Raw genomic sequence first — 57,230 nt, forward strand, 5'->3', positions numbered from 1 at the left:
CGCATCCCACCGCGACGCCCACCAGATAGATGTGCTGAAGCGTGAGCTGGATGAGTTCGGGCCAGTTGGCCGAGAGATAGTCGATTACGTTCATCGTGGCCCCTTATGGCAGCTTGTGCGTGCGCAGGAACTCGGCGGCGACCGCCGGCACCGATTTGCCGTCGATGTCGATCTGCTTGTTCATTTCCAGCACGACCTCGTTGTTGAGCGCCGCCGACAGCGCGTTGAGCTGCGCCGCGAGTTGCGGGTTCTGGTCGAGAACCGGCTTTCGCACGACGGGCGTCGCGTTGTACGCCGGGAAATAGTGGCGGTCGTCTTCGAGCGGCACGATGTCGAAGCCCTTCACGCGGCCGTCCGTCGTGTAGATCAGTCCGATCGACACCTGGTTGTTGTGCAGCGCCGTGTAGACGAGGCCCGGGTCCATCTGGCGCACTTCCGGACGGCTGAAGTCCATGCCGTAGGCGGCTTCGAGCGGCTTCAGGCCGTCGGGGCGATTCGCGAACTCGGCGTCCATCGCGAAGACGTGCTTCTTGCCCGGCTCGTTTCTGATCTTCTCCGCGAGCTGCGAAATCGTGCGGATGCCGGTCTCTTTCGCCGCCTGCTGCGGCAGGCCGAGCGCGTAGGTATTGTTGAGCGGCGACGCGTCGAGCCACACGAGATCGCGTTTGGCATCGAGTGCCTTCACGCGCTCGTACATCGTCTTCGGATCGAGCTTTTCCGTGATCTTGTTGTAGACGATCGCGGCCGTGCCCGTGTATTCCCACGTCAGGTCGACCTGGCCGTTTTCCTGCGCGCTGCGCAAGAGCACGCTGCCGAGGCCCGTGCGCGCATCGATCGTGTAGCCCTTCGAACGAAGATACTGCGTCGTGATCTCGACGAGCACGTATTGTTCGGTGAAGTTCTTGCCGCCGATCACGAGGCTCGCGGCGTGCGCCTGCAGCGTCGTGCCGATCATCGCGGCGAGCACGAGCCAGCGCTTGAGCATCGAAGCTCTCATCGTTGTGTTCTCCTTGGCGTGTTGTCGGGTATCTGCTTCGCGCATCACGCCGCAAGCCCGCGCCGCGCGAGCGCGCGCCGGCTGCCCGCCGCGACGATGCCGTCGAGCACGAGCGCGAGCACCGCCGTGGCGGCCGCGCCGAGCAGCATCTGCTGCTGGTTGTTCAGATAGATGCCGGGGAAGATCAGCGTCCCGAGGCTGTCGGCGCCGATCAGGTACGCGAGCGGCGCGCTGCCGACGTTGATCGCGAGCGCCGTGCGGATGCCGCCGACGATGATCGGCAGGGCATTCGGCAGTTCCACGCGGGTGAGCGACTGCCACGGCGTCATGCCGATGCCGCGCGCCGCCTCGCGCAGCGCGGGCGACACGTTTTTCATGCCCTCATACGTGTTGCGCGTGATCGGCAGGAGCGACGCGAGAAAGAGCGCCGTGATCGCGGGACGGTCGCCGATGCCGAAGATGCCGAGCGCAATCGCCAGCACGGCGAGCGACGGAATCGTGTTGCCGATGTTGAAGATCTGCATGAAGCGCTCGGCGTGACGCGAGAGCGATTCGCGGGAGAGCAGCACGCCGGCCGGCACGCCGACGACGAGCGCGAGGGCCATCGAATAGCCGACGAGCGCGAGATGGCGCGCCGTGTAGTAGACGAGATCGGCGCGATACTGCGCGAACGCGTCGGCGCCGATCGCGCGCGCAAGCAGCACGACGACGATACCGATCGCGACGACGGCCGCGGCAATCCTGACGGGACGTGGATTGATCAAACTGAAAGTCTCCTTGTTCGATGCGCCGTCGCCATCGGCCACGGTCAGCGCAAGCGGCTGTCCGCGAAAAATGGCAAGACGGCGCAGCGGCGCCATTCGACGCCTTGCTGGAAAAAGTTCGACCGGACCGCGCTTGCGCGAGCCTGGGCCCGGCAGCGCAGTTTGGCCGGCTGATCGGCCGGCGCGAGTCGGCAGGGACATTCGATGACAAACGACGGGACGAAAGCCCGCAAGCCGCGAAAGAACCCTGTTTTTTGCCCGTCGCCGATGGCTGGTTGCCGGAGCGCGAACTAGCGTTGGCGAACGGGACGGATACCGTCGCTGGGACGGCAGTGAATCAGCATGCGACCGGCGAGCCGGCGCGGGCTGAATGGACGGACCAAGCACAACTTTGCTAGTGAAGCAAATTCGAGGCCTGGTCGTGCAGGCACGGGTTCTCGTCGCTGCAAACTGAAAGCGAAACGCACATCTGTTTGCTTTGCGCCGCGAACCCCGCGCAACTATCTGTGAACTGCATCGATTGTGTTGGCGACGCGGCAGTATATAAAATTGAGACAGCCGCGTCTACCTTTGAAAAATCGCGCTCGCCGACAAAGCGTCGTCCAGTCCGTCCCGAACTTTTTTCAAGAACCCCGCTCTGATATTTTCAATTACCTTTCATCGTGAGGCCGGCGTCGGGTATGATCGGCGGCCTCGACAGCGCGCCGCGCTTGGCCGAACATAACGAATCCTCCACGACACTCGAACCACATGGACTATTTCCTGGCACTGGCAAGCGATCCCGCCGCCTGGGCTGCACTCGCGACACTCGTGGTCATGGAAGTCGTGCTCGGCATCGACAACCTGATCTTCATCTCCATTCTCACCAACAAACTGCCGCCCGAGCATCGCGCGCGCACGCAGAAGATCGGCATCGGGCTCGCGCTGATCATGCGGCTCGGTTTGCTCGGCACGATCGCGCTGATCGTGCGCCTGACGACGCCGATCTTCGAGGCATTCGGTCACGGCTTCTCGTGGCGCGACCTGATCCTGATCGCGGGCGGCGTGTTTCTCGTGTGGAAGGCGACCAAGGAGATCCATCATCACGTCGCGCACGACGACGATCTCAGCGACGGCGGCGCTGTCAAGACGTCCGGACTTTCGCCGATGTCGGCGATCGGACAGATTCTGGTGCTCGACCTCGTGTTCTCGATCGACAGTATCGTGACGGCCGTCGGCATGACGGAGCACATTCCGATCATGTTCATCGCGGTGATCGCGGCGGTGACGGTGATGCTGTTTGCGGCCGGCCCGCTGTCGCGCTTCATCGAGCGCAATCCGACCATCGTCATGCTGGCGCTCGGGTTCCTGCTCGTGATCGGGATGACGCTGATCGCGGAAGGGTTCGGGTCGCATGTGCCGAAGGGGTATATCTACGCGGCGATGGCTTTCTCGGCGCTGGTGGAGGGGTTGAATATGCTGTCGCGGCGGGCGAAGTCGCGAAGAAGCGCGCAGCAGCCGCGTTGAATCCACGGCACCGCGCGGCGGACGCCGTGCGGTGCCGAGTCAGAACGGAAGCTCCGACTGCCGCGCGTCCTTCCTCGGCTTCACCTCTCGCTTCGCCTCTTCCCGCAGCCACCGCGCAATCGCATCGACGACGTGCTGCCGCTCGGCGTCATCCAGCGCCCTTCCCGCTTCGATCCCATGCCATTTCGCGAGACAGCCACGGCAGCACGTCGCGGTCGCGTGCTGTGCGATGAACACTGGGTGACCGCGAAACGGCGTCTGCTTGCCATCGTTCGAAAGCATCGCGGGAGCGAGCCGTTTATCGATCAATTCGTGTGCGTGCGCGATTACTTCGTCGAGCCCTTTATCGTGCAGATAAGCCAGCTCGCGCGCGCCGAGGCTGAAACGCCTGCGAAACGCGGACTTCGTTAGCGCCTCAAACAGCGAATCGAGAGCGCGCATCGTCGTCTCAAGCCTTCCGATAAAGCGACGAATCCGCGAAACCTTCAGCCGCAAGCACGCGCCCGACGACAATCAACGCCGTGCGCTCGATCCCCTTCGATTGCACCTTCAGCGCGATATCGGCAAGCGTGCCGAGCACTTTCTCCTCGTCCGGCCAGCTCGCGCGAAACACGACTGCGACCGGACAATCCGCGCCGTAATGCGGCAGCAGGTCGGCGACGATGCGCTCGATATGCCGCACGCCGAGATGGATCGCCAGCGTCGCGCGATGCCGCGCGAGATCGGCGAGCGCTTCGCCTTCGGGCATCGACGTCTTGGCGGCGTAGCGCGTGAGAATGACCGTCTGCGAGATGCCGGGCAGCGTGAGTTCGCAGCCGAGCGTCGCAGCCGACGCCGCCGCTGCCGTCACGCCCGGCACGATCTCGTAGGGAATCGCCAGCGCGTTCAGCCGCCGGATCTGCTCGCCGATCGCGCCGTACAGCGACGGATCGCCGGAATGCACGCGCGCAACGTCGTGACCGCGTGCGTGCGCGTCGCGCAGCAGCGCCACGATCGCATCCAGATCCAGTTCCGCCGTGTTCACCACCGTGTGCGCGGCGTGTCCCGACAGCACGGCCTCGGGCACGAGCGACCCGGCGAAGAGAATCACCGGGCACGAGCGGATCAGCCGCTGCCCCTTGACCGTGATGAGTTCGGGATCGCCGGGTCCGGCGCCAATGAAATAGACCGTCATCGTGAAACCTGCAACAAAGGTTGATCGGAAGGCAGCCAGCGCGCGAGCGCGTCGAGGGCGCTTGCCGTGTCGTCGAACTCGCGGGTCGCCGGGGGAAGTTCGGGCCTTTTCAGCATCACGACCGGCACGTGCAACTCGCGCGCCACCGCGAGCTTCGCCTCGGTCGCGCCGCCGCCGCTGTTCTTGCTGACCACGATCTCGATGCGCCGTTCTTCAAACAGCGCGCGTTCGCCTTCGATGGAAAACGGCCCACGCGCGCCGATGACCGTCGCGCGCGCGTTGCCCGCGTGGGCGTCCAGACAGCGGATCGTCCAGTGCTGCGACGGCGGTATCTCGTCGAGATGCGCAAGCGGCTCGCGCCCGAGCGTCCACAGCACCCGCCGATACGGCGCGATACGCGCGACGACTTCGTTCCAGCCGTCGGCATGGCGCCAGTCGTCGCCGGGTTGCGGCGTCCACGCCGGCCGCCGGATCGCCCAGCACGGCACGCCGGTCAAGGCGCTCGCCTCGCAGACATTGCGGCTCATTTGCGCCGCGTAAGGATGCGTCGCGTCGATCAGCAATCCGATGCCCTGCGCCACGACGAACGCCGCCAGCGCCCGCGCGCCGCCATATCCGCCGACGCGCACTTCGCAGACGAGATCCGCAGGCACGCGCCCGAGTCCCGCGAGACTGTAGACGTGTCCGGGACCGAGACGGCGCGCGATCGCGAGGGCGTCGCCGGTGCCGCCGAGAAGCAGTACGCGCGTCACGACGCCGCTCCGACGATGCGTCCTTGCCGGTCGATCGCGAACGCCTCCACGACGATGCCGTGCGGCACTACGCCGAGCGCCACGTCGCGAGCACGCGTGCACACGATATCGCCGAGTGCGATGGCTTGCGCCCGCGCGAGCGCGAGCGCTTCCTGACTCGTGTTCGCCGCGCGGATCGCGTCCTGCAACGCCTGATCCGCGCCCGCGTCGGCGGCCCACACGGCGAGCTGCGGCAGATCGATGCTCGAATTGCGGCTGTGCAGGTCCATGTGTCCGGCGGCGAGCTTGCTCATCTTGCCGAAGCCGCCGCAGAGGCTGAGTTTGCCGACTGGCGCGCGTCGCAGATGCTTGAGCACCGCGCCGGCGAAGTCGCCCATTTCGACGAGCGCGATGTCCGGCAGTCCGTAGTGCGCGCGCATCGCGTCCTCGCTCTGGTTGCCGGTGCACGCGGCGATGTGCGTGTAGCCGTTGGCGCGCGCGACGTCGATGCCCTGATGGATCGACGCGATATACGCCGAGCACGAAAACGGCCGGACGATGCCGGTCGTGCCGAGAATCGACAATCCGCCGACGATGCCGAGCCGCGGATTCATCGTCTTCTGGGCGAGCGCCTCGCCGTTCTCGACGCCGATCGTGACGTCGAAGCCGCCGGTAAAGCCGTGTTCGCGCGCGAGCGCTTCGATGTGGTCGGTCATCAATCTGCGCGGCACGGGATTGATGGCCGGCTCGCCGATCGCGAGCGCGAGGCCCGCGCGCGTAACCGTGCCGACGCCCGGCCCGGCGAAGAACCGCACGCCCGGTTTCGACGACAGCCGCACGCGCGCGAACACGATGGCGCCGTGCGTGACGTCGGGATCGTCGCCGGCGTCCTTCACCGTGGCCGCTTCCGCGATGTTGCTGTCGCCGGTCCCGTGCCGGCAGTAGACGAGCGGCATGACGACGACCTGCCCCTTCGGCAGCGTGATTTCCGCGCGCTCGCTCGCTTCGCCGCACAGCAGCAGCCGCGCGGCCGCGAGACTCGTCGCGGTGGCGCAACTGCCGGTGGTGTAACCGCTTCGGAGCGGCGCGGGATGTTCGGGCGTCTCGTCACGCATGGCTGGGTGGTCTCGATCCGAAGTCAGCGCTTGAACGCATGCAGCAGCGTGATCGGCAGCGCCTGACGCCAGGTATCGAAGGCGCCGAGCGGCTCGGCCTGCGCGACGCCGATGCGCGTCAGCTCGCCGCCATGCTGCTCGCGCCAGGCGATGAGCGTGGCTTCGCTTTGCAGCGTCACCGCATTGGCGACCAGCCGCCCGCCTGCACGCAGTCGCGACCAGCACGCATCGAGCACGCCCGGCACCGTCACGCCGCCGCCGATGAACACTGCGTCGGGCGCGGGCAGGCCGTCGAGCGCGCCGGGCGCCTCGCCCTCGATCAACTGCAAGCCCGGCACGCCGAGCGCGTCGCGATTGTGTTCGATCAGGCGCTGCCGTGCGCGATCCGCTTCGATCGCGATCGCGCGGCAGGACGGATGTGCGCGCATCCATTCGATACCGATCGAGCCGCAGCCCGCGCCGACGTCCCACAGCAGTTCGCCCGCGCGCGGCGCGAGCCGCGCGAGCGTGATCGCGCGGACATCGCGCTTGGTGAGCTGGCCGTCGTGGCGAAAAGCGTCGTCGGGAAGACCGGGGGTGAGCGGCAGGCCCGCGCCGTCGGCGTTCGCGCGGCATTCGACGGCCACCAGATTCAGCGCGGCGACGCTCGCGTGCGTCCAGTCGTCGGCACGGGCGTCGATGCGCCGCTCGTTCGCGCCGCCGAGATGCTCGAAGACGCTCATGCGGCTCGCGCCGAATCCGCGCGCGGCGAGCCACGCGGCGATCGCGGCCGGCGACGCGCCGTCGCTGCTCAAGACGAAGAGGCGCGCGCCGCGATCGAGCGATGCGTTGAGCGACGCGAGCGGCCGGCCGACGAGCGACACGCTCGCCACGTCCTGCAACGGCCACTGCAACCGCGCCGCCGCGAGCGACAGCGACGACGGCGCGGGCAACACACGCCACGCGTTCGCGTCGAGATGCCGCGCGAGCGTCCCGCCGACGCCGAACAGCATCGGATCGCCGCTCGCGAGCACGACGACCGGCCGGCTCGTTTCATGCAGCAGCGGTTCGACGGAAAACGGCTTCGGCCACGCCACGCGCCGCGCCCGCAGGCGCGCGGGCAGGAGCGCGAGATGCCGCTCGCCGCCGTAGACCGCGACGGCCGCGAGCAACGCGCGACGCGCATCGCGCCCGAGTCCGGCCCAGCCGTCTTCTCCGATTCCCACCACGGTCAGCCAGGGTGACATCCGCCGATCCTCGATTCCGGTTCTTTCATGTTTGACGCGCGCACGCAAGGGCGCGAGAAGCTTGGCGGGCGCTGAAAGCGGGCATAATACCCGCTTAGTCGGTGCCCGTTCGGGCCTAACAGGGAACACAGTGAAACTGTGGCTGCCCCCGCAATTGTACGCAGCGAGTCCGCGCTCCACTGCCACTGGTTTATACCGGGAAGGCCGGCGCGGATGGCGACCTGCCAGCCAAGAGACCTGCCGACACAGTGCTCGCGAGACGCCGATCGGGCGGGGTGTACCGATCCAGCCGTGACCGCGCGAGTCCACACGGGTTACGCTTTGACCACACATTCACACGCACCTGCGGCACCGCGAGCGTCGGCTTGTCCGGGGCTCGCGCGCATCGTGCCCGCGCGCGACGGCGGCCTGTGCCGCATTCGCCTGATGGGCGGCGAGCTGACTTCGGCGGCGGCGCACGTCGTCGCCGATGCCGCCGCGCGCCACGGTTCCGGCGTCATCGAAGCGACCAATCGCGCGAACCTGCAACTGCGCGGCATCCGCGACGACGCGCACGAAGCGCTCGTCGCGATGCTGCTCGATGCCGGTCTCGGCCCGGCGACACCCGGCGCCGACGACATCCGCAACCTGCTGCTGAGCCCCATCGCCGGCAACGAAACGCGCACGCTCGCCGAACAGATCGTCGCGGAGATGCAGCGCGACGTGCGGCTCCATGCGCTCTCGCCGAAGTTCGCGTTGCTGCTCGATGGCGGCGAGCGGCTCGCGATGCTCGATCATCCGCACGACATCTGGCTCGCGGCAATGGACGACGGCGCGCGTTTCGCATTCGGGCTTGCGGGGTGTCCGCCAGTCGCGCCCGACGATGCGCCCGCCATCGGCTCGGTCGAACGATCGCAGGCGGTGCCGCTCGTGCTCGCGCTGCTGCACGCGTTCCTCGGCCTCGCCGCGCCCGAGCAGGCGCGCATGCGCGATCTGCTCGACGCGGATTCCGTCGAACGCGTTCTGGCTGCGCTCGACGTTCCCTTCATGCGCGACGCGCGCGCGTGGCGCCGTGCTCCCGCCGATCCGGCGTTGCGCTTAGGCGCCCATGCGCAAGCCGGGCACGACGCGACGCACGTAGGCGCGCAACTGCCGCTCGGACGGCTGTCCGTAGCGTCGCTGCGTGCGCTCGCGGAACTCGCCGAAACCCACGGTTCATCCATCCTGCGCATGACGCCGTGGCAAAGCGTGCTGCTGCCCGGCGTCGAAGCGGCGCACGCGCCGTTTGTCCTCGACACGATGCGCGCGCTCGGCTTCGCCACTTCGCCTGACGCGCCGCTCGCGCGCGTGATCGCGTGCGCGGGTTCGCCGGGCTGCGCGCGCAGTCCCGCCGACACCAAAGCCGACGCGCTGCGCCTCGCCGACCGCCTGCCGCCGGGCACGGGCGAAGTCCATCTGAGCGGCTGCGCGCGTTCGTGCGCGGCGGCGCGGCCCATCGCGACGACGCTCGTCGCCGTGTCGCCCGGCCGCTACGACCTTTTTCAGCACGCAGCGCAATCGAACACGGACGCGCGCTGCATCGCCCGCAACATCACGATCGAAGAGGCGGCCGCCTGGCTCGCCCGGAGCACTGCCGATGCTTGATTACATTCGCGATGGACAGGAAATCTATCGCCAGTCGTTCGCGACGATCCGCGCCGAAGCGAATCTCGCCGCCATTCCGGCCGACCTCGAAAAGCTCGCGGTGCGCGTGATTCACGCGTGCGGCATGGTCGACGCCATCGACGACCTGCGTTTTTCGCCGGGCGCGGGCGCGGCGGGCCGCGAAGCGCTCGCGGCCGGCGCGCCGATTCTCTGCGACGCGCGCATGGTCGCCGAAGGCATCACGCGCGCGCGGCTGCCGGCGAACAACCGCGTGATCTGCACGCTCGCCGACGCGTCCGTGCCCGAACGCGCCCGCGCGCTCGGCAACACGCGCTCGGCGGCAGCCGTCGAACTGTGGCTGCCGGATCTGGCGGGCAGCGTCGTCGCGATCGGCAATGCGCCGACCGCCCTCTTTCACCTGCTCGACCTGATCGATGCGGGCGCGCCCAAGCCCGCGCTGATTCTCGGCTTTCCGGTCGGTTTCATCGGCGCGGCGGAGTCGAAGGCGATGCTCGCCGCCGACAGCCGTGGCGTGCCGTTCGTCGCGTTGCAGGGACGGCGCGGCGGCAGCGCGATGGCCGCGGCCGCCGTCAACGCGCTCGCCACGGAGGCCGAATGATGAGCGGGCGTCTCTATGGTCTCGGCGTCGGTCCGGGCGATCCGGAACTCATCACGGTGAAGGCGCTGCGCCTCCTGAAAGCTGCGCCGGTGGTCGCGTACTTCGTCGCGAAGGGCAAGAAGGGCAACGCGTTCGGCATCATCGAGGCCCATCTCGACGACGCACAGACGCGCCTGCCGCTCGTGTATCCGGTGACGACAGAAGCGCTCGAACCGCCGCTTTGCTACGAGACGATCATCAGCGCGTTCTACGACGAATCGGCGCTCGCGATTGCCGATCATCTCGAAGCGGGACGCGACGTCGCGGTGATCTGCGAAGGCGATCCGTTCTTCTACGGCTCGTACATGTACCTGCACGACCGGCTCGCGGAGCGCTTTCACGCGCATGTCGTGCCGGGCGTGTGTTCGATGCTCGGCGGCGTGGCCGTGCTCGGCGCGCCGCTCGTGTATCGCAACCAGAGCTTGGCGGTGCTCTCGGGCGTGCTGCCCGAGGACGAACTGCGGCGCCGTCTCGGAGCCGCCGATGCCGCGGTCGTCATGAAGCTCGGCCGCAACTTCGAGAAAGTGCGGCGCGTCCTGGTCGAACTCGGGCTCGCGGAACGGGCGCTGTATGTGGAACGCGCGACGATGGCGAATCAGCGCATCGTGCCGCTCGATGAAGTCGATCCGATGGCGTCGCCGTATTTCTCGCTGCTGGTCGTGCCGGGGGAAAAATGGCAGGCTTGAACCGGGACGTGGCGATTGTCGCGATCGTCGTGCTTGGCCCGGGTGCGCTCGATACCGCACGTCGCATCCAGTCGGCTTATTCCGGCGCGAAGGTACACGGACTCGCGCGCCGCGTCGTTGAAGCCGATGTCGCTTTCACGGAACTCGGCGCGCATTTGCGCGCGCTGTATGCGGCCGGCACGCCGATCGTCGCGTTGTGCTCGGCGGGCATCGTGATCCGCGCGATCGCGCCGTGTCTCGCGAACAAGGGCGCCGAGCCGCCGGTGCTCGCGGTGGCCGAGGATGGCAGCGCGGTCGTGCCGCTCGTCGGCGGGCTGTCCGGCGTGAACGTCATGGCACGCGAGATCGCCAGGGCGCTCGACACCGCGCCCGCGATCACGACGAGCGGCGAATTACGCTTCGGCACGTGCCTGCTGAATCCGCCGGAAGGCTACGTCCTCGCCGATATCGAGCACGGCAAGCGCTTCGTGTCCGACCTGCTCGCGGGCGCTCCGATGCGCATCGAAGGCGCCGCGCCCTGGCTCGACGATGCCGGCCTGCCGCGCGCCCCGGACGCACGGCTCGCGATTCGCGTGACTTCGCGCATCGCGCGCCCGGGCGAAGGTGACGACCTGATGATTCATCCGCGCTGCGTCGTCGCGTGGGTCGGCGAAGCTTCGCGCGGCGACATTGCCGAACGGGTGCGCCTCGCGTTGCGCGAACACGGCATCGCGCCGCTTTCGCTCGCGGTGCTGCTGGCGCCATTGCGCGACGCGGCCTCGGAACCGCTCGCCGAAGCCGCGCGAACGCTCGGCGTGCCGCTGCGTTTCAACGCGGAACCGCCAACGGACGCGAGCGAGCGCTTCGTGTCGCAGGACATCGTGCTCGCGGTGTCGGCACGTCCCGTCGATCCGTCGACGACCGGCCGCGCGCGCGGCAAGCTGACCGTGATCGGTCTCGGCCCGGGCAGCGCGGACCTGATGGTGCCGGCGGCGAAGCAAGCGCTCGCGCAAGCCGACGACATCCTCGGCTACGACACCTATGTGCGGATGGCGGGCCCGTTTCGCGACGATCAGCGCGTCCACGGGAGCGACAACCGCGAAGAGATGCAGCGCGCGCGCCATGCGTTCGAACTCGCGAGCGAAGGGCGCCGGGTCGTGGTCGTATCGTCGGGCGACCCCGGCGTGTTCGCGATGGCGGCGGCCGTGCTCGAAGCCCTCGACCAAGCGCACGCGCGCGAGCCCGCATGGACGAGCGTCGAACTCGAGATCGTGCCCGGCGTCTCGGCCGCGCTCACGACGGCCGCGCGCGCGGGCGCGCCGCTCGGCCACGACTTCTGCATGCTGTCGCTGTCGGACAATCTGAAACCGTGGTCGATCATCGAAACGCGGCTCCGGCACGCGGCCGAGGCCGATCTCGTGATGGCGTTCTATAACCCGGTGTCGCGGGCGCGGCCGTGGCAACTGGATCGTGCGCTCGACATCGTGCGCGCGTATCGCGCGGGCGCAACGAAGGTGGTGCTCGGGCGCGACGTCGGCAGGCCGGGCGAGACGCTCGTCACGACGACGCTCGACGCCTTGCGCTCGGATCAGGTGGACATGCGCACGATGGTGATCGTCGGCTCGTCGACGACGCGCGGCTTTCCGAAGGACGCGAAAAGCGAGTGGGTCTATACGCCGCGCTGGTACTGTGAGAAACCGTAGACAAGGTCGTCGGCGCTGCTGTACTGCGCGTCCCACGCCTCGGCGAGCGACGCGCAGCGACCGAGCCGAATCGCATCGCGCTCGAAATCGACGATGACGACGCGGTCCGCATCGACGGGACGCGACGGCGTATCCGACGTGCGGCCATCCGTCAGGAGCCACAGCCAGCGCTCCTGCGCGGGCCGCTTGCGCGACGCGCGCGCGAGCACGTTCGCGGCGGTACGCACGCCGAGCGCGAGCGGCGTGCCGCCACCGCCGCCGATCGGCGCGACCCAGTGCTCGTTCCACCAGTGCGCCGCGCCCGGCTGACGACGCACTTCGGCCCGCCCGCCGCCGAAACACACGAGCGCCACCTCCGCCCGCTCGCGATACGCCCGGTCGAACAGCGCGACGAGCAGCCCCTTCGCCAGCGCGAGCCGCTTGCCCGCGAGCATCGAACCGGAGCAGTCCAGCACGAAACAATAGAGCGCCGCGCCCTCGCCGCCCTTGCGGCGAAACCGGACATGCCGCGCTTCGAGCGGCGCATGCCGTTTCGCGCGCAAGGTCTGCATCCAGTCGATGGAACGGCTCGCGCGGCCTTCGCGCGTGATCGTGCGTCCCGCCGGCTGCGATTCGAGCCATCGAAGGCGGCCTGCCTCGGCTTCCGGCCCCGGCCTTCGATGGCTCAGGCTTTTTTTGGCTGCAACGGCCTTACGTTCTTGACCGTCGCGGTTTCGACGGGTTCGGGCGGCAGATAGCCCCAGTCCGCGTCGCTTGCTGGCGGATTTGCGTGCGCTTGTGACTGAGATTGTTGCGGCTTCTCGCCCTCGCGCCGTCGATGCTTCAGCACGGATTGAGCGATGCGCTCCACATGTTCTACACCGATCGCATGCGCACTTTCGAATGCCGCGAGCGCACGCGCCGCGCGCAGCATCACGAGATCGGCGCGCAGTCCGTCGACCTGCGCCGCGATGCAAAGCTCGCTCACGCGCGCGTGGACGGCATCGTCGAAATCGAGGTTCGCGAGTTGCGCGCGCGCATCGTGGATGCGCTGCGCGAGCGCCGCCTGCTCGCGTGCGTGACGCTCGCGAAACGCCTGGCTGTCGGTATCGAACGCGAGGCGCGCCTTGACGATGTCCTGCCGCACCGACGCCTCGAAGCAATTGCCGAGTTCCACCGCAAGCCCGAAGCGGTCGAGCAGTTGCGGACGCAGTTCGCCTTCTTCCGGATTCATCGTGCCGATCAGCACGAAGCGCGCTTCATGCCGATGCGAGATGCCGTCGCGCTCGACCGTATTCACCCCGCTCGCGGCGACGTCGAGCAACTGATCGACGAGCGGATTCGGCAGCAGGTTCACTTCGTCGACATAGAGCACGCCGCGATGCGCCTTTGCGAGCAAACCGGGCGAGAACTTCACGCCGCCATCGCGCAGTGCGCTTTCGATGTCGAGCGTGCCGATCAGTTGCTCCTCGCTCGCGCCGAGCGGCAGCGTGACGAACCGGCCTTCGGGCAGCAGTTCGGCGAGCGCGCGCGCCGCCGTCGACTTCGCCGTGCCGCGCGGGCCGGTGACGAGCACGCCGCCCAACGCCGGATCGACGGCGGCGAGCAACAGCGCCTCTTGCAACGGCTGCTGCCCGACCAGCGCAGCGAAGGGAAATACGGAAGATTCGTTCAAGGTCATTGGCCTTCGAGTTGCTGTTCGGCGTCGAGCAGATGCCGCTCGACTTGCGCGCGATAGTCGCCGGGGTGTTGCCACAGACCGCGCTGCATCGCTTCGGTCAGCCGCTCGCAGATCGAATGCAGCGCGTGTGGATTGTGGCGCTGCATGAACGCACGCGTGTCGGCGTCGTTCACGTAGGCATCGGTGACGAGCGCGTACTGATGATCCGACACCACGCGCGCGGTCGCATCGTAGCCGAACAAATAATCCACGGTGGCCGCCAGCTCCGACGCGCCCTTGTAGCCGTGTCGCTTCACGCCGTCGATCCACTTCGGGTTCACCACGCGCGAGCGGATCACGCGCGCGATCTCTTCGTTCAGCGTGCGGATGCGCGGCGCGGCGGGGTTGCTGTGATCGGCGTTGTACGCCTCCGGCTGCGCACCCGACAGATGCCTGACCGCCGCGACCATGCCGCCCTGGAACTGGTGATAGTCGTTCGAATCGAGCAGATCGTGCTCACGGTTATCCTGGTTCTGCACGACCACATCGATGCCTGCGAGCCGCGCGCCGAACGTCTCCCGCGCGTCGATACCGTCGCCGGCCTGCGAATACGCGTAGCCGCCCGCGCTCTGAAACGCGCGCGACAGGTCGCCGTCGTCCTGCCATTGCTTCGCGTCGATCAGTTCCTGCAGGCCCGCGCCATACGCACCGGGCTTCGTGCTGAACACGCGCCAGCCGGCACGCGCACGCGCTTCCTTCGCGTCGATGCCGCGCGCGACGAGTTTGTCGCGCTCGCGCATGATGCGCGCGCGGATCGGGTTGAGGTCTTCGGGCTCGTCGTCGAGTTCGGCGATCGCCTGCACGGCCGCGTCGAACAGATGCATGAGGTTCGCGAACGCATCGCGGAAGAAGCCCGACACGCGCAAGGTCACGTCGATGCGCGGACGGTTGAAGATCGTGATCGGCAGGATCTCGAAGTCGGTCACGCGATGGCTGCCCGCCGCCCACTTCGGGCGCACGCCCATCAGCGCGAGCGCCTGCGCGATGTCGTCGCCGCCGGTGCGCATCGTCGCTGTTCCCCACACCGAGAGCCCGACCGCGCGCGGATAGTCGCCATGATCCTGGAGATGCCGTTCGATCAGCAGATTCGCCGACTTGAGGCCGATCGACCAGGCCGCTTGCGTCGGCAGCGCGCGCGTGTCGACGGAGTAGAAGTTGCGGCCGGTCGGCAGCACGTCGGGGCGCCCGCGCGAAGGCGAGCCGCTCGGGCCCGGCGGCACGAAGCGTCCTTCGAGCCCGCGCCGAAGCTGCATGAGTTCTTGCGGCCCGCATGCGTCGAGACGTGTCAGCAAGTCGCCTTGCAGGCGCTCAAGGACGAGCGATGTCGCGGGCCATGCGTCCGGCGCTTGCGAAGCGTCGAGCAGCTTCGTCGCGAGCAGTTCGAGACGTTCGCGCGTGTCGCCGTGATGACGCCACGCCGCCTCCGTCACGTCGAGCAGCGCGGCGGGACGCGGTCCGGTCCACGGCGCGGCCCAGTCGGCGTCGAGCGGATTGAACGCGTCGCCGAGTTGCAGGTCGCGTGCGAGTGCGGTGAGCAGACTCGCGTTCGCGCCCTGCGCGTCGCCGACAGGAAAGCGGCCGAGCGCGAGCAGCGTGTCGCGCCGCTGCACGCCTTGCGGCGACGCGCCGAACGTATGCAGGCCGTCGCGGATCTGCGCTTCCTTCAATTCGCAGAGATAGGCGTCGGTGCGCGTGAGGAGCGCGTCGTCATCGGCGGCGGCGAGCCCGAGTTCTTCGTGCAGCCGTTGCGCGACGATGCCTTCGAGGATCGACTTGCGCAGCAGCTTCGCGCGGCGCGGATCGACCATCAGCGCTTCGTAGTATTCGTCGACCTGCCGTTCGAGGTCCTGCAACGGCCCGTAGTTTTCGGCGCGCGTGAGCGGCGGCATCAGATGATCGACGATCACCGCCTGCGCGCGGCGCTTCGCCTGACTGCCCTCGCCCGGATCGTTGACGATGAACGGGTACAGATGCGGCATGGGTCCGAGCGTCAGGTCCGGCCAGCATGAACCGGAGAGCGCCATGCTCTTGCCCGGCAGCCATTCGAGATTGCCGTGCTTGCCGACGTGCACGATCGCATCGACGGAAAAACGCCCGCGCAGCCAGAAATAGAACGCGAGATAGGAATGCGGCGGAACGAGCTCCGCGTCGTGATAGCTCGCGTAGTCGCCGCGTTCGCGCGATCGCGCGGGCTGGATGCCGACGAAGACTTCGCCGCAACGCCAGCCCGCGATCATGAAGCGGCCGCGTCGAACCGTCGGGTCCGCTTCGGGCGGTCCCCAACGTTCGTTCAGCTCTTGCTGCACATTCGCGGGCAGCTTGTGGAATGCATCGAGATAGTCGTCGAGCGCGAGGCTTTGCAGCGCGGGACGCAGGTCGCGCACGACCGGATCGTTGGTCACGCCTTCGGTCAGCGCGCGCATCAGCGCGTCGCCATCGGCGGGAAGCGGACCGACGCGATAGCCCGCATCGCGCAGCATCGTCATGATGTTGACGACCGACGCCGGCGTATCGAGCCCGACACCGTTGCCGATGCGACCTTCGGAAAGCGGATAGTTCGCGAGGATCAGCGCGACGCGCTTCTGCGCATTCGCGGTCGATCGCAGATGAGACCATCGGCGGCTCAGTTCGGCGACGAAACGCACGCGTTCGTGGTCCGGCTGATAACGCACGACATCCACCTGCGTGTGCTTGCAGTGATACGCGAGCCCCTTGAAGCTGATCGCGCGCGTGATGATGCGGCCGTCGACTTCGGGCAGCGCGACATGCATCGCGACATCGCGCGAGTTCAGACCGTGGTTGTCCTTCAGCCAGTCGTCGCGATTGCCGCCGCTCAGGATCACCTGAAGCACCGGCGCATCGCCTGCCAGTTCGAACGGCGCCGGATCGTCGATCACGCCGGCGGCGAACGCCGTCGTATTCAGCACGAGCGATGCGCGATGATCCGCGCACAACTGCTGCACGACTTCGCGGCTCACCGCGTCCTTCAGCGACGACATCGCGATCGGCAACGGATTCATGCCCTCGGCTTCGAGCGCGTCGACGAGCGCATCGAACACGGCCGTATTGCCCGATTGCAGATGCGCGCGATAGAACAGTATCGCCACCACCGGCGCGCCTTCGGTCCAGCGCGCGCGCCAGTCGTCGATGGTCGCCACTTCGCGTGCCGGATGATAAAGCGCGACCGTGGGCAACGCGCTCGGCGCACGCGCTTCGCGGCCCCAGCCGAACGCGCGATGACCGATCGCGCGCAAGAACTCTTCCGCGTTCTGCGCGCCGCCTTCGCGCAGATAACGCCAGAGTTCGTGGCAGAACGCGGGATCGGCCGTGCTCTTCGCGACGAGGTTCGGGTCTTCCTGAAGGTCGCCGGAGAACATCACGAGCGTCTGCTTCTCACGCTTCGCGAGCGCGACGATGCGTTCGATACCGTAGGGCCAGTAGGCTTCGCCGCCAAGATGGTCCACGATCACGACGCGCGCATGGCGCAACACATCGTCGACGTAGAAGTCCACCGACGCCGGTTGGCGCAGGAACGCCTGGTTCGCGAGCCGCACCGCCGGAAAGCCCGCTTCCAGACGCGGCACCGCGCTCGCGAGCAGCGAGAGCGTGGTGTCGGCGGAACTCAGCACGACGATCGGCGCGGGCGTCTGCTCGATGCGCATGACGCCCGCTGCGTCATCGACGAATCCGCCCGGCGTCGTGCGCAGCAGATGCATCGCCTTACGCCTGCGCAGGAACGCGGGACAGCGCGGACGTCAGCGCTTCCTGCAACGCGGGCTGGTCGAGATCCTCGCCGATCAGCACGAACCGGCTTGCCGCTTCGCCTGCTTTCCAGCGGCGGTCGAAGTAACTGTCGAAGCGCTTGCCGACGCCCTGCACGACGAGCCGCATCGGCGCGCCCGGCAGCGCGGCAAAACCCTTCACGCGATAAATCGTGTTCGCTTCGACGAGCATCTGCAACGCCGCGACGACCTGCTCGCGCGACTCCACTTGCGCGCTCACGACGACCGAATCGAAGTCGTCGTGATGATGATCGGCGTGGCCTTCTTCATCGGGCGAGCCGTGGTGATCGTGGCGCAGATGGATCGTGTCTTCCGACGCGGATTGCAGCCCGAGCAACGCATGCAGGTCAAGCTGTCCCATGTGCGCGGGCACGATTTTCACTTCGGCCGGAATCTCGCCGCGAATCAGCGCTTCGACCTTGGCCTGCGCGGTTTCGTCGATGAGATCGGTCTTGTTGAGGATCACGAGATCGGCCGATGCCAACTGGTCTTCGAACAACTCGTGCAGCGGCGATTCATGATCGAGATTCGGATCGGCGCGCCGCTGCGCATCGACGGCTTGCGGGTTCGCGGCGAACTGGCCGCTCGCCGCAGCCGGTCCGTCAACGACGGTCACGACGGCATCGACCGTGAACGCATTCTTGATCGACGGCCAGTTGAACGCCTGCACGAGCGGCTTCGGCAACGCGAGCCCGGACGTCTCAATCAGCACGTGATCGATGGCATCGCGCCGCTCGACGAGCTGCTCCATGACCGGATAGAACTCTTCCTGCACGGTGCAGCAGAGGCACCCGTTCGCAAGCTCATAGAGATTGCGTTCGCCCGACGACGGTTCATCTTCGCAGCCGATGCCGCAGCCCTTGAGAATCTCGCCGTCGATGCCAAGCTCGCCGAATTCGTTGACGATCACTGCAATGCGCAGACCATTGGCGTGCGAGAGAATATGCCGCATGAGCGTGGTCTTGCCGCTGCCGAGAAAGCCGGTTACGACCGTCACCGGGATTTTGCGCGTTTGCATCCGTTGCTCCGTGAGTGTTCTGCTGCGCCCTGGCGATACGTGTCATGCGCGAAGCGCCAGGCGTCATGAGGAATTGAACCGCGCGCCGCATCCCCGCGACGACGATCCGTTCTGTTGTCTGGCCGGTATCCGGGCTGACGAAAACGCCGCTTCACCTTCCCGCGCGATGGGCATGACAAACGCGCAGTGGAGCAATGCAGATGCGGCGAACGCACGTGCACCGAAGCCGGCATGGCCGCGCGCGCGACATCGATACGATGCGCGACGTGCGGCTTTCGCTTACCGTTGCGGGGGCAGCGCAGGTTGGCGACGATCCGTGGCGGACCGGACGCTTCCTGCTTCCCGTTTAACCGCGCGCGAAGAGCAACGCGCGCGAGCACCAGAATGCGAGCAAGTCTAGGCTGCAAGCGCACGAGCGTCAAGAAAGGACGCCCCTTCCCGCGCCCCTCCTGTGTTATCTTTCCCCCGCGTCTGGTGCTCATGCGCGGCTCGTCGAGGCCCGCATAGTCAAACGGGAAACAGGAGCACAATAGCCTCAGGGCCAAGTGCCAATCTGTGCTGTCCCCGCAACGGTACGCGACTAGCGGCTCAACCTGCCGCGCATTCTCTTCACGGCCACTGCGAGGCGACGAGCGGGAAGGCGAACGGAGTGAGTCGCAAGCCCGGATACCGGCCAGCGCAAGTGGCCGGCAACGCGTGCATCGCACCGTTGCCCTGGCCGAACGCCCGCGTCCGCGAGGGACGGACCGCGGTGCGCACTGCATCCCAGACGCATCACATGAATCCAGCTATCGCGCGCGAACGTGCGGAACCTGCATGGCGCCATCGCCCGAACCGGCGAGGTGCCGCATGACCGCGCCGCAAGGCCGCGTCGACCTGATCGGCGCAGGCCCCGGCGACGTCGAACTGATGACGCTCAAGGCCGTCAAGGCGCTGTCGGAAGCCGACGTCGTGCTCGTCGACGATCTCGTCAGCCCCGACGTGCTCGCGTTCGCCCGCAGCGATGCGCTCATCACCTATGTGGGCAAGCGCGGCGGCCAGCCTTCGACACCGCAGCCCGTCATCCTCGAACTGATGCTCGCGCACGTGCATGCGGGACGCCGCGTCGCGCGACTGAAGGGCGGCGATCCGTTCGTGTTCGGGCGTGGCGGCGAGGAAATGCAGGCGCTCGCCGCCGAGGGCGTGCAGGTCGGCGTGATCCACGGCATCACTGCGGGCATCGCGGCACCGGCCGCCATCGGCATTCCGCTCACGCATCGCGATCATGCGATGGGCGTCGTGTTCGTGACGGGGCATGGCGCAAGCAAGGATGCCGGCAGCGGCGACGGCAGCCGGGAACCCGACTGGGCCGCGCTCGCCGCGACAAAAATGACGCTCGTCATCTATATGGGCATGCGGCGGCTTGCTGACATCGTCGCGGCGCTGATCGCGGCCGGCCTCGATCCGCAGACGCCCGCCGCCGCCATCGAAGCCGCCACGCGTCCCGAACAGCGTCATCTGCTTGCGCCGCTCGAAAAGCTGCCCGATGCCGTCAAGGCGGCCGCGCTCGGCGCGCCCGCCATCGTCGTGATCGGATCGGTGGCGGGACTCGGCATCGCAAGCGCGCTCGATGCATCGGCAGGCACGTCATGACGACGCTTTCCATCGTGCTCGGCATCGGCTGCCGGCGCGGCGTGAGCGTCGAGGAGATCGAAGCCGCCGTGCAGCGTGCACTCGATGCGCTCGATGCGCCCGGCGCGCATGCACTCGCCAACGTGCGCGCGGTGGCGAGCATCGAAGGCAAGTCCGACGGGGCCGCGCTGCTCGCGTTCTGCGAGCGCCATCGCCTGACGCTGCAGCTTTTCACGGCGCAACAGATCGAAGGCGTCGACACGCACGCACGGGCGTCCGCGCAGGTCCGCAAGCATCTGGGCGTCGGCGGTGTCTGCGAACCGTGCGCGCTGCTCGCGTCGCACGAGGGACGCATCGTCGTGCCGAAGACGATCGTCGACGATGTGACCGTCGCCATCGCCGCCGATCACTCAATTCATCATTCGAAGAGCCACGCATGAAAACCGATACCGAATCGCACCTGCGCATGACGCAGCGTCGCAAGGAAGGCCACGAGAAGAAGCAGGCCGCCGCCGATCACGAGAAGGGCCTGCTGATCGTCAACACCGGCAACGGCAAGGGCAAGACGACGGCCGCGTTCGGCATGGCCGTGCGCGTGCTCGGCCACGGGATGAAGCTCGGCGTCGTGCAGTTCATCAAGGGCGCGCTGCATACGTCCGAGCGCGATTTCCTCGGCGCGATCGCGAACTGCGACTTCGTCACGATGGGCGACGGCTACACCTGGAACACGCAGAACCGCGAGGCCGACATCGCCACCGCGAGGAAGGGCTGGGACGCCGCGTGCGACATGATCAAGAGCGGCGAGTACCAGATGGTCGTCCTCGACGAGCTCAACACGGTGCTTAAGTACGAATACCTGCCGCTCGATGAAGTGCTTGGCGTGCTGAACGCGCGGCCCGCGACGCTGCATGTGGTCGTCACCGGCCGTCATGCGCCCGATGCGCTGATCGAAGCCGCCGATCTCGTCACCGAGATGCGGCTCGTCAAGCATCCGTATCGCGAGCAGGGCGTGAAGGCGCAACGCGGCGTCGAGTACTGAAGGCGATCGATCCGATGCACACCTGCCCCGCCCTTTTCATCAGCGCGCCTGCCTCGCATCAGGGCAAGACCACGGTTACCGCCGCGCTCGCGCGCCATCACACGCGGCAAGGGCTGCGCGTGCGCGTGTTCAAGACCGGTCCCGACTTCCTCGACCCGATGATCCTCGAACGCGCGTCGGGGTCGCCCGTCTACTCGCTGCATCTCTGGATGGTGGGAACCGGCGCGTGCCGCGCGCTGCTGGCCGATGCCGCGCGCGAGGCCGACCTGATCCTGATCGAAGGCGTGATGGGTCTCTTCGACGGCACGCCGAGCAGCGCCGATCTCGCCATCGCGTTCGGCGTGCCGGTGCTCGCCGTGATCGGCGCGCACGGCATGGCGCAGACCTTCGGCGCGGTCGCATTCGGGCTCGCGCGTTATCGTCCCGAGTTGCCGTTTCATGGCGTGCTCGCGAACAAGGTGGCGTCCGCGCGGCATGCGCAGATGGTCGGCGAAGCGTTGCCCGAAGGCTTGCGCTATTGCGGGCATCTGTCGAATGCCGCCGACATCGCGCTGCCCGACCGTCATCTCGGTCTCACGCAGGCGGCGGAAATCGCCGATCTGGACGCGCGTCTCGATCGCGCGGCCGACGCCATCGCGAAGACCGCGCTCGGCGAGTTGCCGCCCGCGGTCACATTCGAGGACCAGGCGCACGACGCGCCGCCGCGTCTTCTCGACGGCATGCGCATCGCCATCGCGCGCGATGCCGCGTTCTCGTTCATCTATCCCGCGAACCTCGACCTGCTTCACGCGATGGGCGCGCGCGTCGAAACGTTCTCGCCGCTCGCCGACGAACCCGTGCCGGACGATGCCGACGCGCTTTATCTTCCCGGCGGCTATCCCGAACTGCACGCGGCGACGCTCGTGCACAATGCGCGCTCGGCGGCCTCGATCAGGAAGCACACGCAGCGCGGACGAACGGTCGTAGCGGAATGCGGCGGCATGCTTTATCTGCTCGATGCGCTGAAGACGATCGACGGTGCGCAGCACACAATGCTTGGCCTCATCCCCGGCGAAGCCGCGATGCAGCCGCGCCTTACACGGCTCGCGATGCAGCGCATCGAAACGTCGCACGGCACGCTGACCGGCCACACGTTTCACTATTCGAGCGTCGCCACACCGATGCAGCCGCTTTTGACCGCGACGCACGCGACCACCGGCGCGGCGGGCGAAGCGCTGTACCGGCGCGGAGCGGTCATCGCGACGTACATGCACGCTTACTGGCCGTCGAATCCGGCTGCCGCTGCCGCGCTCTTTCGCGGCGAACCGCTATGACAATGACCCCTGCAACGATCGTCGAAAAAGAACCGCCGCTCGAACTCGCCTTTACGATCGAGCGCGCGAAATCGCAGCAGCCGATCGGCTCGCCGTGCACGAACGTGTGCCGCCTCGATCAGGCGACGGGCCTCTGCGAAGGATGCTTCAGGAATCGCGCGGAGATCAAGGCGTGGAAGACGATGGACGACGCGGCGAAACTCGCGCTCTTCGATACGCTCGTCGAGCGGCATGAAAAAAGGCGGCTCGACGAGCCGCCTTTCGATTCGATCGACCCGCCGATCGAGCATTAAGCGTGTGCCACGCGCCGCGCCGGCGCGCGTTCCAGCTCGCGCGCGGCGAGCACGCCGAAGACCAGTCCGAGCGTCGACCAGAGCAGCGCCTGAATGCCGAGCGCCGCGATGCGGAAGTTCCACAGCAGCGAGGCGGAGAAGTCCGCCGGCACTTCGTCGATGGTAGGCAGCACGAACTGCACGACCGCGATCAACACGACATACACGGCACTCGCGATCAAGGTCGCGTTCCATCCGCCATGCTGCGCGCGCATGCGCTTTTGCAGCCATACGGCGAGCACCGCCGCAGCAATCGACATCGCGACCATGCCGAAGAAAAGCGCCGTGCGCGCGCCGATCGTCTCCGGATCGCCGACTGCGGGCGGATTCGGCGGGTATTTGATGAACGGCACCACCGCGACGCTCACGAAGCCGAAGAGCGCGAGCAGCGCCGACGTGCCGCGTGCGCGCAACGCGCCGAGGCGTCCATACGCGAATGCAAAGACGAGCGAGAACAGCCCGCCGAGCGCCGTGCCGAACACCGCGACGCCCGTGAGCAACCCGAGTCCCGCCTGCGTGCCGCGGCTCACGAGTTCCTCTTCATCGCCGTGGTTGTGCGAAGCGCCCGCCGCCTGATCATGCGAATGTTCCGCATGCTCGTGCTGCGCTTCGAACGCGATGGCGCGCGTGACCGGCGGCTCGCCGAACATCTTCGCAAACCCGAAGCCGATGAGGCCCGCGATCAATCCCGCGATCATGCCGCGTATCAACAGAGTGCGAATCATCGTGCGTCCTCAGTGACAGGGAAAGCCGAGCAGATGGCGCCCGTCGTGGACGAATTCGTGGATATAGGTGCCCGAGAAGATGGAAATCGCGCCCTGCTCCGCGCCGACGAAGTAAATCGCGATCAGCAGAATGAGGCCGATGAAGATGGCCCACGGAAGCACTTCGCGCACCGGAATGGGTATCGGTGCATCGTTTGCGGGCGAAACGGCGGCGCCGCCATGAGCGGAAGCTGCGAGAGGATTCATGTCGTTCTCCAGGGAATGCGCGTCCCAACAGATGAAGCGGAAGGAAAGAATGCAGCGGGGGTCTGACTCGCGCGCGCGCCGCATCGGCACACACGCTCACAGTGGCGCGACCGTGCCGGGTTTTCACCGACTTCCTCGCACTGCAAGCTTGCCATTCTAGGAGGATCGACGGCAAAGTAAAGCGTCTACGGAGGATTCAAACATGAACACCGAGTTGATCCTGCTCTGCCACGCCGCCACGCACGCGATGAAGGCGGGCATCTTTCCCTCGCACGACGACGCGATCAATCCGGCCGATTGCATCGATCTCGCCAACCGGCTGCGGATGAACGGACGGCGCGTCGTCACGGCGCCAGCGCGGCCGGCGCGCGAAACGGCGGCGGCGCTCTCGGCGGATGCGTCGGTCGACCTGTCGTTCGCCGATCTCGACTATGGCCGATGGCACGGCCGTTCGATTCGGGACGTGCACGACGAAAACCCGCAAGGGCTCGCGGCGTGGCTGTCCGATCCTTCGAGCGCGCCGCATGGCGGGGAAAGCATCGAGCAGCTCGCGGCACGCGTAATAAGCGGGCTCGAGCTTTATGCGCGCGGCGAGCCGCATGTCATCGTCACGCATGCGATCGTGGTCAAGATCGTGCTCGCGCGCGTGCTGGACGCGCCGATCGCGTCGGTCTATGCAATGGACCTGGAGCCGCTCGCGCCGGTCACCATCGTCGGCGGCGAGGCGCACTGGCGCCTGCGCGTACCAGCCTGCTGAACGCGATTTAGTCAGGCAAACCGCGCATTTGTTACGCGCTTATGAAAAAGCTACGCCTTGGCGCCGCGTGCCATGCGTTGCAGCGTCGACGAATCGATCGCGCCCGCGCAGATGCGCACCGCCTCCGACAGCGTGCGCGGCCGCCCCGAGCCGAACTGTGCCTCCAGCATCGCGACGGCGCGCAGGCGCTCGTCGTTGCCGAGCTTTTCGCCGGTCGCCAGCTCCAGCACGGAGATGAAATAGGCCGCGGGCGGGGTCGCGCGGTCGAGGCTCGCCGTGGCGGCGTCCCATGAAGCGGCGGGCGACGGCGCCCATTTGTCGTGTCGACTGTTCATTGTCCAATCCGGTTCAAAGCAACTGGGTTCCGTTGTGAGCAAGGAGCATTCCAGGCGGCGAACGACGCAACGACCGCGAGCGCGCTCAGTGTTCCGACAACACATCGCGCGCGACGCGGCATGCAGCAAGGTCCCACGCTGCGCAACCGACTGTCTTGAGCAACAGCGGCCTCGCGCCGCGGGTGCCATCGTCGCGAAGCACCTTGGCGAGCGGCTGCACGACGTCCCAGTCGATGCCGGCCTGGATCAGATCGCCTGCTTCGTGGCGCGCGCCGGCGGGATCGTCGACGTAGACGGCGCTTCCGAGCACCGTCGACGCCGCGATCTCCGCCGCATCGGACGTGAACGCGCCGACGCCGATCACAAGCCGCCCCCGCCGTGCCGCCAGCGTGTAGACCGGCGTCTTGCTGGTGGTCGTCGTGATGACGACGTCGACGGAATCGGGAATATCGCCGGCGAGCGGCGTCAGGTACGCGGACAGCGCGCCATGCGCCGCGCAAAACGCCTCGGCGCGCGCAGGCTGCGAGCCCGCGATCAGGATGCGCGCCGCCGGAAAGAGGCTCGCCAGCGCCTCGATGTGGTGGATCGCCTGCTTGCCGGTGCCGATCACCAGCACCTCGCCGGGCGCGGGGCCGAAGAGGCTGCGAATGCCGAGCATCGTCACGGCGGCCGTGCGGCGGCCGGTCACCGTGGGTCCGTCGAGCATGAATTGCGGCACGCCCGTCGATGCGTCGTAGGCCGTGACCTGGCCGTGGATCGTCGGCAGGCCGAGCGCGCGATTGCGCGGGCACACGTTCACGAGCTTGTGCATCGCGAGGTCGCGCGCGCTCGCGGGCATCGAGAGCATCACCGCGCCCTCGGCGAGCGGCACCACCATGCGCTCGGGGCTCGCGATGCGGCCGTCGGCGTACTCGATCATCGTGGCTTCGAGCGTCGTGACGAGGCGGTCGTAGGGCAGGAGCCGGGCGGTCTGGGCTTCGTCGAAGACGGGGATGGCGGCGGCTTTCGTGTCGGTCATCGTGAGGTCGCCTTGGGCTGGACAGGATACGGTCCATTCTACCGACCGGCGCGCATCGGAAACGATGGGATGCGACGCCCGCCGCGTCGAAGTACGATGCTGCTTAGTCGCGCCAAGCGCGCTGAACCTTGCATCGACCCCAATACGGCGCGCGTCACACGCCTGACACCGTCGACCGGGACAATCGGCCGTCCCGCCGGATCGCAAGCCGGATCGCGCCGTGCGCCAGCACATCAACGGAGCCCATCATGATTTCGCAAGACAGGCAGCGCCGCTTCGAAGCGGACCTGATCGACAGCTACGACGAAGAACTCGAGATGGAACTGGATGATCGCCTGCTCGACGGCGAAAGCGCGTTCACCGAGGAAGCCCGCGCGCTGCGCAAGCTCTATTTTCGTGAGCTGTTCCGGCTGCAGGGCGAGCTTGTCAAGTTGCAGGACTGGGTGGTGAATACGGGGCACCGGCTCGTCGTGATCTTCGAAGGGCGCGATGCCGCCGGCAAGGGCGGCGCAATCAAGCGCATCACGCAGCGGCTCAATCCGCGCGTGTGCCGCGTGGCCGCACTGCCCGCGCCGAACAATCGCGAACGCACGCAATGGTATTTCCAGCGATACGTGTCGCAACTTCCGGCGGGCGGCGAGATCGTGCTGTTCGACCGCAGCTGGTACAACCGCGCGGGTGTCGAGCGCGTGATGAATTTCTGCAGCGACGAAGAGTATGAGGAATTCTTCCGTTCGGTGCCCGAGTTCGAGAAGATGCTGGTACGAAGCGGCATCCAGATCATCAAATACTGGTTCTCGATTACCGATGACGAGCAGGAAGTGCGCTTTCAGGCGCGTATCGAAGATCCGCTGAAGCAGTGGAAGCTGAGTCCGATGGATCTGGAGAGCCGTCGGCGCTGGGAGGCATATACGGTCGCGAAGGAGATTATGCTGCAGCGCTCGCACATTCCGGAAGCGCCGTGGTGGGTCGTGCAGGCAGTGGACAAGAAGCGCGCGCGGCTCAATTGCATCAGCCACTTGTTGAGCCAGGTGCCGTATCACGAGATCGAGCATCCCGGGATCGAACTGCCTGCACGCGTGTACAACGACGATTATCTGCGGCAGCCGGTGCCCGAAAGCATGATCGTGCCGGAAGTGTATTGATGCGTTGCGCCGCCGTGCGGCCTTAGCAGTGGCAGTGATGGCAGACCGCGCGGGATTCGCCGCGGCTCGCGCGCGGCCTGAAGACCGCTTTGAACACGTATTGCGATCCCTTTGCCACGACGACCAGCGTGACCTGCGCGAGGTTGAAGTCGAGGGTCACCATCAGGCGCATCAGCACGAGCAGCGGCAGGACGACGGCCGGTTGATACAGTTGTCTTTCGATCAAGGCTCTCATTGCAAGCTCCCATTCCATGATTTGAATTCTACGGAGCGAGCACTTCCGGATAAAGGTTCCCGGGGTGAAGACATATGTTCGCAATCGCGAACAATATGGGCACCGGCGCCTGGGACGGCGTGTTCGACATCGCGTGCCCCAGGCGCCAGCGATTCACCGCTGTGCCAGCGACGGCTCCACGACCGGCACGGGCATCGAATCGCCCCATCCACCGCCAAGCGCGCGAATGAGATTTACCGTCGCGACGGCCTGCGTCCGCGCAAGCTGCACGGCAACCCGCTGCGACTGCAACACCGTCCGATCCGCGTCGATGACATCGAGATAGTTCACCGCGCCCTCCTTGTATTGCGTGCGCGACAACTGCGCCGCCCGCGACGACGACTTCACCGCGTCCGCCTGCGTGCCCGTCTGCTCTTCGAGGATGCGCAAGTCCGAGAGGTTGTCCTCGACTTCCTGGAACGCGACCAGCACCTGCTGCCGGTAATTCGCCACGTCCTCTTCATACACGGCGCGCGCGTTCGCGAGGTTGCCCTTGCGACGCCCGCCGTCGAAGATCGGCATCGACAGCGCCGTGCCGACGAGCGGTCCCAAAAGGAACGTACGGCTCGACCACTGGAACAGGTCGCCGAGCGTCGCGGACTCGAAGCCACCCGCGCCCGTCAATGTCAGCGACGGAAAGAACGCGGCCTTCGCCACGCCGATGCGCGAATTCGCCGCCGCCATCGCGCGCTCGGCGGCTGCGATATCCGGCCGGCGCTCAAGCAACGACGAAGGCAGCCCCGGCGGCACGCGAATCTCGACAGGCTGCAAAGGATTCGCCGCCATCGAGAACTGCGCGGGCGCCTTGCCGAGCAGCACCGCAAGACCATGCTCGGACGCGGCGCGCAACCGCTGGATCGTCATCGTGTCGGAACGCGCCGTCGCGAGTTCGGACTTCGCGCGCGCCACGTCGAGTTCGCTGATATCGCCTTCGGTGAAGCGGCGCTGGACCAGCTTCAGCGCTTCTTCACGCAGGCTCACCGTGCGCGTGAACACGTCCATCTCGGCATCGAGCTCGCGCAGGTTGAAGTAGTTCTGCGCGACGTCCGCCTGCAACGCCAGTTGCACCGAGCGGAACAGCGCCTCGCTCTGCTGCGTGTCGGCCCTCGCGGCATCGACGGTCGATGCCACGCGTCCGAACAGATCGACTTCATACGACGCGCTCGCCTGCGCGCGCCACAACGTCTGCGCGGGCACGTTCACGCTTTGCGGCTGCAACTGGGACGCCGGCGAAAGCTTCTCGCGCGTCGGGCCGAAGCCCGCGTCGATGGTCGGAAAGAGCCCGGCGCGCGCCGTCTGGTTGATCGCCCGCGCTTCCTTCACGCGCGCGGCCGCGGCCTTCAGGTTCTGGTTCGCGTCGGCGGCCTGGTGTTCGAGGTCGTTGAGCGTCGCGTCGCCGAAGATCGTCCACCATTCGCCGCGCATCACCTCTTCCGACGGCTCCGCTGTCTTCCACGTGCCGGCCTCGGCGGGCGAAATCTTGTCAGCAGACGCGGTCGATTCGACCGGCGTTTCCTTGAACGCGGACGGCGCGTTCACATCGGGCTTCTCGTAGGTCGGCGCGAGCGAGCAGCCCGCGACCACGAGCAGCGTCGCCAGCAGCCCCGACAACCCCAGCCATCGTTTGGATAACGACTTGTTCATCATGTCCCTCACTGCGCCTCATACGAGGCATTAATTCCGCGCATCTGCGGATGCGTGCCGTGCTTGTCGGTGATGTGTTCGGTGCGTGCGAGCTTGCGCAGCAGCACGTAGAACACGGGTGTGAGCATCAGCCCGAAAAGTGTGACGCCGAGCATGCCGAAGAACACCGCGATCCCCATCGCATGACGCATCTCCGAACCGGCGCCCGTCGAGAGCACGAGCGGCACCACGCCCATGATGAAAGCAATCGACGTCATCAAAATCGGGCGCAGCCGCAGCCGGCTCGCTTCGATCGCGGCCTGCACGATCGAGCGTCCCTGCATTTCCAGTTCGCGTGCGAATTCGACGATCAGGATCGCGTTCTTCGCCGACAGGCCCACCAGCACCATCAAGCCGATCTGCGTGAAGATGTTGTTGTCGCCATCGGTGAGCCACACGCCGAGCAGCGCCGACAAGATGCTCATCGGCACGATCATGATGATCGCGAACGGCAGCGTGAGACTCTCGTACATCGCGGCGAGCACCAGGAACACGAGCAGCACGCTGATCGGGAAGATCCAGAGCGCCGCGTTGCCCGCGAGGATCTGCTGATACGTGAGATCGGTCCATTCGAACTTGATCCCGCGCGGCAGCGTTTCGGCCGCGATGCGTTCGGCGGCCGCCTGTGCCTGACCCGACGAGTAACCGGGCGCCGGACCGCCGTTGATGTCCGCGGACGTATAACCGTTGTAGCGCACGACCATCTCGGGACCGTAAGTCGGCGAGACCTTCACGAGCGACGAGAGCGGCACCATTTCGCCATTGGCATTGCGCGTCTTGAGCAAGCCGATGTCATCGGCACTCGCACGGAACGGCGCATCCGCCTGCACCCGCACCTGATACACGCGGCCGAAGCGGTTGAAGTCGTTCACATACAGCGAGCCGAGGTACACCTGCATCGTGTTGAAGACATCGGTCACGGAAACACCGAGTTGCTTCGCCTTCACGCGATCCAGATCGACGTTCAGTTGCGGCACGTTGATCTGGTAGCTGGAGAACGTCGGTCCGAGTTCGGGCGTCTGCGATGCGCGCTTGATGAAGGCCTGCGTTGCGTCGTTGAGCGCTTCATAGCCGAGCGCGCCGCGGTCTTCGAGCTGCATCTTGAAGCCGCCGAGCGTACCGAGTCCGAGCACCGGCGGCGGCGGGAACACGGCGATGAACGAGCCCTTGATCGCGGCGTACTTCTGGTTGAGCGCGCCTGCAATCGCGCCGGCCGACAGTTCCTTCGTCTTGCGGTCATGGAACGGCTTGAGCGTGACGAACACGATGCCCGCGCTCGACGAATTCGTGAAACCGTTCACCGACAGCCCCGGAAATTCCACCGCGCTTTCCACGCCCGGCTGCTTGCGCGCGATGTCCGTCATCTGGCGCACGACCTGCTCGGTGCGATCGAGCGAGGCGCCGTTCGGCAACTGCGCGAAGCTGATCAGATACTCCTTGTCCTGCGCGGGCACGAAGCCGCCGGGCACGACCTTGCCCATCAGCACCGCGCCGCCGAGCAGCACGGCGTAGATCGCCATCATGATCGCCTTGCGGCTGATCACCTTCGATACGCCCTTGCCATAAGCTTCCGAACCGCGATGAAACACCTTATTGAAGCGCTTGAAGAAGCCGCCGAAGACGCGATCCATGCCGCGCGTGAGCCAGTCCTTCGGCTCGTCGTGGCCCTTCAGAAGCATCGCGGCGAGCGCGGGCGAAAGCGTCAGCGAGTTGAACGCGGAGATCACCGTCGAGATCGCGATGGTCATCGCGAACTGCTTGTAGAACTGGCCCGTCAGACCCGACATGAACGCGAGCGGCACAAACACGGCCACCAGCGTGAGCGCGATCGCGATGATCGGCCCGCTCACTTCGCGCATCGCCTGATAGGTCGCTTCCCGCGCGGAGAGCCCGGACTCGATGTTGCGCTCCACGTTCTCCACGACCACGATCGCGTCGTCCACCACGATACCGATCGCGAGCACCATCCCGAAGAGCGAGAGCGCGTTGATCGAGAAGCCGAATGCGAGCAACAGCGAGAACGTCCCGATGATCGACACCGGCACCGCCAGCAGCGGAATGATCGACGCGCGCCACGTTTGCAGGAACACGATCACGACCAGCACGACGAGCGCAATCGCTTCGAGCAGCGTATGAATCACGGCTTCGATACTGGAGCGCACGAACTGCGTCGGGTCATAGACGATCTGGTATTCGACGCCCGAAGGCATGTCCGCCTTCAGCTCCTTCATCGTCTCGCGGACCTGATCGGAGATCTGCAGCGAGTTCGCGCCCGGCTGCTGGTTGATCGCGATCGCGACCGCCGACTTGTTGTCGAGCAACGAACGCAGCCCGTATTCCGATGCGGCGAGTTCCACGCGCGCCACGTCGTGAAGACGCGTGACCGCGCCGTCAGGCGACGTCTTCAGCACGATGTCCTTGAACTCGGCCTCGTTTTGCAAACGGCCTTGCGCGTTCACGTTCAACTGCACGGGCACGTTCGGCAGCGTCGGCGACGAACCGATCACGCCGGCCGCAACCTGCACGTTCTGCTCGCGGATCGCGTTGACGACATCGCTCGCGGTCATGCCGCGCTGCGCGACCTTCTGCGGATCGAGCCAGATGCGCATCGAATAGTCGCCGGAGCCCCACAGTTGCACCTGCCCCACGCCCCCGATCCGTTCGAGCCGGTCCTTCACGTTGATCAGCGCATAGTTGCGCAGATACGTCATGTCGTAGCGGCCGTTGGGCGAATTCAGGTGGACCACCATCGTGAGCGTCGGCGACGACTTGATCGTCGTCACGCCGAGGAGCTGCACATCCTGCGGAAGGCGCGGCATGGCCTGCGACACGCGGTTCTGCACGAGCTGCTGCGCCTTGTCCGGATCGGTGCCGAGCTTGAACGTGACGGTGATGTTGAGATTGCCGTCGCTGTTCGCCTGTGACTGCATGTACAACATGTTCTCGACGCCGTTGATCTGCTCTTCGAGCGGCGAGGCCACCGTTTCGGCGATCACCTTCGGGTTCGCGCCCGGATACTGCGCGTGCACCACCACCGACGGCGGCACCACTTCCGGGTACTCGGAAATCGGCAGCTTGAACATCGCGATGACGCCCGCGAGCAGCACGATCACCGATAGCACGCCCGCAAAAATCGGGCGGTCGATGAAGAATTTGGATATGTTCATGATCGTTCTTCTGAGCTTGGAGCGCCGCTTACGACGCTGATTTCGGTGCGGGCGCGTTGTTCGCCATCGCGACGCCGTTCGCCTTCACGACATCGTTCGGACGCACACGCTGCAGGCCGTTCACGACGATGCGCTCGCCGGGTTCGAGTCCCTTCGCGATCACGCGCAGTCCGTCCTGCTGCGTGCCGAGCGTGACTTCGCGGTACTGCACGCGGTTGTCCTTGTCGACGACCATCACGTACTTCTTGTCCTGGTCGGTCCCTATCGCCGCATCGTCGACGAGCACGGCCGGGTGCGGCGTGCCGCCGCCCACCTTGATGCGCGCGTAGAGACCGGGCAGGAGCGAGCCGTCGGCGTTGTCGAAGCGCGCGCGCACGCGGATCGTTCCGGAACTCGTATCGATGCGGTTATCCACCGACGCGACCGCGCCTTCGCGCGAATAACCTTCTTCGTTCGCGAGGCCGAGCGACACCGGCACCGTCGCCTTCGAGTCGCGGCTCAGATAGCGCAGATAGGTTTGTTCGTCGACGTCGAACGAGGCGTAGATCGGCGAGACCGACACGAGCGTCGTCAGGAGCGGCGCGTTCGCACCGGTCGAGACGATGTTGCCCACCGTCATCTCCGCGCGCGACACGCGGCCCGACACGGGCGCAACGATATTCGTGTAGGTCAGGTTGATCTTCGCGGCTTCGAGCGCGGCCTGCGCGGACTTCACGCCCGCGACAGCCTCGCGCGCGGCGTTCTGCTTCTCGTCGTAGTCGCGTTTGGCGATCGCGTTATCGGACAGCAGGCGCTCGGCGCGTGCCGCATCCGTCGTCGTGTAGCCATTGCGCGCCTGCGCGGCCGCGAGCTGCGCCGCTGCGCGATCGACCTCGGCCACATACGGACGCGGATCGATCGTGAAGAGCGGATCGCCCTTCTTCACGAGCGCGCCGTCCTTGAAATGCACCGCGACGATCGTCCCCGGCACGAGCGGGCGGATGTCCACCTTGTCGACGGCTTCGAGCCGGCCCGAGTAGCTCTGCCAGTCGGTGATGGTCTTCGAGACGACGGTGGCGACGTCTACTTCGGTCGCCGTCGCGCTGTGGGCCGCGGCTTGCGCGCTGTTCACGGGCGCGTCGCCATGACCGCGCCAAGCCGTATAGCTACCGATGCCCGCGACCACGAGCGTGGCGCCTAGCGCCGCATAAATGCGTTTGCGAGTGAAGAACATGTCGAAAGCTCCAATAAAGTCGTTGAGTTTTTTTTGTCCCGCGTGCGGCGCCGGTCAAACCGGCTTCGCCAGCGAGAGACGTTTTCTGAAGAAGGCGACGACGTCGGCCAGTGCGGCCGGATGCGTCGCGAGACCCTTGTGCGAGGCGCGGCAATGGCGCGTGACCTCGGTCGGGATGCCTGCGGCGATCAATTCGCCCGCGTACTTTTCGGCTTCGATGTGCAGCAGGTCGTGCTCGGCACTCGCGATCAGCGCCGGTGGCAGACCCGCGAGACGGCGCGATTCGAGCGGCGCCGCATACGGGTGCAGCCGTTGCGAAGCGTTCGGCAGATACGCGCGATAGCAGCGCGCGCATTCACTCATTCCGAGATCGGTGCCCGTCACCTTCCGTTCGTCGGCGAGACGCGTGAGGCTCGGATCGAGAAGCGGCGCAAGCAAGGCCTGCGCCGAAATCGTGATATCGCCGCGATCACGGGCAATGGCCGAGAGACAGGTCGCTAGATTGCCGCCCGCGTCGTGTCCGGCCACACCAATCCGGTGCGGATCCGCGCGCTGTGCGCGTGCATTCGCGACCGCCCACTGTGCAGCGCGATAGCCGTCTTCGGGCGCGGCGGGAAACGGAAACGCGGGCGCCAGCGAATAACCGACCGACACGACCCACGCAGGGGTGTCGCGTGCGATGGTCGCGGCGGCGATCTCGGCGTCGTCGAGCGTGCCGTGCGTAAAGCCGCCGCCGTGAAAATAAAGCACAATCGGCAGGACGGTGCCGTCCGGCGCGGGGCGATAGCTGCGCAGCACGATCGGCTGAGCGTGTCCCGCGAGTTGGACTTCTTCGATGCAAAGCCTCGAAGGTGTCGTTTGACTCAGCCCCTGATCCAGCGTTGTTGCCATGGTTTTTGCGGCGCGTTTGCGCCATCCCACCTGAGTTGCGATGGGACGAATTCTGGTGCCCGCAGGTTTTTAGATAAATGCCTATAATCCGGCAACACAATTCGGTCGCACTGAACAATCGCGACTCGACATCCTTAATCGTTTGTTAGCAGCGCGCTTAATTCCCGGCGCTGCAATGCTTTTGACGGTGAGAGAACATGGATCGGCTACAAGCTATGCAGGTGTTCACACGCGTTGTCGACACCAACAGCTTTTCGCGCGCCGCGGATACGCTCAACCTCCCGCGCGCGTCGGTGACGACGATCATCCAGAACCTCGAGGCGTTCCTCAACGTGCGGCTGCTTCAGCGCACGACCCGGCGTCTGAATCTCACGCCCGATGGCGCCGCGTATTACGAGCGATGCGTGCGCATCCTCGCGGACATCGAGGAAGCCGAGGGCTCGTTCGCGACGAGCGCCAAGGGTCCGCGCGGCAAGCTGCGCGTGGATATGCCCGGCGCGATCGGACGCAATATCGTGATGCCCGCGCTGTGCGAATTCCACACGCGCTATCCGGATATCGAACTCATGGTCGGCTTCGGCGACAAGCCCGTCGATCTGATCCAGGAAGGCGTCGATTGCGTGATTCGCGTGGGCACGCTGCAGGATTCGAGTCTCGTCGCGCGGCGCATCGGCGTGTTTCAGGGCCTGACCGCTGCCGCTCCGCAGTATCTGGAACTGCATGGCATGCCGAAGACCATCGAGGATCTCGAACACCACACGGCCGTGAACTATTTCTCGAGCCGCACGGGCCGCGTGATCGACATGGATTTCGTCGTGGACGAAAAGACGATCGAAGTGAAGATGCGTGGCAAGATCGCCGTGAACGATGCGGAAGCCTACTTGAGTTGTGGCGTGAAGGGCGTCGGGCTCATTCAGGTGCCGCGCTTCATGGCGCTGCCGTTTCTGCAAACGGGCGAACTGGTCGAAGTGCTGCCGCAGTGGAAGCCTTTGCCCATGCCGATTTCGGCGGTTTATCCGCACAACCGGCATCTGTCGCAAAAGGTGCGCGTGTTCGTCGACTGGGCCGCAGAACTGTTCGAACGCTGCCCGCTGCTCTCGGGCCAGGAAGACGCCGAAGGCCGCTGCCTGCCGACGAGCACGTCGTCTTCGTCGAAGATGGTCCGGTATGGCACGCCCGAAGTCGCGGGCACCGTCGATGTGGTTGCATAGCTAACGGGTTCGCGTCTGTTTTTCGTTTGGCAAGGGCGTTCGATCGAACGCCCTTTTTGTTTTTTGTCCCTTCGGACACTGAGTCTATTGCACGTTCAGGCGGGTAGCGCCCCGCCGAATCCCCCGCCCCACAAGGCGCTCCGCGATTGTTCGCCGGACTCGATTAATCTTTTCGCACTTCGCACATTTATCCGCGGTCGCGGCTTGACTACATTTCGTCCTGTCGCAGCGTAGCCGGGTTGATCGAACCGACGCTGCTTATCGAATTTCTTCGAACATTCACGCATCGACAGGAGCGTCATCATGAAAAGCCAACTGATCGCAGGTTTAGCGCTTGCCGCCGTTTCGGCTGTCGTTTCGACGACCGCTTTCGCCGACGGCGGTCAGGGCATCGGCCGCGCGGGCACGTATCAGGTGCAGACGACGACCGCGCAAAGCACCAAGACGCGCGCCGAAGTGCGTGCCGAACTCGCCGCCTCGTATTCGGACGGCACGCTGCCGGCGCTCAACCGCAACACGTATCCGGACAAGAGCATGGCGGGCGAAGCGGTCGCCGCGCAGTCCGCACGCCGCGCCGCCCTCGCCGAGCAGCACAACCGCGAGATCGTGGAATACGCGAACGGGTCGGTGACGCAAAGCGGCGCCGCGGCTCATTGAGTGGGCAGGGCGCGAGCGCAACGGAGAGAAAGATCATGAACGACAACACACCGCTCGAGCAGTTTTCAGCCCTCGACGATTGGGCACCTTCCGCGCCCGTCTGGCGTCCTTATGTACAGGAGCGGACCAGCATGCCGCGCACAGTGGAATGCCGGGCCGCGGAAGCCGGAGCGTCGACGTGGGCGCAGTAATCGTCGCGGCAGTCTTCGTCATCGCGACGATAGCGGGGCCGCAAGTCGTTTCCGATGCGGCCCGCTCGCAGGTAGAGCAAGCGGTGACGCAGGCTTCGCACCCGTCGTCAGCTCAAACCGTCACGCCGTCGCCCGCGGCGGATACGCGAGGCTGAACGCCTCGCGCGGCCCGTTCAACCGCACGCGCCGATTTCTCCACACGCGGTGCAGAAGTCGCAACCGTCCTTGCGAATCACCGCATTGGCCCCGCACGTGGAGCACTTACGTCCGTGCATACGCATGAGCGAATGTGTATCGTTGGTCGACGAATCCAGTTGCGTCGGATCATCCTGGTCTGTTTCGCCGAGCACAGGCTGCGCGGCCAGCGCTCGCATGTGACGCTGCGCGAGCGCGCGCGACGGCACCTGATTGCCCTCCGCATCGAGAAAGCCACGCCGATACAGAATCTGCTGGATCGCATACGCGAGCGCCGCGACTTCCGAATCGTGCCAGCGCGGGCTTCGATGGCCGTCGAGCCGTTCGACATCGCCGAGACGCACCTGACCGCGATCCCACGAGACCTTGCGCATGTCCTGCAGATTGCGCGCGACGAACCCCCCGCGCGCGGCTAGCGATAGCGAACGCATGGTCGCCGTGATCCACTGCTGCGATTCGTCGCGCTGGCCGGTCGGGATGAAGAACTCGATCGGACGCTCGATGGTCACGTCCTCGCCGCCCTGCCGCCCCGTTACCTCGATGAACGAGACCGCGACATAGAGCGATTTCTTCCCCGCCTGCGTCAGATACTCGACCTTCTCGATGATCGCGGGCAGTTCGCCGCGCGGCCGGTGGTCGATCGCGATGCGCAGCGGGTCCTGCTCCAGATCCGGGTCCGGCGAATCGGCGGGCGTCGTCTCCGGCGTGACTGACAGCACCGCGCCCAGCGTCTCGTTCGGCCGGTATGTCGCGAGCCCTTTCAGCCCGCGCCGCCACGCTTCGAAATACAGGTCCTGGAACTTGTCGAAGGGATAGTCGGCGGGAACGTTGACGGTTTTCGAAATCGACGTGTCGACGAAAGGCTGCACCGCCGCCATCATCTCCAGATGGTCATGCGCGGACATCTGCAGCGCATTCACGAAGTAATCGGGCAGCGCATTCACGTTGCCGCCCAGCTCGCGATACAGCCGATAAGCGTGATCTTCCACCGCAAACGACTGCCGCCCGCCATCGGCCATGCGTTTCGTGCGCTGGTAGGTCCACGCGAACGCGGGCTCGATGCCGTTCGATGCGTTGTCGGCGAACGCGAGGCTCACGGTGCCGGTCGGCGCGATGGAAAGCAGATGACTGTTGCGGATGCCGGTCTTGCGGATGTCTTCCTTGATGTCCTCGGGCAAGCGCGAAGCGAACGTGCCCTCTTCCAAGTACTGCTTCGCCTTGAAAAGCGGAAACGCGCCGCGCTCGCGAGCGAGTTCGACCGACGCGCGATACGCTTCGTCACGCATGGTGCGCGCGACACGCGTTGCGAATTCGCGGCCTTCGGGCGCGTCATAGCGGATGCCGAGCATCACGAGTGTGTCGCCGAGACCCGTGAAGCCCACGCCGATGCGCCGCTTCGCCTCCGCCTCGCGCGCCTGCTCGGGCAGCGGCCAGAGCGTGACGTCGAGCACGTCGTCGAGAAAGCGCACCTGGATGCGCGTGGTCTTTGCGAGCGCGTCCCAGTCGAATGACGGCGTGCCGCCGCGTTCCTGCGCGAAGGCGTCGCGCACGAAGCGCGTGAGATTGAGCGGCCCCAGGTTGCAACAGCCATAAGCGGGCAACGGCTGCTCGCCGCACGGGTTCGTCGCGCGGATCGTCTCGACGCCGCGCAGATTGTTGTCGTCGTTCATTCGCGACATGAATACGACGCCCGGTTCGGCCACGTCGTAGGTTGAGCGCATGATGACATCCCACACTTCGCGCGCCCGCACTTCGCGATATACCCACATGCCGTCGTCGCGCCGCCGCAGGTCGCCCGACGCGCGAAGCGACGGCGCGGGCTCCGCGCGATGCACGAGTTCCCAGCCTGCGTCGTCGGCGACGGCCTGCATGAATTCGTCCGACACCGCCACAGACACGTTGAAGTTGTTCCAACGCCCTTTCTCGTGCTTGGCCGCGATGAAGTCGAGCAGGTCGGGATGCGTGCAGTCGAGGATGCCCATCTGCGCGCCGCGCCGCGAACCCGCGCTCTCGACCGTGCGGCATGACGCGTCGAACACGTCCATGTAGCTGCAGGGTCCCGACGCGGAGGAGCCGGTGGAATGAACGCGCGCGCCCTTGGGCCGGATCGCGGAAAAGTTGTAGCCGACGCCGCCGCCGCGCCGCATCGTCTCGGCCGCCTGCAACAGCGCCACGTAGATGCCCGGCAGGCCGTTTTCATCGACACCCTGGATCGCGTCGCCGACCGGTTGCACGAAGCAGTTGATGAGCGTCGCCTCGATGCCCGTGCCCGCCGCGCTCATGATGCGGCCCGCGCCGAGCGCGCCCCGCCGGAAGTTGTCGACGAAGTCCGCTTCTATCTTCTTGCGCAGCGCCTCGGGTTCGGCCAGCGCGACACCGCGCGCGACGCGCCGGTAGATGTCCTCCACACGGCTTTCGTCGCCCTTCGCGTACTTCTCGATCATCACGTCGATGGAAAACTGCTGCGGTGCAACCGGAGTGTTGAGATTGTCTTCAGCCATGTTCTTCCTCGAAAACGCGCGGGCGCCGTGCATGTGATGCACAGCCCGATCCGCAAACACGATTCAAGACGATAGCGCGATTGCGCAACGAGCGCCAAGTCTCTGCGGCGATGTTTTTTCGGATTACGCCTTCCGGAGTAGCTCGAACGAACGAGTGGTGTCGTGTCGCCCTGTCCCTTTGGTGAATGGTCAGCGCATTACGCGCGAGGCAAGCTTTGGACCCGTTCGTTGCCTCTACTTCCAACCCGATCGCTCCCGCACGATGACTGCCGTATGCAAGACCCAGACCAGCCCGTTCGAACAAGACCCGCGCGCGTGGCGCGTGCTCTGGTCGAGCACGTTTGCATTCACCATCTGCTTCGCGATCTGGATGATGTTCGCCATTCTCGGCATTCCGCTGAAGGAGCAGCTCGGGCTCACCGACACGCAATTCGGCATGATCGCCGCGACGCCCGTGCTGTCGGGCTCGCTCGCCCGCGTGCCCCTCGGCATCTGTACCGACCGGCTGGGCGGGCGCATCGTCTTCCTTGTCACGATGCTCGCCACCGTGGTGCCGCTCTGGCTCATTTCGCATGCCACCGAGTTCTGGCAGTTCATCGTGCTCGGCCTCATGGTCGGACTGGCGGGCGCGTGCTTCTCGATCGGCACGCCCTACGTCGCGCGGTGGTTTCCGAAGTCGCGACAGGGTTTCGCGATGGGCATCTTCGGCGCCGGTAACTCGGGGGCGGCGCTGACCAAGTTCGTCGCGCCCGTCCTGATCCTGAGCGCGGGCACGTGGACCATCGTGCCGAAGGTCTACGCGACCGTGATGCTCGTCACGGCGCTCGCATTCTGGCTGACGTCCGCGAACGATCCGTCCCATCGCGCGCCGAAGGCACGAACTAATGCAAGCAGTCGCGACGCGCGGATGGATGTGCGAGCCTGGCGCTATTCACAGTACTACTCCGTCGTGTTCGGCGGATATGTCGGCCTGTCGCTGTGGATGCCGCACTACTACGTCAACCACTACGGCTTTGCCATCGAACAGGCGGCGCTCCTTGCCGCGTGTTTTTCGCTGCCGGGCGGCGCACTGCGTGCGATCGGCGGCTGGCTCTCCGACCGCTACGGTGCATACCGGACGACATGGATCGTCATGTGGATCGTGTTCGTCTGCTTCTTCGTGCTCAGCTATCCGGAAAGCGATTTCACGGTTCGTTCGGCGAACGGCCCGATCGGCTTTCACATCGCGATCTCGCCAACCCTGTTCACCGCGCTGATGTTCGTCGTCGGCATTGCAATGGCGATCGGCAAGGCCTCCGTCTTCAAGTTCATTTCGAACGACTACACCGACAACATCGGCGCCATCTCCGGCGTCGTCGGCCTAGCAGGGGGCCTCGCGGGCTTTGCACTGCCGATCCTGTTCGGCGCGCTCGTCGACCTGACCGGCGTGCACAGCACCTGTTTCATGCTCCTCTTCGGCGCGACTGCCGTCAGCCTGATCTGGATGCACTTCTCGTTCCGTCCAGTCGGCGCGGCAGAAGCGCGCGACAAATCCGCCGCCCGCAACGCGGCTGTCTGATCCATCCCCGCATCAACCAAGACGACATCATGTCCAACCAAGTCCTGACCAATTGGACGCCGGAAGACCCGGCGTTCTGGAAATCCGGCGGCGCGTCCGTCGCCAACCGCAATCTGTGGATTTCAATTCCCGCGCTGATGCTCGCGTTCGCCGTGTGGTCGCTATGGAGCGTCACCGTCGTGAGCCTCGAAAAAGGCGGCTTCCACTTCAGCAAGAATCAGCTGTTCTGGCTGACTGCCCTGCCCGCGCTGTCCGGCGCGACGCTGCGCATCTTCTATTCATTCCTCGTACCGGTTTTCGGCGGTCGCCGTTTCACGACGTTCTCCACGGCCACCCTGCTGATTCCCGCGCTCGGCGTGGGCTTCGCGCTGCGCGATCCGTCCACGAGCTATCCAACCCTGCTGGTGCTCGCCCTGCTGTGCGGACTCGGCGGCGCGAACTTCAGTTCGTCGATGGCAAATATCAGCTTCTTCTTCCCGAAGGCGAAGAAGGGATTTGCGACCGGCCTCAACGCAGGCATCGGCAATCTTGGTGTGTCGCTCGTGCAGTTCGTGACCCCGCTCGTGATCGCTTCGAGCGTGTTCGGCGCGTTGGCGGGCGGCGGCACGACGTTCGTCAAGAACGGCATTGAGCACGGCATCTGGCTGCAGAACGCAGGATTCATCTGGGTGCCTTTCATCGTCGTGGCAACGCTCGCGGCGTGGTTCGGCATGAACGACATCGCTGATGCGAAGGCGTCCTTCGCGGAACAGGCGGTCATCTTCCGGCGCAAACACACTTGGCTCATGTGCTGGCTCTATGTCGGCACGTTCGGTTCGTTCATCGGCTTCTCGGCAGGGTTTGCGCTCCTGACCAAGTCGCAGTTCCCGACAGTCGATCCGACCGCCTATGCGTTTCTCGGGCCGCTCGCCGGTGCGCTGACGCGTCCGGTCGGTGGCTGGATCTCCGACCGGCTCGGCGGCGCGCGTGTCACGCTCGGCACCTTCATCGCGATGATCGCGGCCGTGTTCGCCGTCGTCCATTTCCTGCCGGGCAACGGTGCAGGAGGCAGCTTCGACGGTTTTCTCGTGACCTTCATCCTGCTCTTCGCGCTGACGGGCATCGGCAATGGATCGACGTTTCGCATGATCCCCGTGATCTTCATGACGCAGCACCAGCGCGAGGCGCGCGGCCAGGACGACGCCACGCTGCGCCGCGCGCAGCAGGAGGCGGGCAAGGAGTCCGCGGCCGTGTTGGGCTTCGCGGGAGCGCTCGGCGCCTATGGCGGCTTCTTCATTCCGAAGACGTTTGGCTCCGCGCTCGAACTGACCGGCTCGGCCGTGCCCGCGCTCTACGTGTTCGTCGCGTTCTATGCGACATGCGTCGCGATCACGTGGTTTTGGTACGCGCGCCGCGGCGCCGGCATGCCTTGCTGATCCGACGGACTACGCCTAAAGACGTAACCCGCCTTCAACCTATGGCGAATAGCCAAGCGCAACGCCTGCGCCTATGCTGACCCGATCCGCTTCCGCCTGGCTTTCTTTCTCGCCGCCAGGCGCGAGAAGCGCCGCTTGGAGATAAAAAATGAGTCACTTTCTTGACCGGCTGAAGTTTATGAAACGCACCCGGTCGACGTTTTCCGATGGTCACGGCGCAGTCGTCGATGAAGACCGCACGTGGGAGAACGGCTATCGCAATCGCTGGCAGCACGACAAGGTCGTGCGCTCCACGCACGGTGTCAATTGCACCGGTTCGTGTTCTTGGAAGGTGTATGTCAAGAACGGTCTGATCACGTGGGAAACGCAGCAGACCGACTATCCCCGTACCCGCGCCGATCTGCCGAATCACGAACCGCGCGGGTGTCCGCGTGGTGCGTCGTATAGCTGGTATGTGTATTCGGCGCAGCGCGTGAAGTATCCGATGATTCGCGGGCGTCTCATCGAAATGTGGCGCGAGGCGCGCAGGACGCTCGATCCGATCGACGCATGGGAATCGATCAGCCAGAACCCCGAAAAGGCCGCGCGCTACAAGCAGGTGCGCGGACTCGGCGGCTTCGTGCGCGCCAACTGGGACACGGCCACCGAGATCATCGCGGCGGCCAACGCGTTCACGATCAAGAAATTTGGCCCGGACCGCGTGATCGGCTTCTCGCCGATTCCGGCGATGTCGATGGTTTCCTACGCGGCCGGCGCGCGCTATCTGAGCCTGATCGGCGGCGCGTGCCTCTCGTTCTACGACTGGTATTGCGACCTTCCGCCCGCCTCGCCGCAAGTCTGGGGCGAACAGACGGACGTGCCCGAATCCGCCGACTGGTACAACTCCACGTATCTCATGGTATGGGGTTCGAACGTCCCGCAGACCCGCACGCCGGACGCGCATTTCTACACCGAAGTGCGCTACAAGGGCACCAAGACCGTGGCGGTATCGTCGGACTTTGGCGAAATGGTCAAGTTCGGCGATATCTGGCTCGCACCGAAGCAAGGCACCGACGCCGCGCTCGCAATGGCGATGGGTCACGTCGTGATGAAGGAGTTTCATGCGGTGCAGGCGCCGCGCACGTCCTCGTACCTGCGCGACTACGTGAAGCAGTACACCGACATGCCGATGCTCGTGCTGCTGCGCGAGAACAACGGCACGCTGGTGCCCGATCATTTCCTGCGCGCCTCGCATCTCGCGAACAATCTCGGCGAAGCGAATAACCCCCAATGGAAGACACTGCTCGTCGACGACGCCACCGGCGAAATCGTCGCACCGAACGGCACGGTCGGCTTCCGCTGGAACGAAGCGGCGCATAACGACGGCGAAAAGGTCGGCCGCTGGAATCTTGAACTGAAGGACGGCGGCAGCGGCGGCGCGATCGATCCGCGCCTGTCGTTCGTGAAAGCAGGCGCACACGACGAGATCGTCGACGTCGGCTTTCCCTACTTCGGCGGCGAACACGGCGCGCTGCTCCAACGCCGCGTGCCGGCGCGACGCGTCACGCTCGCGGACGGCACGAGCGCGCTCGTCGCCACGGTCTTCGACTTGCAGATGGCGAATTACGGCGTCGACCAGGGGCTCGGCGGCCCGAATGTCGCGCGATCTTTCGACGATGACGTCCCCTGCACGCCTGCCTGGCAGGAAAAGCACACGACGGTGCCGCGCAAGCTCGTGATTCAGGTCGCACGCGAATTCGCCGAGAACGCTGAGAAGACGCATGGCAAGAGCATGGTGATCGTCGGCGCGGCGCTGAATCACTGGTATCACAACGACATGATCTATCGCGGCATCATCAACCTCCTGATGATGTGCGGCTGCGTCGGTCAAAGCGGCGGCGGCTGGGCGCACTATGTCGGGCAGGAAAAGCTCCGGCCGCAATTCGGCTGGGCGCCGCTCGCGTTCGCACTCGACTGGACCCGCCCGCCGCGGCAGATGAACGGCACGTCGTTCTTCTACAACCACACGAGCCAGTGGCGGCACGAGAAAGTCGCGCTCGACGAAGTGCTCGCGCCCACGGCCGACAAGTCGAAGTACGCGCGGCTTTCGATGCTGGACCTGAACGCGAAGTCCGAGCGCATGGGCTGGTTGCCGAGCGCGCCCCAGTTCGCCACCAATCCGCTCGACCTTGCGGACGCCGCAACACAAGCCGGCAAGGAGCCTATTGACTACGTGGTCGAACGACTGAAGTCGGGCGCACTTGGCTTCGCGTGCGACGACCCGGACAATCCCGTGAACTTCCCACGCAACATGTTCGTGTGGCGTTCGAACATCCTCGGCAGTTCGGGCAAGGGACACGAATATTTCCTCAAGTACCTGCTCGGCACGCAGAACGCCTTGTTCGCCGACGAAGCCGATGCGATCAAGCCCGGTGAAGTGAAGGTGCGCGAAGCGGCCGAAGGTAAGCTCGATCTGTTGACGGTGCTCGATTTCCGCATGAGCACGACGTGTCTGTATGGCGACATCGTCCTCCCGACCGCGACCTGGTATGAGAAGGACGACCTGAATACGTCCGACATGCATCCGTTCATTCACCCGCTTTCGGAGGCCGTGCAGCCGCTGTGGGAGAGCAAGACCGACTGGGAAATCTACAAGGCGATCGCGAAGAAGTTTTCGGAGATCGGCGGGCCGGCGCTCGGCAAGCGTCGGGACATCGTCTGCACACCGCTCATGCACGACACGCCGGGCGAGCTCGGCCAGCCGTTCGAGCCGAAGGACTGGCGCGCCGGCGAATGCGAACTGATTCCAGGCAAGACTGCGCCGTCGATGACAGTCGTAGAGCGCGATTACAACGATATCTACCGAAAGTTCACGTCGGTCGGGCCGCTGCTCGACAAGCTCGGCAACGGCGGCAAAGGCATCAACTGGAACACGGCGCATGAGGTGGGTGAACTGGCGCATCTGACGCGCACCGTCTCGGACCCCGGCGTGAGCCAGGGCCGTCCGAGGCTCGACACCGCCATCGATGCCGCCGAAATGATCCTGACCTTCGCACCCGAAACCAACGGACATGTGGCGGTCAAGGCGTGGGAGGCGCTCTCGAAGATCACCGGTCGCGATCATACGCATCTCGCTATCGGCCGCGAACACGACAAAATCCGTTTCCGCGACGTCCAGGCGCAACCACGCAAAATCATTTCCGCGCCTACGTGGTCGGGCCTCGAATCGGAGGAAGTCAGCTACAACGCCGGCTACACCAACGTGCACGAACTCATTCCATGGCGCACGCTCACCGGCCGTCAGCAGTTCTATCAGGACCACCGCTGGATGCTCGACTTCGGCGAAGGCTCGTGCGTGTACCGCCCGGCCATCGACACCAAGACCATCTCGCCGATGCTCGGCGCCAAGCCCAATGGCGAACATGAACTCGTGCTGAACTGGATCACGCCGCATCAGAAATGGGGTATCCATTCCACTTACACGGACAACCTGCGCATGCTCACCCTTTCGCGCGGCGGTCCGCACGTGTGGGTGTCGGAAACGGAAGCCCGCGAAGCCGGACTCGTCGATAACGACTGGGTCGAAGTGTTCAACGTGAACGGCACGCTCACCGCGCGCGTCGTCGTGAGCCAGCGCGTGCCGCGCGGCATGTGCCTCATGTATCACGCGCAGGAGAAGATCGTGAATGTGCCCGGAGCGGAAACCAGCGGCATGCGCGGCGGCATCCACAACTCCGTCACGCGCACGGTGCTGAAGCCTACGCACATGATCGGCGGCTATGCGCAGCAGGCGTATGGCTTCAACTACTACGGAACGGTTGGATCGAATCGCGATGAATACGTGATCGTCCGCAAGATGAAGAAGGTCGAGTGGCTGGAAGGCCCGCTGAACGAAGGAGCAGTCGCATGAAGATCCGCGCGCAGGTAGCGATGGTCCTGAATCTGGACAAGTGCATCGGGTGCCACACGTGCTCGATCACGTGCAAGAACGTGTGGAGTTCGCGTGACGGCGTCGAGTATGCGTGGTTCAACAACGTCGAGACGAAGCCGGGAATCGGTTTCCCGAAGGAATGGGAGAATCAGGAGAAGTGGCAAGGCGGCTGGAAGCGCAACGCCGACGGGAAAATCGAACCGCGTCAGGGCGGTAAGCTCAAGGTGCTCGCAAATCTGTTCGCCAATCCAAACCTGCCCGCCATCGACGAGTACTACGAGCCGTTCACCTACGACTACGAGCATCTGCAGAAGGCTCCGCTGTCCCAGACGCCGCCCACCGCCCGGCCCGTCTCGGTGCTCACCGGCAAGAAGATGGACAAGATCGAATGGGGTCCGAACTGGGAAGACGATCTCGGCGGCGAGTTCGCCTCGCGCGGCCGCGACAAGCTGTTCGACCAGGTGCAAAAGGAGATGTACGCGACGTTCGAGAACACCTTCATGATGTATCTGCCGCGTCTGTGCGAACACTGCCTGAACCCGGCGTGTGTCGCCTCGTGCCCGTCGGGCTCGGTCTACAAGCGCGAGGACGACGGCATCGTGCTCGTCGATCAGGACAAGTGCCGCGGCTGGCGCATGTGCATCTCCGGCTGCCCGTACAAGAAAATCTACTTCAACTGGCAGAGCGGCAAAGCGGAGAAGTGCATCTTCTGCTACCCGCGTATCGAAGCCGGACAGCCGACCGTCTGCTCGGAAACGTGCGTCGGGCGAATCCGCTATCTCGGCGTGATGCTTTATGACGCCGACAAGATCGGCGAAGCCGCATCGGTCGAGCGAGAGCAGGACCTGTATCAGTCGCAGCTCGACGTGTTTCTCGACCCGCATGATCCGCAGGTGCAGGCCGAGGCGCTGCGCCAAGGCATTTCACAAAGCTGGATCGACGCGGCGCGCAAGTCTCCTGTCTACAAGATGGCGGTGCAGTGGAAGGTGGCATTTCCGCTGCATCCGGAGTACCGGACGCTGCCGATGGTCTGGTACATCCCCCCGCTCTCTCCGATCCAGTCCGCGGCGGAAGCCGGCCACATCGGCATGGACGGCGTCATCCCCGACGTGAAGAGCCTGCGCATCCCGATGCGCTATCTCGCCAACCTGCTGACTGCGGGCGACGAGCGCCCCGTGCTGTCCGCGCTCGAACGCATGCTGGCGATGCGCGCGTTCAAGCGGGCCGAGACGGTCCACGGACGCGCGGAACCAGAGCTACTCGACGGCACGGGCCTCACTGCAGCGCAGGTCGAGGACATGTACCAGACGCTCGCCATCGCCAACTACGAGGACCGCTTCGTCGTGCCGTCGTCGCACAAGGAAATGGTCGAGGACAGCTTCAACGAAAAGGGCAGCTGCGGCTTTTCGTTCGGAAACGGTTGCTCGGGCGGGGCGTCCGAAGGCTCGCTCTTCGGCAAGAAACCGCAAGGCAGTGTCGTATTCGCCGACATGCCCAAGTCGCGCAAGAAAGCAGGAGCGCAGTCATGACGGAAGTTGCAACGATGTCGATCTATCCCATTCTCGCCGCGCTGCTCGATTATCCCGAACCGGACCTGCTCGCTGCGCTCCCCGACATCGAAGATGCGCTATGCGCGTGGCCCGAAGCCGGGCGTCAGTTGAAGCCGCTCGTCGCGATGTTGAAGCACCAGTCGCTCATCGCGTCGCAGGAAAACTACGTCGGTACATTTGATCGCAATCCGTCGCATTCATTGCATCTCTTCGAACACGTGCACGGTGAAGGCCGTGATCGCGGACAGGCGATGGTCGATCTGCTCGACGAGTATCGACGCCACGGTCTCGACATGGCGTCGAACGAACTGCCAGACTATGTGCCGCTCTTCCTCGAAGTGCTGGGCATGATCGATCCGGCCCAGGCGCACGCGCTGCTCGGCGAAGCGATCCACGTGCTCGCGGCGCTCGGCGAGCGGCTCGCGCGCGGCAAAAGCCCGTATGCATCGGTATTCGACGTGCTGCGCTCGATGACGGATGTCGTGCCAGAGACCCGCACCGAGCCGCCCGTGCGCGACATGGACGAAGCGCTCGAGATGTTCGGCCCGGGTTCGGACGGCGTCGAGCCGTTGCTGGCCTCGCGAATGACCACGCCCCTCGCGCAGCCGGTGCATTTTTTTCCGCGCGGCGCGGCAGCCACCCACTGAAAGGAAATTCGACGTGTCCATGGTCCATCAATTCTTCTTCGGAATTTATCCGTATATCGCGGCAGCAATCTTCCTGTTCGGCAGCCTTGCGCGTTTCGAGCGCGAACAGTACACCTGGAAGTCCGACAGTTCGCAGATGCTGCACCGCGGCGCACTCCGGCTCGGCAATATCCTCTTTCACGTCGGCATACTGGGGCTCTTCTTCGGACATCTCTTCGGCCTGCTCACACCGGTTGCCGTCTGGGACTGGCTCGGCGTCGCGCACGGCACGAAGCAGCTCGTCGCAATGGTCGCCGGCGGCGTGATGGGTACGCTGTGCCTCGCCGGACTGCTGATCCTCGTGCACCGGCGGCTGACGAATGCCCGCATTTCCGCCGTCACGAAACGCGGCGACAAGCTGCTCCTCGTCTGGATTCTGGCAACACTGTTGCTCGGCCTCTCGACCATCGGCGTTTCGACGCAGCACATGGACGGCCATATGATGGTGCTGCTCATGACCTGGGCGCAGCACATCGTCACCTTGCGGGGAGACGCGGCCAGTCTCATCGCGGATGCGCCGATTCTTTTCAAGCTGCATCTCTTCATGGGCATCACGCTGTTCGCGATCTTCCCGTTCACGCGCCTCGTGCATGTGTGGAGCGGATTCGCGTCCGTCACGTATCTTGGGCGGGCGTGGCAGCTCGTTCGCCCGCGTTGACGCTCGCGGTCCGCAGCCGCCGCATGGTCCGCGGCGTTTTGCCGCTACACTGCTGTTCGCTGTCGACGCGCGTCGGCGCTGTCGGCCATGCGGGACAGCTGCTTTAATCACCGAAAAGAACCGTTGCGGCCACTTTCATCGAAGGGGGCGGCAAAAAACCGAACGGACCACACGCATGATTTCAGCAAAGCCGCCGCTCTTCGGCATCTCCGGCCGTTCCGGCCAGGGCAAGACCACGTTGATCGAAGCGCTTCTGCCCTGGCTGCGCGCGCGCGGCCTCGTCGTCAACGTGATCAAGCACAGTCATCATTCGATCGAGCTCGAACCGGCGCACAAGGACAGTGCGCGCTTTCGGCATGCCGGCGCGGGCGAGGTTCTGATCGCATCGCCGTATCGCTATGCGATCGTGCGGGAACTGCGCGACGAGCCGGAGCCCTCCCTCGATGAACTGGCGGCCCGCCTCGCGCCAGCCGACCTCACGATCGTCGAAGGTTACACGCGCGAATCGCTTCCGCGTCTCGAGGTCGTGCGCGCGGAGCTCGCTACCGAGCCGCTTTACAAGACCGACGCGGCCATTCTCGCGATCGCAAGCGACGAACCCGGCGCACTCGCAACCACGCTACCGGTCCTGCCGCTGAACGACATCGACCGAATCGGAGAATTCATCTGCAAGACCGTCCATATCAATTTCAAGACGCCGCGCACGCGGGATAATTGAGCTTTCAACCACAGGCCACCAGCAGCAGCGTGTCGCCACAGGCTCTCAATGCCGTCCCTACTCGAGCGCATCGCGCGTTTCAATCATCGGCTGTCCACGCGCATCGTCGCGCTGTCGGGCGTCGCGCTGACGCTCGTGCTCGCGATGATCGTCGGGACGTTGTGGCTTTCGTGGCAGCTAGAAGGCGCGGGCGCCGCGATCAACGACGCCGGCAGTCTGCGCATGCGCGCGTCGCTGATCGCGGTGGCGCTCGACGAAGCCCGTGCAGGGCGTGCGGCCGAGGTCGCCGCCCAGGTCGCGCTGCTGGAACGCACGCTCGATGGCCTCGAGCATGGCGCGCCGTCCCGCCCGCTCTTCCTTCCCGATTCGCCCGACATACTGATTCAGTTCGCGCTCGTCGAGGGCAACTGGCGCTACTCGCTCAAGCCGGCCATTTCCACCGACAGCGCCACGCCCGCGCGTGAAAGCCTGCTTTACGTCGACCTTCTCCCGTCGTTCATCAGTGAGGCCAACACGCTCGTTCGCATGATCGAAGAGGAGAACGCGCGCAAGACTGCATGGCTGCGCCGTTCGCAAATGGCGCTGGCCGCGATGGCGTGCATCGGGACGATCGCGATCGTCTATCTGCTGTACCTGTGGTTCGTGGTGCCGGTGCAGCGACTCGAAGACGGCATCGCGCGCATCGAAAAGCGCGACTTCGCGGCGCGTCTGCCGGTCGGGTCGCACGACGAGTTCGGTCATCTCGCCGAAGGGTTCAACCGCATGGCGTATCAGTTGCAGAGCCATCACCGGGAACTCGAACGACGCGTCGACATGAAGACGGCGCAGCTTGCCGCGCAGAACCGCGAGTTGACGGCGCTCTACGAAATGACCGCCTTCCTGCATGAATCGCACGATGTCGAGACGTTGTGCGGCGGCTTTCTCCAACGCGTCATGCACCGTTTCGACGCGCAAGGCGGCACGGTTCGCGCGCTCGGCCCGGACGACGGCAATCTGCATCTGATCGCCTCGCAAGGCATGCCCGCCGAACTCGTCGATGCTGAACGCTGCATGGCCGCCGACGACTGTCTCTGCGGCAACGCCGCCACACAAGGCCCGGCGGTCATTCGCTATGCGCGCGAACCGTGGTCGCCGCGCGAGAATCCGTTCGTCGACGGGTGCCGCAAAGCCGGTTTCACGGGCGTCGCGGCGTTTCGCATCGTGTCGCAGGAAACGACGCTCGGCTCCTTCTCGCTGCACTTCGCGCACGACCACATGATGCCGGCCCTCGCAGGTGCAATTGCTCGAAACGCTCGGCCGGCATCTGGGCACCGCGCTGCAGAACCATCGGCTCGCGAGCGCCGCGCGACAGTTCGCGGTCGCACAGGAACGACATCTCGTCGCGCAGGGTTTGCACGACAGCATCGCGCAGAGCCTCAACTTTCTGAAAATCCAGGTGCACATGCTCGACACCGCCGCGCAGGACAACCATATCGACGAAGTGCGCGAGATCGTGCCACTCCTGCGCGGCGGGCTGGAAGAGAGCTACGACGACGTGCGTGAACTGCTCGTCAATTTCCGCACCAAGCTCGAAAGCGGCGACCTGAAGCGCGCGGTCGCGGATACGGTGGCGCGGTTCGAGCGGCAGTCGGAGGCCCGCGTCGACTGGCGTTTCGACGAGACCGGCGGTCCGCCGCTCCCACCCGACCGGCAGTTGCAGGTGTTGTTCATCCTCCAGGAAGCGCTGTCGAACGTCCGCAAGCACGCGGAGGCGTCGCACGTGCGGGTGGTCATCGAGAACGGCCGCGAATTTCACATGCTGATCGAGGACGACGGCCAGGGTTTCGAGCCCGCCGCCATCGCCGCGCGCGGCGAGGCGCACGTCGGCTTTCATATCATGCGCGAGCGCGCGGCGCGGCTGGACGCGCGGTTGCGAATCGACAGCGCGCCGGGCGCCGGCACGCGCATTTCGCTGTCGATGTCCGAGTGCGCGCGGCAGGCAGCCTGATCCCATCGCTTCAGGACACTATCCACTCATGACGACGATTCGCATTCTCCTGATCGACGACCACACGCTGTTTCGCTCGGGAGTGCGCGCGCTGTTACAGCGCCAGCCGGATTTCGAAGTCGTCGACGACGCCGCCGACGGTATCGAAGGCGTCAAGCGCGCGAAGCAGCATCGGCCGGATGTGGTGCTGCTCGACCTGAACATGCCGGGCTTGTCGGGAATCGAAACGCTGCAGCTTCTGAAACAGGATCTGCCGGACACGGCGGTTGTCATGCTGACGGTGTCCGAAGACGTGGACGAACTGGCGAAAGCGCTCGGCGAAGGCGCGTGCGGCTACTTGCTGAAGAATATCGAGGCGGAGACGCTCTCTTCGGCCATCAGGCGGGCGGCCGCCGGCGAGGCCGTCGTGGCCGATGACATGACAGCCAGGCTAGTCGAGAAACTGCGCTCGCCGGCGCGCACGGGCGCGTCCGCCCGCGGTTCCGATCAGCCGGTGCCTGACGCGCCGCGCGGCGAGTGGTCCGCGCTCACGCCGCGCGAACGCGACATCGTGCGCAGCCTGTCGCGCGGCGCAAGCAACAAGGACATTGCACGCGAACTCGAAGTTGCCGAGAGCACGGTCAAGATTCACGTCCGCAACGTGCTACGCAAGCTGAAACTGTCGAGCCGCGTCCAGATCGCCATCTACGCGCTCGAACAGGACGCGGGCGAGGTCCGCTAGGGCCTGCCCGCGCGCCGCGCTCACATCTTCACGACATCGAGAATCGACTTCTTCTTGTCCTGATAGGTATAGAGCGTGATCGCCCCCTCTTTCATGTCGCCCTTCGTGTCGAACGCGATGTGGCCGATCACGCCGTCATAGTTCGTCGTCGGCATCGCCGCCAGCACCTTCGCTGGATCGGTGGAACTGGCCCGCTTCATTGCGTCGACGACCACGTACACCGCGTCGTAGGCGAACGGCGCGTTGAAGAGAATCGGACCGTTGAAGCGTTCCTGGAAGCGCTTCTCGAATTCCGCGCCCTTCGGCATCTTCGAAACCGCGAGGCTCGCTTCGGAGCAGACGAGGTTCTGCACGGCGTCTCCCGCGAGTTCCGCGACCTTGGTCGTGCACGCGCCGTCGCCGCTCATCACCTTCGACTTCACGCCGAGCGCCGCCGCCTGCCGCACGAACGGCCCGACCGTCGAATCCATGCCGCCGAACATGATGACGTCCGGCTGCTCGCTCTTCATCTTGGTCAAGATGGCGCGGAAGTCGGTGGCCTTGTCGTTCGTCGCTTCGCGTCCTACCACCTTGCCGCCCGCCGCTTCCACGGCTTTCGCGAATTCGTCGGCGAGACCCTTGCCGTAGGCCGTCGCGTCGTCGACCACGGCGACCGTCTTCGCATTGAGCGACTTCAGCGCATAGTTGCCGAGCGCGGGACCCTGCTGCGCATCGGTCGCCACGACTCGATACGTCGCCTTGTAGCCCTCCTTCGTGTAGTCGGGATTGGTGGACGACGGCGAAATTTCGACGACGTTCGCATCGTTGTAGATGCGCGAAGCCGGAATCGAGACGCCGGAGTTCAGATGGCCGATGACCGCGACCACGTGTTCGTCGACGAACTTCTGCGCGATCTGCGTGCCGGTCTTCGGATCGGCGGCGTCGTCTTCGGCGACGAGTTCCAGGCGCACGCTCCGGCCGTCGATCGTCAGGCCCTGCTGGTTGATCTCCTCGACGGCGAGGCGCGCGCCGTTCTCGTTGTCCTTGCCGAGATGGCCGCTGCCACCCGTCAACGGTCCGACGTGGCCGATCTTCACGGTTTCGACGTTCGACTGCGACGGCGCCGGCGATGGCGTAGCTTGCGCGGCCGGCGCTTCATCCTTCTTGCCGCAGGCGGCGAGGGCGAGGACGGCCAATGCGATTGCGGCGAGTTTCTGCGACTTGCGATCTGCGATGTTCTTCAATTTCTTGCCCTTCCGTTCACGTTCACGAACCTGCACGGGCGCTTCGCCGAATGCTCGAAGACGCCGTGCCCTGGTCATCCGATTGGGTGACGGATGGTATTAGAACATGACGATGCAGGCTCGAATCGCGGGCATTTTTGTCAATTTTCTCGACATGACAACGGCCGCAGCGACGCTCAGGCTGCCTTTCCGTCCGCGACGCTCATTCTCGCCAGCGCGAGCGCCTCGATCAGCACTTGCGCATCGCCGATATGGTTGGCGAGCAGCAGCACGAGCTTGGCGTTCACCATCTGGCTCTCTTCTTCCGTTAGTCCGTTGTGCGTATCGATGAGACGCTCGTAGAAGCCGTCGTAGTCGGCGATGTTCGTTTCGAGGTTCAGTTTCATGGTCGTTTACCCGTTGCACGTCGCACGCTGGATGGCTGCCGCAACCGAAGCGGCGTCGAAGGCGCGCCCGCGCGCGCACACATGCTGGTCCGGACGCAGCAGATAGAACGTGCCGGGCCGGGCGTCGAAGCGTTGCGCGACCATGCCGTCCACGTCTTCCAGCACGGTCGCGCCGGCGAGCGGCGCGCTCGCCGCGCCGCGCGGCACGACGATCAGCGTGCGCATCGGGATCGACTTGCCTTCGAGCGCCGCGAGCCAGTTCGCGCAGTCGGCGGCCGCGTCGGCGGATGCGCAAAACCAGATGCCCGTGAACGCGCCGCCGCCCGTCTGCGCGAGCAGCCACGCCGCCTTGCCGTCGATGCGCACCGGCGCATCCGTGCACACCGCGCCCGGCACCATCGAACCGAAGAAGACGTCGCCTTCGTGATCAGCGGTGTTGAGCGGCGAATCGCGCAGCACCGCGGGCACCGAGAGCCGCCCGCTATTCGTCATGCGCCGCGCGAACGGACAGTCCTTCGCGAGCCTGAGCGTGGCGTCGCGGAAGAGGCGCGACACCGGACTCTTCGGCGTGATGAAATCCGTCGCGCGCGTCGAGTTGAGGATGTTTTCGTCGGCGGCGTATTCGCGCTCGGACGCGTAGGTGTCGAGCAGCGTCTCGGGCGCGTCGCCGGTCAGCACGAGGCGCAGCTTCCACGCGAGATTGTCCGCGTCCTGCACGCCGCTGTTCGCGCCGCGCGCGCCGAACGGCGAGACGCCATGCGCCGAATCGCCCGCGAACAGCACGCGGCCGTGGCGGAACTTGTCCATGCGCTGACACGCAAACGTGTAGACGCTCACCCATTCGAGTTCGAATTCGACGTCCTCGCCGAGCAGCGCCTTCACGCGCGGAATCACGCGCTCGGGCGCCTTTTCCGCGACCGGATCGGCGTCCCAGCCGAGCTGGAAATCGATGCGCCAGACGTCGTCCGGCTGACGATGCAACAGCACTGACTGATTACGGTGAAACGGCGGATCGAACCAGAACCAGCGCTCGGCGGGAAACGGCGCCTTCATCTTGACATCGGCGATCAGGAAACGGTCCTTGAACGTGCGGCCGCGGCTGTCGAGACCGAGCACGCGGCGCATCGGACTACGCGAGCCGTCCGCGGCGACCACGTACTGCGCGCGCATCGCATAGGTGCCCTCGGGCGTCTCGACCTGCAACTCGACGAAATCCTCATGCTGCGTCGCGCCGATGACATTGCTCTTCCAGCGCAACTGCAGGTTCTCTTCGCGCATCGCGCGCTCGGCGAGATAGCCCTCGACGTAGTACTGCTGCAGATTGATGAACGCGGGCCGCGCGTGACCGGTTTCGGGCAGCAGATCGAACGTATAGACGAGTTCGTCCGCCAGGAAAACCTTGCCGACGTTCCAGCTCACGCCCTTGTCGACCATCGGCTGGCCGCAGCCGATGCGGTCGAAGATCTCCAGCGTGCGCTTCGCGAAACAGATGGCGCGCGAGCCGTCCGAGAGCTTGTCGTCGTTGTCGACGAGCACCGTGCGCACGCCCTGCTGCGCGAGGTCGATCGCGGTCGCGAGTCCCACCGGCCCCGCCCCGACGACGACCACCGGGTAAGGCACCGGCGACGCGGCATCGTGTTCGGCGGCTCGCGTGCACTCGAACCGAAGCGTTTGGAAATCAGTCTGCATGGCGTCTCCGTGTTTCCTTTCAGGCGCGTTCAACAAATGCGTTTATCTCTGCCCGTTAATTATGAATTGTACAAAGCATTTCACCATGTTGAATCGCCGTTTACCCTAAGCGCAAGCAACGGCCGTGCGCCATCGCGCGACGGCGCGTCGGACGCGCTCGCGGATGGCTAGCGTTGCGAGGAAGGAACTTCAGGCCGCGGAAAAGCCCAGTCGGGCGGACACACGCGCGGCGCAAGCGCGCAATGCGCGCGCGACGGCGCCGTCCCATGCGCCGTCGAAGGAGCCGCTCGGGCCGATCGCCGTGATGGCGAGCACGATGTTGCGAGTGTGATCGAAGACGGGCGCGCTCATCGCGCTGATGCCCGCGACGGGTTCGTCGATGGTCCGCGCGATGCCGTGCCCGCGCACGTCGGCGAGCAGCGCGTCGATTTGCGCGCGCGTGAAGTCACGCCGCGCGGCGCCGATCTGCAAGCCGCCCGAGGCTTCGATCGCGACGAGCGCGTCGACCGTGAGCGGCGGCAGATAGGCCGCGAACGCGCGGCCGGTGGCGGTTTGCAGGAGCGACATCACGGTGCCGGTGCGCATCGTGACGTGGATCGGCACGCTCGCCTCGTTGATATGGACGATGGTCGGGCCGAAGCTGCCGGCGGTCGCGAGCGCGACGGTATGCTGGATCTGCGAGGAGATTTCTCCGATCTCCGGAATCGCGAGCCGCACCGGGTCGACGCGCTGCAGGCTGATGAGCCCCATTTGTAGCGCGAACGGTCCGAGTTCGTAGCGTCCGGTGGCGCCGTCCTGCTGGATCAGGCCGAGATTGCCGTAGCTCACGAGATACGGATGCGCCTTCGCCGACGACATCCCCGCCTTCTTCGCGAGATCGCCCAGCAGCATCGGGCCGCCGTGGTCCACGAGCGCGCGCAAAAGCGCGCCGCCTACTTCGATCGACTGAATACCGCGCCGCGCTCCGCTCATCCCTGGCCTTTTGTGTCGTTTAACGAGATAGGGCGCGATGATAACCGCCCGGCGTCGCCGGCGGGACCGAGCCGCGCGATCAGGTCGCGATGCGCCGGGTGGGCGGCCGCGAGCGCGTTCACGTCGGCGATCTCGAACTCGCTGAATTCGAAGCCCGGCGCGACCGTGCAGCCGACGAGCGCATACGCCTCCGGCGACGCGCACTCGGCCGCGAACCAGTCGCCCGCTTTGACGACGGCCTGGAACACGGCGTCCGGGTGGACGAGCGCGTTGCCGAGCCGGTGCGTCGTGAGGCGGCCTTGCGCGTCGAGCACGTGGATGTCGATGGGATCGCCCGCGTAGAAGTGCCACAGTTCGTCCGAGCGAATGCGATGCCACGCCGAATGCGCGCCGTCGCAAAGCAGGAAATAGATCGCCGTCGAGGCCGAGCGGGTTTCACTCGTGCCCTCGCTCGCGCCCTCGCGCGTCACGCGCGCGGCCGAACGATATGTCTCGCGGAAATACCCGCCTTCCGGATGCGGTTGCAAGCCGAAGCGGCGGATCAGTTCGTCTTTGTCGATGTCGATGGGCGGCATGGATGCGTCCGTCTAAA

At 65.6% G+C, this 57,230-nt stretch carries 50 protein-coding genes, 1 pseudogene and 4 riboswitches (1 of these 55 only partly in view); of the genes and pseudogenes, 24 read left to right on the plus strand and 27 right to left on the minus strand.

Annotated elements, in window-relative coordinates:
* The 3 genes in view from QCE48_RS25275 to QCE48_RS25285 are tightly spaced (at most 44 nt apart) and all read right to left on the minus strand, a layout consistent with a single transcriptional unit that may run on beyond the window.
* Positions 1-94, minus strand: the 5' end (the start) of a protein-coding gene (locus QCE48_RS25275) for an ABC transporter permease (RefSeq protein WP_309783047.1). Its footprint begins 560 nt before the window's first position; 94 of the gene's 654 nt are visible here — the first part of the coding sequence; its start codon is at positions 92-94; the stop codon falls past the left edge of the window.
* 9 nt (positions 95-103) lie between these two features.
* Positions 104-997 (minus strand): glycine betaine ABC transporter substrate-binding protein, encoded by an 894-nt coding sequence (locus tag QCE48_RS25280; RefSeq protein ID WP_404982145.1) that lies wholly within the window; start codon positions 995-997, stop codon positions 104-106.
* A 44-nt stretch (positions 998-1,041) separates the two neighbouring features.
* Complete coding sequence (locus QCE48_RS25285; protein WP_309783780.1) at positions 1,042-1,758, minus strand: ABC transporter permease; 717 nt, start codon at positions 1,756-1,758, stop codon at positions 1,042-1,044.
* A gap of 753 nt (positions 1,759-2,511) precedes the next feature.
* On the opposite strand from QCE48_RS25285, the gene QCE48_RS25290 reads away from it, so the two are divergent.
* Complete coding sequence (locus QCE48_RS25290) at positions 2,512-3,267, plus strand: TerC family protein (RefSeq protein ID WP_309783048.1); 756 nt, start codon at positions 2,512-2,514, stop codon at positions 3,265-3,267.
* 39 nt (positions 3,268-3,306) lie between these two features.
* Here QCE48_RS25290 and QCE48_RS25295 read toward each other — a convergent pair whose 3' ends face one another.
* From QCE48_RS25295 to cbiE, 5 genes are read right to left on the minus strand one after another with little or no spacing between them, the layout of a single operon-like run.
* Complete coding sequence (locus QCE48_RS25295; protein ID WP_309783050.1) at positions 3,307-3,708, minus strand: DUF4186 domain-containing protein; 402 nt, start codon at positions 3,706-3,708, stop codon at positions 3,307-3,309.
* 7 nt (positions 3,709-3,715) lie between these two features.
* On the minus strand, positions 3,716-4,441 hold the full coding sequence (gene cobM / locus QCE48_RS25300; protein WP_309783053.1) for a precorrin-4 C(11)-methyltransferase: 726 nt from the start codon (positions 4,439-4,441) through the stop codon (positions 3,716-3,718).
* Positions 4,438-5,193 (minus strand): cobalt-precorrin-6A reductase, encoded by a 756-nt coding sequence (locus QCE48_RS25305; RefSeq protein ID WP_309783055.1) that lies wholly within the window; start codon positions 5,191-5,193, stop codon positions 4,438-4,440. Before QCE48_RS25305 ends, cobM begins: the two co-directional genes overlap by 4 nt.
* Positions 5,190-6,287, minus strand: a complete 1,098-nt coding sequence (locus tag QCE48_RS25310; RefSeq protein ID WP_309783058.1) for a cobalt-precorrin-5B (C(1))-methyltransferase — start codon at positions 6,285-6,287, stop codon at positions 5,190-5,192. Before QCE48_RS25310 ends, QCE48_RS25305 begins: the two co-directional genes overlap by 4 nt.
* A gap of 23 nt (positions 6,288-6,310) precedes the next feature.
* Entirely contained in the window at positions 6,311-7,513 is a 1,203-nt protein-coding gene (gene cbiE / locus QCE48_RS25315) for a precorrin-6y C5,15-methyltransferase (decarboxylating) subunit CbiE (protein ID WP_309783060.1), read from the minus strand.
* A gap of 82 nt (positions 7,514-7,595) precedes the next feature.
* A riboswitch (cobalamin riboswitch) is annotated at positions 7,596-7,773 on the plus strand.
* 127 nt (positions 7,774-7,900) lie between these two features.
* On the opposite strand from cbiE, the gene cobG reads away from it, so the two are divergent.
* The 4 genes from cobG to cobJ are packed head-to-tail and all read left to right on the plus strand — an operon-like array spanning position 7,901 to position 12,162.
* A complete protein-coding gene (gene cobG / locus QCE48_RS25320; RefSeq protein WP_309783062.1) occupies positions 7,901-9,136 on the plus strand; it encodes a precorrin-3B synthase in 1,236 nt (411 codons plus the stop codon).
* A complete protein-coding gene (locus QCE48_RS25325; RefSeq protein ID WP_116563145.1) occupies positions 9,129-9,755 on the plus strand; it encodes a precorrin-8X methylmutase in 627 nt (208 codons plus the stop codon). The genes cobG and QCE48_RS25325 overlap by 8 nt, the downstream gene beginning before the upstream one ends.
* The gene (locus QCE48_RS25330) at positions 9,752-10,480 is read left to right on the plus strand and encodes a precorrin-2 C(20)-methyltransferase (protein WP_309783069.1); all 729 of its coding nucleotides are present in this window, start codon (positions 9,752-9,754) and stop codon (positions 10,478-10,480) included. Before QCE48_RS25325 ends, QCE48_RS25330 begins: the two co-directional genes overlap by 4 nt.
* Positions 10,468-12,162 carry a precorrin-3B C(17)-methyltransferase gene (cobJ, locus tag QCE48_RS25335; RefSeq protein ID WP_309783070.1) on the plus strand — a complete coding sequence of 565 codons (1,695 nt, stop codon included), beginning with the start codon at positions 10,468-10,470 and terminating at the stop codon, positions 12,160-12,162. Before QCE48_RS25330 ends, cobJ begins: the two co-directional genes overlap by 13 nt.
* Here cobJ and QCE48_RS25340 read toward each other — a convergent pair.
* From QCE48_RS25340 to cobW, 4 genes are all read right to left on the minus strand, one after another.
* Complete coding sequence (locus QCE48_RS25340) at positions 12,129-12,713, minus strand: VWA domain-containing protein (RefSeq protein ID WP_309783781.1); 585 nt, start codon at positions 12,711-12,713, stop codon at positions 12,129-12,131. The genes cobJ and QCE48_RS25340 overlap by 34 nt on opposite strands.
* Positions 12,714-12,826: 113 nt before the next feature.
* Complete coding sequence (locus tag QCE48_RS25345; protein WP_309794341.1) at positions 12,827-13,822, minus strand: ATP-binding protein; 996 nt, start codon at positions 13,820-13,822, stop codon at positions 12,827-12,829.
* Positions 13,819-17,577: a cobaltochelatase subunit CobN gene (cobN, locus tag QCE48_RS25350; protein ID WP_309783072.1), complete on the minus strand. Its 3,759-nt coding sequence runs from the start codon at positions 17,575-17,577 to the stop codon at positions 13,819-13,821. Before cobN ends, QCE48_RS25345 begins: the two co-directional genes overlap by 4 nt.
* 4 nt (positions 17,578-17,581) lie before the next feature.
* A complete protein-coding gene (gene cobW, locus QCE48_RS25355) occupies positions 17,582-18,661 on the minus strand; it encodes a cobalamin biosynthesis protein CobW (protein WP_309783073.1) in 1,080 nt (359 codons plus the stop codon).
* Positions 18,662-18,763: 102 nt separating this feature from the next.
* A riboswitch (cobalamin riboswitch) is annotated at positions 18,764-19,060 on the minus strand.
* A 56-nt stretch (positions 19,061-19,116) separates the two neighbouring features.
* A riboswitch (cobalamin riboswitch) is annotated at positions 19,117-19,354 on the plus strand.
* Positions 19,355-19,510: 156 nt separating this feature from the next.
* Between cobW and cobA the strand changes: the two genes are divergently transcribed.
* Genes cobA through QCE48_RS25380 form a run of 5 tightly spaced genes read left to right on the plus strand, consistent with a single transcriptional unit; the run spans position 19,511 to position 22,917 of the window.
* The gene (gene cobA, locus QCE48_RS25360) at positions 19,511-20,293 is read left to right on the plus strand and encodes a uroporphyrinogen-III C-methyltransferase (RefSeq protein ID WP_309783075.1); all 783 of its coding nucleotides are present in this window, start codon (positions 19,511-19,513) and stop codon (positions 20,291-20,293) included.
* Positions 20,290-20,712 carry a cobalamin biosynthesis protein gene (locus tag QCE48_RS25365; protein WP_309783077.1) on the plus strand — a complete coding sequence of 141 codons (423 nt, stop codon included), beginning with the start codon at positions 20,290-20,292 and terminating at the stop codon, positions 20,710-20,712. Before cobA ends, QCE48_RS25365 begins: the two co-directional genes overlap by 4 nt.
* Complete coding sequence (gene cobO, locus QCE48_RS25370; RefSeq protein ID WP_309783080.1) at positions 20,709-21,311, plus strand: cob(I)yrinic acid a,c-diamide adenosyltransferase; 603 nt, start codon at positions 20,709-20,711, stop codon at positions 21,309-21,311. The genes QCE48_RS25365 and cobO overlap by 4 nt, the downstream gene beginning before the upstream one ends.
* 14 nt (positions 21,312-21,325) lie before the next feature.
* Positions 21,326-22,624: a cobyrinate a,c-diamide synthase gene (locus QCE48_RS25375; protein WP_309783083.1), complete on the plus strand. Its 1,299-nt coding sequence runs from the start codon at positions 21,326-21,328 to the stop codon at positions 22,622-22,624.
* 2 nt (positions 22,625-22,626) lie between these two features.
* Positions 22,627-22,917, plus strand: coding sequence for a DUF1289 domain-containing protein (locus QCE48_RS25380; protein WP_309783086.1), 291 nt, complete (start codon positions 22,627-22,629; stop codon positions 22,915-22,917).
* Here the strand turns inward: QCE48_RS25380 and QCE48_RS25385 are convergent.
* Together QCE48_RS25385 and QCE48_RS25390 are read right to left on the minus strand one after the other, a co-directional pair.
* Positions 22,914-23,681: a CbtA family protein gene (locus tag QCE48_RS25385; RefSeq protein ID WP_309783088.1), complete on the minus strand. Its 768-nt coding sequence runs from the start codon at positions 23,679-23,681 to the stop codon at positions 22,914-22,916. The two genes, QCE48_RS25380 and QCE48_RS25385, sit on opposite strands and share 4 nt — an antisense overlap.
* A 9-nt stretch (positions 23,682-23,690) precedes the next feature.
* The gene (locus QCE48_RS25390) at positions 23,691-23,927 is read right to left on the minus strand and encodes a CbtB-domain containing protein (protein ID WP_309783090.1); all 237 of its coding nucleotides are present in this window, start codon (positions 23,925-23,927) and stop codon (positions 23,691-23,693) included.
* A 35-nt stretch (positions 23,928-23,962) separates the two neighbouring features.
* Positions 23,963-24,087, minus strand: a riboswitch (cobalamin riboswitch).
* Between the two features lie 42 nt (positions 24,088-24,129).
* Here QCE48_RS25390 and QCE48_RS25395 point away from each other — a divergent pair.
* Positions 24,130-24,684, plus strand: a complete 555-nt coding sequence (locus QCE48_RS25395; protein ID WP_309783092.1) for a histidine phosphatase family protein — start codon at positions 24,130-24,132, stop codon at positions 24,682-24,684.
* A gap of 50 nt (positions 24,685-24,734) precedes the next feature.
* On the opposite strand, the gene QCE48_RS25400 is transcribed toward QCE48_RS25395, so the two are convergent.
* Positions 24,735-25,019, minus strand: coding sequence for a hypothetical protein (locus QCE48_RS25400; RefSeq protein WP_309783094.1), 285 nt, complete (start codon positions 25,017-25,019; stop codon positions 24,735-24,737).
* Positions 25,020-25,104: 85 nt separating this feature from the next.
* Complete coding sequence (gene lhpI / locus QCE48_RS25405) at positions 25,105-26,037, minus strand: bifunctional Delta(1)-pyrroline-2-carboxylate/Delta(1)-piperideine-2-carboxylate reductase (protein WP_309783098.1); 933 nt, start codon at positions 26,035-26,037, stop codon at positions 25,105-25,107.
* Between the two features lie 248 nt (positions 26,038-26,285).
* On the opposite strand from lhpI, the gene ppk2 reads away from it, so the two are divergent.
* Complete coding sequence (gene ppk2 / locus QCE48_RS25410; RefSeq protein ID WP_309783100.1) at positions 26,286-27,182, plus strand: polyphosphate kinase 2; 897 nt, start codon at positions 26,286-26,288, stop codon at positions 27,180-27,182.
* A gap of 22 nt (positions 27,183-27,204) precedes the next feature.
* On the opposite strand, the gene QCE48_RS25415 is transcribed toward ppk2, so the two are convergent.
* The 5 genes from QCE48_RS25415 to QCE48_RS25435 all read right to left on the minus strand — a co-directional run bounded on the left by QCE48_RS25415 (position 27,205) and on the right by QCE48_RS25435 (position 34,410).
* A complete protein-coding gene (locus QCE48_RS25415) occupies positions 27,205-27,417 on the minus strand; it encodes a hypothetical protein (RefSeq protein ID WP_309783102.1) in 213 nt (70 codons plus the stop codon).
* Positions 27,418-27,570: 153 nt separating this feature from the next.
* Entirely contained in the window at positions 27,571-29,103 is a 1,533-nt protein-coding gene (locus QCE48_RS25420) for an efflux transporter outer membrane subunit (protein ID WP_404982153.1), read from the minus strand.
* A gap of 5 nt (positions 29,104-29,108) precedes the next feature.
* Entirely contained in the window at positions 29,109-32,306 is a 3,198-nt protein-coding gene (locus QCE48_RS25425) for an efflux RND transporter permease subunit (protein WP_309783104.1), read from the minus strand.
* A gap of 28 nt (positions 32,307-32,334) precedes the next feature.
* Positions 32,335-33,519 carry an efflux RND transporter periplasmic adaptor subunit gene (locus QCE48_RS25430; protein WP_309783106.1) on the minus strand — a complete coding sequence of 395 codons (1,185 nt, stop codon included), beginning with the start codon at positions 33,517-33,519 and terminating at the stop codon, positions 32,335-32,337.
* A gap of 54 nt (positions 33,520-33,573) precedes the next feature.
* Positions 33,574-34,410, minus strand: coding sequence for an alpha/beta hydrolase (locus QCE48_RS25435; RefSeq protein WP_309783108.1), 837 nt, complete (start codon positions 34,408-34,410; stop codon positions 33,574-33,576).
* A 197-nt stretch (positions 34,411-34,607) separates the two neighbouring features.
* Here QCE48_RS25435 and QCE48_RS25440 point away from each other — a divergent pair, with 197 nt between their 5' ends.
* The 3 genes from QCE48_RS25440 (at position 34,608) to QCE48_RS25450 (ending at position 36,469) form a co-directional block, all read left to right on the plus strand.
* Positions 34,608-35,621, plus strand: a complete 1,014-nt coding sequence (locus QCE48_RS25440; protein ID WP_116563164.1) for a LysR family transcriptional regulator — start codon at positions 34,608-34,610, stop codon at positions 35,619-35,621.
* A 303-nt stretch (positions 35,622-35,924) separates the two neighbouring features.
* The gene (locus tag QCE48_RS25445; RefSeq protein ID WP_309783110.1) at positions 35,925-36,278 is read left to right on the plus strand and encodes a DUF4148 domain-containing protein; all 354 of its coding nucleotides are present in this window, start codon (positions 35,925-35,927) and stop codon (positions 36,276-36,278) included.
* A 35-nt stretch (positions 36,279-36,313) separates the two neighbouring features.
* Positions 36,314-36,469 carry a hypothetical protein gene (locus QCE48_RS25450; RefSeq protein WP_309783112.1) on the plus strand — a complete coding sequence of 52 codons (156 nt, stop codon included), beginning with the start codon at positions 36,314-36,316 and terminating at the stop codon, positions 36,467-36,469.
* A gap of 173 nt (positions 36,470-36,642) precedes the next feature.
* Here the strand turns inward: QCE48_RS25450 and QCE48_RS25455 are convergent, their stop codons facing one another.
* The gene (locus tag QCE48_RS25455; RefSeq protein WP_309783113.1) at positions 36,643-39,165 is read right to left on the minus strand and encodes an adenosylcobalamin-dependent ribonucleoside-diphosphate reductase; all 2,523 of its coding nucleotides are present in this window, start codon (positions 39,163-39,165) and stop codon (positions 36,643-36,645) included.
* Between the two features lie 262 nt (positions 39,166-39,427).
* On the opposite strand from QCE48_RS25455, the gene QCE48_RS25460 reads away from it, so the two are divergent.
* The 9 genes and pseudogenes from QCE48_RS25460 to QCE48_RS25500 all read left to right on the plus strand — a co-directional run bounded on the left by QCE48_RS25460 (position 39,428) and on the right by QCE48_RS25500 (position 52,368).
* Positions 39,428-40,723, plus strand: a complete 1,296-nt coding sequence (locus QCE48_RS25460; RefSeq protein WP_309783115.1) for a nitrate/nitrite transporter — start codon at positions 39,428-39,430, stop codon at positions 40,721-40,723.
* 29 nt (positions 40,724-40,752) lie between these two features.
* Complete coding sequence (locus QCE48_RS25465) at positions 40,753-42,138, plus strand: NarK family nitrate/nitrite MFS transporter (protein ID WP_309783116.1); 1,386 nt, start codon at positions 40,753-40,755, stop codon at positions 42,136-42,138.
* A 148-nt stretch (positions 42,139-42,286) separates the two neighbouring features.
* Positions 42,287-46,027, plus strand: a complete 3,741-nt coding sequence (locus QCE48_RS25470; RefSeq protein ID WP_309783117.1) for a nitrate reductase subunit alpha — start codon at positions 42,287-42,289, stop codon at positions 46,025-46,027.
* A complete protein-coding gene (narH, locus tag QCE48_RS25475) occupies positions 46,024-47,577 on the plus strand; it encodes a nitrate reductase subunit beta (RefSeq protein WP_309783120.1) in 1,554 nt (517 codons plus the stop codon). The genes QCE48_RS25470 and narH overlap by 4 nt, the downstream gene beginning before the upstream one ends.
* Positions 47,578-47,591: 14 nt before the next feature.
* Positions 47,592-48,245, plus strand: a complete 654-nt coding sequence (narJ, locus tag QCE48_RS25480; RefSeq protein WP_309783784.1) for a nitrate reductase molybdenum cofactor assembly chaperone — start codon at positions 47,592-47,594, stop codon at positions 48,243-48,245.
* A gap of 19 nt (positions 48,246-48,264) precedes the next feature.
* Positions 48,265-48,942, plus strand: a complete 678-nt coding sequence (gene narI / locus QCE48_RS25485) for a respiratory nitrate reductase subunit gamma (RefSeq protein ID WP_404982307.1) — start codon at positions 48,265-48,267, stop codon at positions 48,940-48,942.
* Between the two features lie 175 nt (positions 48,943-49,117).
* Positions 49,118-49,660: a molybdopterin-guanine dinucleotide biosynthesis protein B gene (gene mobB / locus QCE48_RS25490; protein ID WP_309783124.1), complete on the plus strand. Its 543-nt coding sequence runs from the start codon at positions 49,118-49,120 to the stop codon at positions 49,658-49,660.
* Between the two features lie 48 nt (positions 49,661-49,708).
* Positions 49,709-51,647, plus strand: a pseudogene (locus QCE48_RS25495) (type IV pili methyl-accepting chemotaxis transducer N-terminal domain-containing protein).
* Between the two features lie 28 nt (positions 51,648-51,675).
* Complete coding sequence (locus QCE48_RS25500) at positions 51,676-52,368, plus strand: response regulator (RefSeq protein WP_309783125.1); 693 nt, start codon at positions 51,676-51,678, stop codon at positions 52,366-52,368.
* 20 nt (positions 52,369-52,388) lie between these two features.
* On the opposite strand, the gene QCE48_RS25505 is transcribed toward QCE48_RS25500, so the two are convergent.
* The 5 genes from QCE48_RS25505 to QCE48_RS25525 all read right to left on the minus strand — a co-directional run bounded on the left by QCE48_RS25505 (position 52,389) and on the right by QCE48_RS25525 (position 57,213).
* Complete coding sequence (locus QCE48_RS25505; protein WP_309783785.1) at positions 52,389-53,582, minus strand: branched-chain amino acid ABC transporter substrate-binding protein; 1,194 nt, start codon at positions 53,580-53,582, stop codon at positions 52,389-52,391.
* Between the two features lie 185 nt (positions 53,583-53,767).
* On the minus strand, positions 53,768-53,977 hold the full coding sequence (locus QCE48_RS25510) for a DUF2783 domain-containing protein (RefSeq protein ID WP_309783127.1): 210 nt from the start codon (positions 53,975-53,977) through the stop codon (positions 53,768-53,770).
* A gap of 6 nt (positions 53,978-53,983) precedes the next feature.
* Positions 53,984-55,666 (minus strand): FAD-dependent oxidoreductase, encoded by a 1,683-nt coding sequence (locus QCE48_RS25515; RefSeq protein WP_309783129.1) that lies wholly within the window; start codon positions 55,664-55,666, stop codon positions 53,984-53,986.
* 189 nt (positions 55,667-55,855) lie between these two features.
* Positions 55,856-56,638 (minus strand): IclR family transcriptional regulator, encoded by a 783-nt coding sequence (locus tag QCE48_RS25520; protein ID WP_309783130.1) that lies wholly within the window; start codon positions 56,636-56,638, stop codon positions 55,856-55,858.
* Positions 56,635-57,213, minus strand: a complete 579-nt coding sequence (locus tag QCE48_RS25525; protein ID WP_309783132.1) for a cupin domain-containing protein — start codon at positions 57,211-57,213, stop codon at positions 56,635-56,637. Before QCE48_RS25525 ends, QCE48_RS25520 begins: the two co-directional genes overlap by 4 nt.
* Positions 57,214-57,230 lie beyond the last annotated feature (17 nt).

Origin of the sequence: Caballeronia sp. LZ024, assembly GCF_031451455.1 — a bacterium.
Taxonomy (GTDB): Bacteria; Pseudomonadota; Gammaproteobacteria; order Burkholderiales; family Burkholderiaceae; genus Caballeronia; species Caballeronia telluris.

Coding starts and splice junctions, on each gene's coding strand:
- QCE48_RS25280 (WP_404982145.1), bottom strand. CDS start 997: ATGAGAGCTTCGATGCTCAAGCGCTGGCTCGTGCTCGCCGCGATGATC.
- QCE48_RS25290 (WP_309783048.1), top strand. CDS start 2,512: ATGGACTATTTCCTGGCACTGGCAAGCGATCCCGCCGCCTGGGCTGCA.
- QCE48_RS25295 (WP_309783050.1), bottom strand. CDS start 3,708: ATGCGCGCTCTCGATTCGCTGTTTGAGGCGCTAACGAAGTCCGCGTTT.
- cobM (WP_309783053.1), bottom strand. CDS start 4,441: ATGACGGTCTATTTCATTGGCGCCGGACCCGGCGATCCCGAACTCATC.
- QCE48_RS25310 (WP_309783058.1), bottom strand. CDS start 6,287: ATGCGTGACGAGACGCCCGAACATCCCGCGCCGCTCCGAAGCGGTTAC.
- cbiE (WP_309783060.1), bottom strand. CDS start 7,513: ATGTCACCCTGGCTGACCGTGGTGGGAATCGGAGAAGACGGCTGGGCC.
- QCE48_RS25325 (WP_116563145.1), top strand. CDS start 9,129: ATGCTTGATTACATTCGCGATGGACAGGAAATCTATCGCCAGTCGTTC.
- QCE48_RS25330 (WP_309783069.1), top strand. CDS start 9,752: ATGATGAGCGGGCGTCTCTATGGTCTCGGCGTCGGTCCGGGCGATCCG.
- cobJ (WP_309783070.1), top strand. CDS start 10,468: ATGGCAGGCTTGAACCGGGACGTGGCGATTGTCGCGATCGTCGTGCTT.
- QCE48_RS25340 (WP_309783781.1), bottom strand. CDS start 12,713: ATGCAGACCTTGCGCGCGAAACGGCATGCGCCGCTCGAAGCGCGGCAT.
- QCE48_RS25345 (WP_309794341.1), bottom strand. CDS start 13,822: ATGACCTTGAACGAATCTTCCGTATTTCCCTTCGCTGCGCTGGTCGGG.
- cobN (WP_309783072.1), bottom strand. CDS start 17,577: ATGCATCTGCTGCGCACGACGCCGGGCGGATTCGTCGATGACGCAGCG.
- cobW (WP_309783073.1), bottom strand. CDS start 18,661: ATGCAAACGCGCAAAATCCCGGTGACGGTCGTAACCGGCTTTCTCGGC.
- cobA (WP_309783075.1), top strand. CDS start 19,511: ATGACCGCGCCGCAAGGCCGCGTCGACCTGATCGGCGCAGGCCCCGGC.
- QCE48_RS25365 (WP_309783077.1), top strand. CDS start 20,290: ATGACGACGCTTTCCATCGTGCTCGGCATCGGCTGCCGGCGCGGCGTG.
- cobO (WP_309783080.1), top strand. CDS start 20,709: ATGAAAACCGATACCGAATCGCACCTGCGCATGACGCAGCGTCGCAAG.
- QCE48_RS25375 (WP_309783083.1), top strand. CDS start 21,326: ATGCACACCTGCCCCGCCCTTTTCATCAGCGCGCCTGCCTCGCATCAG.
- QCE48_RS25380 (WP_309783086.1), top strand. CDS start 22,627: ATGACCCCTGCAACGATCGTCGAAAAAGAACCGCCGCTCGAACTCGCC.
- QCE48_RS25385 (WP_309783088.1), bottom strand. CDS start 23,681: ATGATTCGCACTCTGTTGATACGCGGCATGATCGCGGGATTGATCGCG.
- QCE48_RS25390 (WP_309783090.1), bottom strand. CDS start 23,927: ATGAATCCTCTCGCAGCTTCCGCTCATGGCGGCGCCGCCGTTTCGCCC.
- QCE48_RS25395 (WP_309783092.1), top strand. CDS start 24,130: ATGAACACCGAGTTGATCCTGCTCTGCCACGCCGCCACGCACGCGATG.
- QCE48_RS25400 (WP_309783094.1), bottom strand. CDS start 25,019: ATGAACAGTCGACACGACAAATGGGCGCCGTCGCCCGCCGCTTCATGG.
- lhpI (WP_309783098.1), bottom strand. CDS start 26,037: ATGACCGACACGAAAGCCGCCGCCATCCCCGTCTTCGACGAAGCCCAG.
- ppk2 (WP_309783100.1), top strand. CDS start 26,286: ATGATTTCGCAAGACAGGCAGCGCCGCTTCGAAGCGGACCTGATCGAC.
- QCE48_RS25415 (WP_309783102.1), bottom strand. CDS start 27,417: ATGAGAGCCTTGATCGAAAGACAACTGTATCAACCGGCCGTCGTCCTG.
- QCE48_RS25420 (WP_404982153.1), bottom strand. CDS start 29,103: ATGATGAACAAGTCGTTATCCAAACGATGGCTGGGGTTGTCGGGGCTG.
- QCE48_RS25425 (WP_309783104.1), bottom strand. CDS start 32,306: ATGAACATATCCAAATTCTTCATCGACCGCCCGATTTTTGCGGGCGTG.
- QCE48_RS25430 (WP_309783106.1), bottom strand. CDS start 33,519: ATGTTCTTCACTCGCAAACGCATTTATGCGGCGCTAGGCGCCACGCTC.
- QCE48_RS25435 (WP_309783108.1), bottom strand. CDS start 34,410: ATGGCAACAACGCTGGATCAGGGGCTGAGTCAAACGACACCTTCGAGG.
- QCE48_RS25440 (WP_116563164.1), top strand. CDS start 34,608: ATGGATCGGCTACAAGCTATGCAGGTGTTCACACGCGTTGTCGACACC.
- QCE48_RS25445 (WP_309783110.1), top strand. CDS start 35,925: ATGAAAAGCCAACTGATCGCAGGTTTAGCGCTTGCCGCCGTTTCGGCT.
- QCE48_RS25450 (WP_309783112.1), top strand. CDS start 36,314: ATGAACGACAACACACCGCTCGAGCAGTTTTCAGCCCTCGACGATTGG.
- QCE48_RS25455 (WP_309783113.1), bottom strand. CDS start 39,165: ATGGCTGAAGACAATCTCAACACTCCGGTTGCACCGCAGCAGTTTTCC.
- QCE48_RS25460 (WP_309783115.1), top strand. CDS start 39,428: ATGACTGCCGTATGCAAGACCCAGACCAGCCCGTTCGAACAAGACCCG.
- QCE48_RS25465 (WP_309783116.1), top strand. CDS start 40,753: ATGTCCAACCAAGTCCTGACCAATTGGACGCCGGAAGACCCGGCGTTC.
- QCE48_RS25470 (WP_309783117.1), top strand. CDS start 42,287: ATGAGTCACTTTCTTGACCGGCTGAAGTTTATGAAACGCACCCGGTCG.
- narH (WP_309783120.1), top strand. CDS start 46,024: ATGAAGATCCGCGCGCAGGTAGCGATGGTCCTGAATCTGGACAAGTGC.
- narJ (WP_309783784.1), top strand. CDS start 47,592: ATGTCGATCTATCCCATTCTCGCCGCGCTGCTCGATTATCCCGAACCG.
- narI (WP_404982307.1), top strand. CDS start 48,265: ATGGTCCATCAATTCTTCTTCGGAATTTATCCGTATATCGCGGCAGCA.
- mobB (WP_309783124.1), top strand. CDS start 49,118: ATGATTTCAGCAAAGCCGCCGCTCTTCGGCATCTCCGGCCGTTCCGGC.
- QCE48_RS25500 (WP_309783125.1), top strand. CDS start 51,676: ATGACGACGATTCGCATTCTCCTGATCGACGACCACACGCTGTTTCGC.
- QCE48_RS25510 (WP_309783127.1), bottom strand. CDS start 53,977: ATGAAACTGAACCTCGAAACGAACATCGCCGACTACGACGGCTTCTAC.
- QCE48_RS25515 (WP_309783129.1), bottom strand. CDS start 55,666: ATGCAGACTGATTTCCAAACGCTTCGGTTCGAGTGCACGCGAGCCGCC.
- QCE48_RS25520 (WP_309783130.1), bottom strand. CDS start 56,638: ATGAGCGGAGCGCGGCGCGGTATTCAGTCGATCGAAGTAGGCGGCGCG.
- QCE48_RS25525 (WP_309783132.1), bottom strand. CDS start 57,213: ATGCCGCCCATCGACATCGACAAAGACGAACTGATCCGCCGCTTCGGC.